The 57,671-nt window shown below is 41.3% G+C and carries 60 protein-coding genes and 1 riboswitch (2 of these 61 only partly in view); of the genes, 37 read left to right on the top strand and 23 right to left on the bottom strand.

The window, feature by feature from the left end; translation table 11 throughout:
• The 3 genes in view from J7I93_RS15630 to J7I93_RS15620 are tightly spaced (at most 39 nt apart) and all read left to right on the top strand, a layout consistent with a single transcriptional unit that may run on beyond the window.
• Nucleotides 1-1,590, top strand: the 3' portion of a protein-coding gene (locus J7I93_RS15630) for an AAA family ATPase (RefSeq protein WP_214726780.1). 729 nt of this gene lie to the left of the window's left edge; the window shows 1,590 of its 2,319 coding nt (coding positions 730-2,319); the start codon falls outside the window, past its left edge; its stop codon occupies nt 1,588-1,590.
• 2 nt (nt 1,591-1,592) lie between these two features.
• Nucleotides 1,593-2,030, top strand: coding sequence for an acyl-CoA thioesterase (locus tag J7I93_RS15625; protein WP_214726779.1), 438 nt, complete (start codon nt 1,593-1,595; stop codon nt 2,028-2,030).
• A 39-nt stretch (nt 2,031-2,069) separates the two neighbouring features.
• The gene (locus tag J7I93_RS15620) at nt 2,070-2,378 is read left to right on the top strand and encodes a hypothetical protein (RefSeq protein WP_214726808.1); all 309 of its coding nucleotides are present in this window, start codon (nt 2,070-2,072) and stop codon (nt 2,376-2,378) included.
• A gap of 237 nt (nt 2,379-2,615) precedes the next feature.
• Here the strand turns inward: J7I93_RS15620 and J7I93_RS15615 are convergent, their stop codons facing one another.
• On the bottom strand, nt 2,616-2,906 hold the full coding sequence (locus tag J7I93_RS15615; RefSeq protein WP_214726778.1) for a HesB/YadR/YfhF family protein: 291 nt from the start codon (nt 2,904-2,906) through the stop codon (nt 2,616-2,618).
• A 129-nt stretch (nt 2,907-3,035) separates the two neighbouring features.
• Here J7I93_RS15615 and J7I93_RS15610 point away from each other — a divergent pair, with 129 nt between their 5' ends.
• A complete protein-coding gene (locus J7I93_RS15610) occupies nt 3,036-3,296 on the top strand; it encodes a hypothetical protein (RefSeq protein ID WP_214726777.1) in 261 nt (86 codons plus the stop codon).
• A gap of 44 nt (nt 3,297-3,340) precedes the next feature.
• On the opposite strand, the gene J7I93_RS15605 is transcribed toward J7I93_RS15610, so the two are convergent.
• Together J7I93_RS15605 and J7I93_RS15600 are read right to left on the bottom strand one after the other, a co-directional pair.
• Nucleotides 3,341-4,156: a CPBP family intramembrane glutamic endopeptidase gene (locus J7I93_RS15605; protein WP_214726776.1), complete on the bottom strand. Its 816-nt coding sequence runs from the start codon at nt 4,154-4,156 to the stop codon at nt 3,341-3,343.
• A gap of 72 nt (nt 4,157-4,228) precedes the next feature.
• Entirely contained in the window at nt 4,229-5,389 is a 1,161-nt protein-coding gene (locus J7I93_RS15600; RefSeq protein ID WP_214726775.1) for a CapA family protein, read from the bottom strand.
• Between the two features lie 349 nt (nt 5,390-5,738).
• Here J7I93_RS15600 and J7I93_RS25425 point away from each other — a divergent pair, with 349 nt between their 5' ends.
• On the top strand, nt 5,739-5,864 hold the full coding sequence (locus J7I93_RS25425) for a hypothetical protein (RefSeq protein WP_285289082.1): 126 nt from the start codon (nt 5,739-5,741) through the stop codon (nt 5,862-5,864).
• Nucleotides 5,865-5,912: 48 nt separating this feature from the next.
• Here the strand turns inward: J7I93_RS25425 and J7I93_RS15595 are convergent, their stop codons facing one another.
• Complete coding sequence (locus J7I93_RS15595) at nt 5,913-6,107, bottom strand: hypothetical protein (RefSeq protein ID WP_214726774.1); 195 nt, start codon at nt 6,105-6,107, stop codon at nt 5,913-5,915.
• A 107-nt stretch (nt 6,108-6,214) separates the two neighbouring features.
• Nucleotides 6,215-7,312: an ATP-binding protein gene (locus tag J7I93_RS15590; RefSeq protein WP_214726773.1), complete on the bottom strand. Its 1,098-nt coding sequence runs from the start codon at nt 7,310-7,312 to the stop codon at nt 6,215-6,217.
• A gap of 442 nt (nt 7,313-7,754) precedes the next feature.
• Between J7I93_RS15590 and J7I93_RS15585 the strand changes: the two genes are divergently transcribed.
• Nucleotides 7,755-8,591 (top strand): STAS domain-containing protein, encoded by an 837-nt coding sequence (locus tag J7I93_RS15585; protein ID WP_214726772.1) that lies wholly within the window; start codon nt 7,755-7,757, stop codon nt 8,589-8,591.
• A gap of 38 nt (nt 8,592-8,629) precedes the next feature.
• On the opposite strand, the gene plsY is transcribed toward J7I93_RS15585, so the two are convergent.
• Nucleotides 8,630-9,214 (bottom strand): glycerol-3-phosphate 1-O-acyltransferase PlsY, encoded by a 585-nt coding sequence (gene plsY, locus J7I93_RS15580; RefSeq protein WP_214726771.1) that lies wholly within the window; start codon nt 9,212-9,214, stop codon nt 8,630-8,632.
• A gap of 203 nt (nt 9,215-9,417) precedes the next feature.
• Here plsY and J7I93_RS15575 point away from each other — a divergent pair, with 203 nt between their 5' ends.
• The 3 genes from J7I93_RS15575 (at nt 9,418) to J7I93_RS15565 (ending at nt 13,203) form a co-directional block, all read left to right on the top strand.
• Entirely contained in the window at nt 9,418-9,741 is a 324-nt protein-coding gene (locus J7I93_RS15575; protein ID WP_214988003.1) for a DUF3243 domain-containing protein, read from the top strand.
• A gap of 140 nt (nt 9,742-9,881) precedes the next feature.
• Nucleotides 9,882-11,324 (top strand): phospholipase D family protein, encoded by a 1,443-nt coding sequence (locus J7I93_RS15570; RefSeq protein WP_214726770.1) that lies wholly within the window; start codon nt 9,882-9,884, stop codon nt 11,322-11,324.
• 157 nt (nt 11,325-11,481) lie between these two features.
• Nucleotides 11,482-13,203 (top strand): glycosyl hydrolase family 18 protein, encoded by a 1,722-nt coding sequence (locus J7I93_RS15565; RefSeq protein WP_214726769.1) that lies wholly within the window; start codon nt 11,482-11,484, stop codon nt 13,201-13,203.
• 269 nt (nt 13,204-13,472) lie between these two features.
• Here the strand turns inward: J7I93_RS15565 and ade (J7I93_RS15560) are convergent, their stop codons facing one another.
• The 8 genes from ade (J7I93_RS15560) to J7I93_RS15525 form a co-directional block, all read right to left on the bottom strand.
• The gene (gene ade, locus J7I93_RS15560; RefSeq protein ID WP_214726768.1) at nt 13,473-15,221 is read right to left on the bottom strand and encodes an adenine deaminase; all 1,749 of its coding nucleotides are present in this window, start codon (nt 15,219-15,221) and stop codon (nt 13,473-13,475) included.
• 275 nt (nt 15,222-15,496) lie between these two features.
• A complete protein-coding gene (locus J7I93_RS15555) occupies nt 15,497-16,864 on the bottom strand; it encodes an NCS2 family permease (protein ID WP_214726767.1) in 1,368 nt (455 codons plus the stop codon).
• A 250-nt stretch (nt 16,865-17,114) separates the two neighbouring features.
• A complete protein-coding gene (locus tag J7I93_RS15550; protein WP_214726766.1) occupies nt 17,115-17,429 on the bottom strand; it encodes an XdhC family protein in 315 nt (104 codons plus the stop codon).
• The gene (locus J7I93_RS15545; protein WP_214726765.1) at nt 17,408-18,238 is read right to left on the bottom strand and encodes an XdhC family protein; all 831 of its coding nucleotides are present in this window, start codon (nt 18,236-18,238) and stop codon (nt 17,408-17,410) included. Before J7I93_RS15545 ends, J7I93_RS15550 begins: the two co-directional genes overlap by 22 nt.
• 8 nt (nt 18,239-18,246) lie before the next feature.
• Nucleotides 18,247-20,559, bottom strand: coding sequence for a xanthine dehydrogenase family protein molybdopterin-binding subunit (locus J7I93_RS15540; protein WP_214726764.1), 2,313 nt, complete (start codon nt 20,557-20,559; stop codon nt 18,247-18,249).
• The gene (locus J7I93_RS15535) at nt 20,549-21,430 is read right to left on the bottom strand and encodes an FAD binding domain-containing protein (RefSeq protein WP_214726763.1); all 882 of its coding nucleotides are present in this window, start codon (nt 21,428-21,430) and stop codon (nt 20,549-20,551) included. The genes J7I93_RS15540 and J7I93_RS15535 overlap by 11 nt, the downstream gene beginning before the upstream one ends.
• A gap of 259 nt (nt 21,431-21,689) precedes the next feature.
• Nucleotides 21,690-22,274, bottom strand: a complete 585-nt coding sequence (locus J7I93_RS15530; protein ID WP_214726762.1) for a nucleotidyltransferase family protein — start codon at nt 22,272-22,274, stop codon at nt 21,690-21,692.
• Entirely contained in the window at nt 22,274-22,765 is a 492-nt protein-coding gene (locus J7I93_RS15525; protein WP_214726761.1) for a (2Fe-2S)-binding protein, read from the bottom strand. The genes J7I93_RS15530 and J7I93_RS15525 overlap by 1 nt, the downstream gene beginning before the upstream one ends.
• 232 nt (nt 22,766-22,997) lie before the next feature.
• Nucleotides 22,998-23,096, bottom strand: a riboswitch (purine riboswitch).
• 159 nt (nt 23,097-23,255) lie between these two features.
• Between J7I93_RS15525 and J7I93_RS15520 the strand changes: the two genes are divergently transcribed.
• From J7I93_RS15520 to J7I93_RS25420, 25 genes are all read left to right on the top strand, one after another.
• Nucleotides 23,256-23,606 (top strand): Na-translocating system protein MpsC family protein, encoded by a 351-nt coding sequence (locus tag J7I93_RS15520; protein ID WP_214726760.1) that lies wholly within the window; start codon nt 23,256-23,258, stop codon nt 23,604-23,606.
• 236 nt (nt 23,607-23,842) lie between these two features.
• The gene (locus tag J7I93_RS15515; protein WP_214726759.1) at nt 23,843-25,171 is read left to right on the top strand and encodes a nucleobase:cation symporter-2 family protein; all 1,329 of its coding nucleotides are present in this window, start codon (nt 23,843-23,845) and stop codon (nt 25,169-25,171) included.
• 63 nt (nt 25,172-25,234) lie between these two features.
• Nucleotides 25,235-26,692 carry an allantoinase AllB gene (gene allB / locus J7I93_RS15510; RefSeq protein ID WP_214726758.1) on the top strand — a complete coding sequence of 486 codons (1,458 nt, stop codon included), beginning with the start codon at nt 25,235-25,237 and terminating at the stop codon, nt 26,690-26,692.
• Between the two features lie 182 nt (nt 26,693-26,874).
• On the top strand, nt 26,875-27,465 hold the full coding sequence (locus J7I93_RS15505) for a cysteine hydrolase family protein (RefSeq protein WP_214726757.1): 591 nt from the start codon (nt 26,875-26,877) through the stop codon (nt 27,463-27,465).
• Complete coding sequence (locus J7I93_RS15500) at nt 27,458-28,045, top strand: UbiX family flavin prenyltransferase (protein WP_214988001.1); 588 nt, start codon at nt 27,458-27,460, stop codon at nt 28,043-28,045. The genes J7I93_RS15505 and J7I93_RS15500 overlap by 8 nt, the downstream gene beginning before the upstream one ends.
• Nucleotides 28,042-29,379 (top strand): UbiD family decarboxylase, encoded by a 1,338-nt coding sequence (locus tag J7I93_RS15495; protein WP_214726756.1) that lies wholly within the window; start codon nt 28,042-28,044, stop codon nt 29,377-29,379. The genes J7I93_RS15500 and J7I93_RS15495 overlap by 4 nt, the downstream gene beginning before the upstream one ends.
• 59 nt (nt 29,380-29,438) lie before the next feature.
• Nucleotides 29,439-29,702, top strand: a complete 264-nt coding sequence (locus J7I93_RS15490; protein ID WP_214987998.1) for a BMC domain-containing protein — start codon at nt 29,439-29,441, stop codon at nt 29,700-29,702.
• Nucleotides 29,703-29,718: 16 nt separating this feature from the next.
• The gene (locus J7I93_RS15485) at nt 29,719-30,705 is read left to right on the top strand and encodes a hypothetical protein (RefSeq protein ID WP_214726755.1); all 987 of its coding nucleotides are present in this window, start codon (nt 29,719-29,721) and stop codon (nt 30,703-30,705) included.
• Nucleotides 30,706-30,752: 47 nt separating this feature from the next.
• Entirely contained in the window at nt 30,753-31,190 is a 438-nt protein-coding gene (locus J7I93_RS25555; RefSeq protein WP_214726754.1) for a BMC domain-containing protein, read from the top strand.
• A 26-nt stretch (nt 31,191-31,216) separates the two neighbouring features.
• On the top strand, nt 31,217-31,501 hold the full coding sequence (locus J7I93_RS15475) for a BMC domain-containing protein (RefSeq protein ID WP_026581688.1): 285 nt from the start codon (nt 31,217-31,219) through the stop codon (nt 31,499-31,501).
• A 2-nt stretch (nt 31,502-31,503) separates the two neighbouring features.
• Nucleotides 31,504-32,232 (top strand): hypothetical protein, encoded by a 729-nt coding sequence (locus J7I93_RS15470; protein WP_214726753.1) that lies wholly within the window; start codon nt 31,504-31,506, stop codon nt 32,230-32,232.
• Between the two features lie 67 nt (nt 32,233-32,299).
• Nucleotides 32,300-32,578 (top strand): EutN/CcmL family microcompartment protein, encoded by a 279-nt coding sequence (locus J7I93_RS15465; RefSeq protein WP_214726752.1) that lies wholly within the window; start codon nt 32,300-32,302, stop codon nt 32,576-32,578.
• A 3-nt stretch (nt 32,579-32,581) separates the two neighbouring features.
• Entirely contained in the window at nt 32,582-34,393 is a 1,812-nt protein-coding gene (ade, locus tag J7I93_RS15460; protein WP_214726751.1) for an adenine deaminase, read from the top strand.
• Nucleotides 34,394-34,465: 72 nt separating this feature from the next.
• On the top strand, nt 34,466-35,149 hold the full coding sequence (locus tag J7I93_RS15455; protein ID WP_214726750.1) for a cyclase family protein: 684 nt from the start codon (nt 34,466-34,468) through the stop codon (nt 35,147-35,149).
• Between the two features lie 248 nt (nt 35,150-35,397).
• Nucleotides 35,398-36,021, top strand: coding sequence for a DUF1989 domain-containing protein (locus J7I93_RS15450; RefSeq protein WP_214726749.1), 624 nt, complete (start codon nt 35,398-35,400; stop codon nt 36,019-36,021).
• Complete coding sequence (locus tag J7I93_RS15445) at nt 36,021-37,190, top strand: M20 family metallopeptidase (RefSeq protein WP_214726748.1); 1,170 nt, start codon at nt 36,021-36,023, stop codon at nt 37,188-37,190. The genes J7I93_RS15450 and J7I93_RS15445 overlap by 1 nt, the downstream gene beginning before the upstream one ends.
• Entirely contained in the window at nt 37,190-38,527 is a 1,338-nt protein-coding gene (locus tag J7I93_RS15440; protein ID WP_214726747.1) for a 5'-deoxyadenosine deaminase, read from the top strand. The genes J7I93_RS15445 and J7I93_RS15440 overlap by 1 nt, the downstream gene beginning before the upstream one ends.
• Before the next feature lie 76 nt (nt 38,528-38,603).
• Nucleotides 38,604-39,473: a GNAT family N-acetyltransferase gene (locus J7I93_RS15435; protein WP_214987996.1), complete on the top strand. Its 870-nt coding sequence runs from the start codon at nt 38,604-38,606 to the stop codon at nt 39,471-39,473.
• A 63-nt stretch (nt 39,474-39,536) separates the two neighbouring features.
• On the top strand, nt 39,537-39,950 hold the full coding sequence (locus J7I93_RS15430) for a CoA-binding protein (RefSeq protein ID WP_214726746.1): 414 nt from the start codon (nt 39,537-39,539) through the stop codon (nt 39,948-39,950).
• A 326-nt stretch (nt 39,951-40,276) separates the two neighbouring features.
• Nucleotides 40,277-42,256 (top strand): DNA topoisomerase IV subunit B, encoded by a 1,980-nt coding sequence (gene parE / locus J7I93_RS15425; RefSeq protein ID WP_214726745.1) that lies wholly within the window; start codon nt 40,277-40,279, stop codon nt 42,254-42,256.
• Nucleotides 42,253-44,703, top strand: a complete 2,451-nt coding sequence (parC, locus tag J7I93_RS15420) for a DNA topoisomerase IV subunit A (RefSeq protein WP_214726744.1) — start codon at nt 42,253-42,255, stop codon at nt 44,701-44,703. Before parE ends, parC begins: the two co-directional genes overlap by 4 nt.
• 298 nt (nt 44,704-45,001) lie before the next feature.
• Nucleotides 45,002-46,444, top strand: a complete 1,443-nt coding sequence (locus J7I93_RS15415) for an alanine/glycine:cation symporter family protein (protein WP_214726743.1) — start codon at nt 45,002-45,004, stop codon at nt 46,442-46,444.
• 109 nt (nt 46,445-46,553) lie between these two features.
• Nucleotides 46,554-47,318: a hypothetical protein gene (locus J7I93_RS15410; protein ID WP_214726742.1), complete on the top strand. Its 765-nt coding sequence runs from the start codon at nt 46,554-46,556 to the stop codon at nt 47,316-47,318.
• Nucleotides 47,319-47,393: 75 nt separating this feature from the next.
• A complete protein-coding gene (locus J7I93_RS15405) occupies nt 47,394-47,867 on the top strand; it encodes a staygreen family protein (RefSeq protein WP_214726741.1) in 474 nt (157 codons plus the stop codon).
• A gap of 85 nt (nt 47,868-47,952) precedes the next feature.
• Nucleotides 47,953-48,087 carry a hypothetical protein gene (locus tag J7I93_RS25420; protein ID WP_285289080.1) on the top strand — a complete coding sequence of 45 codons (135 nt, stop codon included), beginning with the start codon at nt 47,953-47,955 and terminating at the stop codon, nt 48,085-48,087.
• Between the two features lie 457 nt (nt 48,088-48,544).
• Here the strand turns inward: J7I93_RS25420 and J7I93_RS15400 are convergent, their stop codons facing one another.
• Nucleotides 48,545-48,916: an rRNA methyltransferase gene (locus J7I93_RS15400; RefSeq protein WP_214726740.1), complete on the bottom strand. Its 372-nt coding sequence runs from the start codon at nt 48,914-48,916 to the stop codon at nt 48,545-48,547.
• A 223-nt stretch (nt 48,917-49,139) separates the two neighbouring features.
• Nucleotides 49,140-49,439, bottom strand: a complete 300-nt coding sequence (locus J7I93_RS15395) for a hypothetical protein (RefSeq protein WP_214987992.1) — start codon at nt 49,437-49,439, stop codon at nt 49,140-49,142.
• A 234-nt stretch (nt 49,440-49,673) separates the two neighbouring features.
• Here J7I93_RS15395 and J7I93_RS15390 point away from each other — a divergent pair, with 234 nt between their 5' ends.
• From J7I93_RS15390 to J7I93_RS15380, 3 genes are all read left to right on the top strand, one after another.
• Entirely contained in the window at nt 49,674-49,877 is a 204-nt protein-coding gene (locus J7I93_RS15390; protein ID WP_214726739.1) for a DUF1657 domain-containing protein, read from the top strand.
• Nucleotides 49,878-49,946: 69 nt separating this feature from the next.
• Entirely contained in the window at nt 49,947-50,153 is a 207-nt protein-coding gene (locus tag J7I93_RS15385; protein WP_214726738.1) for a DUF1657 domain-containing protein, read from the top strand.
• Between the two features lie 17 nt (nt 50,154-50,170).
• Nucleotides 50,171-51,028: a DUF421 domain-containing protein gene (locus J7I93_RS15380; RefSeq protein ID WP_214726737.1), complete on the top strand. Its 858-nt coding sequence runs from the start codon at nt 50,171-50,173 to the stop codon at nt 51,026-51,028.
• A 202-nt stretch (nt 51,029-51,230) separates the two neighbouring features.
• On the opposite strand, the gene J7I93_RS15375 is transcribed toward J7I93_RS15380, so the two are convergent.
• The 7 genes from J7I93_RS15375 to phnE all read right to left on the bottom strand — a co-directional run.
• Nucleotides 51,231-52,589 (bottom strand): amino acid permease, encoded by a 1,359-nt coding sequence (locus J7I93_RS15375; RefSeq protein ID WP_214726736.1) that lies wholly within the window; start codon nt 52,587-52,589, stop codon nt 51,231-51,233.
• A gap of 151 nt (nt 52,590-52,740) precedes the next feature.
• The gene (locus J7I93_RS15370; RefSeq protein ID WP_214726735.1) at nt 52,741-53,082 is read right to left on the bottom strand and encodes a hypothetical protein; all 342 of its coding nucleotides are present in this window, start codon (nt 53,080-53,082) and stop codon (nt 52,741-52,743) included.
• An 82-nt stretch (nt 53,083-53,164) separates the two neighbouring features.
• A complete protein-coding gene (locus tag J7I93_RS15365) occupies nt 53,165-53,617 on the bottom strand; it encodes a YndM family protein (RefSeq protein ID WP_214726734.1) in 453 nt (150 codons plus the stop codon).
• Nucleotides 53,618-53,828: 211 nt separating this feature from the next.
• A complete protein-coding gene (htpG, locus tag J7I93_RS15360; RefSeq protein ID WP_214726733.1) occupies nt 53,829-55,706 on the bottom strand; it encodes a molecular chaperone HtpG in 1,878 nt (625 codons plus the stop codon).
• 162 nt (nt 55,707-55,868) lie between these two features.
• On the bottom strand, nt 55,869-56,465 hold the full coding sequence (locus tag J7I93_RS15355) for a polysaccharide deacetylase family protein (RefSeq protein ID WP_214987990.1): 597 nt from the start codon (nt 56,463-56,465) through the stop codon (nt 55,869-55,871).
• Between the two features lie 56 nt (nt 56,466-56,521).
• Nucleotides 56,522-57,289: a phosphonate ABC transporter ATP-binding protein gene (gene phnC / locus J7I93_RS15350; protein WP_214726732.1), complete on the bottom strand. Its 768-nt coding sequence runs from the start codon at nt 57,287-57,289 to the stop codon at nt 56,522-56,524.
• 15 nt (nt 57,290-57,304) lie between these two features.
• Nucleotides 57,305-57,671, bottom strand: partial view of a phosphonate ABC transporter, permease protein PhnE gene (gene phnE / locus J7I93_RS15345; RefSeq protein WP_214726731.1) — the 3' portion only. The gene runs 389 nt beyond the window's last position; the window shows 367 of its 756 coding nt (coding positions 390-756); the start codon falls outside the window, past its right edge; the stop codon is at nt 57,305-57,307.

Here is a 57,671-nt window from a genome sequence, read left to right as displayed (position 1 = left end):
AAGAGCAGGGTTCATGATTTTTATCGTTTTTTAAAATATCAAAATGAACGTAAATCACTCGGTTTTCAGACGAAAGATGAACTTAGCTTAAATATGATATTGACTGGTAATCCGGGAACAGGAAAAACAACGATTGCCCGATTGTTGGCTAAAATTTACCATAGTCTTGGCGTATTGCCGCGTGAAGAAGTAATTGAGGCTGATCGCTCACAGCTAGTGGGTGGGTTTGTCGGGCAAACAGAAGAGAATGTCAGGTCTGCCGTTGAAAAAGCAATTGGAGGTGTTTTGTTCATAGATGAAGCCTATAGTTTGAAGCGGGAAGGACAGACTGGAAGCGACTATGGACAAACTGCAATCGATACTCTCGTTTCCCTTATGACGGGGACAGAATACGGAGGCAAGTTTGCCGTTATAATGGCCGGCTATCCTGAGGAAATGAGGCAGTTTCTGGACAGCAATCCCGGTCTGCGGAGCCGTTTTCCAGAATCAAACTTTATTGCACTGCCTGATTATTCAAATGAGGAGCTTCTTATGATTGCAGAAAAGCTTGCAGATGATAATGACTATGTCCTAACAGAAGGTGCAAAAATAGAGCTTGGCAAACGGATTGAAAAAGAGCGGGTGGATGACACGTTTGGCAATGCCCGGACAGTCAGAAATATCGTTTTGGATGCCATTTTCAAAAAAGGTTCCCAATCAAAAAATGACCAAAACATCATGGCCTACACACTTCTTGAAAAAGAAGATTTTGAAAGCGAAGAAGAGGAACAACAACGGGATCCTCAGGAGCAGCTTGATCAATTAATTGGCCTAGAAACGGTTAAAGCAGAGGTTAAAAATCTTGTTTCTTTCGTAAAGTTGCAGCAAATACGCCGCGAGAAAGGACTGCCTGTCGTTCCGATTCAACTGCATTCCGTGTTTACAGGTAATCCGGGGACGGGTAAAACTACGGTTGCAAAAATATATGCGGAATTGCTGAAGGATTGCGGGTTTTTAAAAAGAGGGCACCTAATGGTTGCAAGCCGGGCAGATTTTGTGGCTGGCTATGTAGGCCAAACAGCTATAAAAACAAAGAAAAAGATAAGAGAAGCTTTGGGAGGAGTTCTTTTTATAGATGAAGCATACTCTCTGTTATCCCAAACTTCAGGTGATTTTGGAAAAGAAGTTATTGATACATTAGTTGATGAAATGACCAAACATAATGAAAACCTTGTCGTTGTTTTAGCTGGATATCCAAATGAAATGGAAAAGCTGCTGAACAGCAATCCAGGGTTAAAGTCCCGGTTTAAAAAATTCTTTCATTTTAATGATTATTCCACCGATGAGCTTTTGAAAATCATTGTATCGTACGCTGACCAATACGAATACAGACTAACGGAGCATGCACAAGATTATCTGATGACTACCTTATCTGAAATAACTATTAATGGGAACGGTCGTTTTGCTGCAAACCTTGCAGATGAAGCGATCCAGGCGCAGGCGATGAGAATTGTTTCAGACATGAACATTGATCAAGACAATGAGCAGGTTAGCATACTGGAGAGAGAGGATTTCGAGATAGCTTTAAATAAGATGGGAAGAGGGGAATAGCAATGTTAATATCAACTAAAGAAGTGGAAGTCAGATATGCAGAAACGGACCAAATGGGCGTTGTTTACCATGCAAACTACCTGGTTTGGATGGAGCTCGGCAGGACACAAATCATAAAAGACCTGGGATTCAGTTATGCAGAAATGGAACAGGACGGAATCATTTCTCCTGTTCTGGATATTCAGGCTTCCTACAAAAAGCCGCTCCGTTACGGGCAAATAGCTACAATTAAGACATGGATCGAAGAATATGACGGCTTCCGTGTCAGCTATGGCTATGAAATTTTTAATGACGAGGGGGAACTTTCTGTCATAGGCTCTTCGAAGCATGTATGCGTCAAAAAGGATTCCTTCAGGCCGATTTCAATCAAAAAGAAATATCCAGACTGGCACGAAGCATACGAAAAAGCTAAAAAGCAGACAGAAGAAGCTATAAACTAATTATTTGGATTGCTTATAATGAAAAGGATGGAGAATGACATGGCTTTCGGCCTTCGGAAAAAAGACCTTCGTGAATGGAAAATGAAAATAGACAAAGGCGAAATTGCCTTTCTTACCCATTATTGGATTGATGATCGCTTCCCTGGATGTAAAACAGTCACAAAGGTCGGCTGTTCTGATTTGGAGAAGTTAATCGCATGGGGAGAAAGACATGGACTGAAGCAAGAATGGATTGACCTAAGAAAAGATGGCTACTCCCACTTTGATTTAATCGGTGAAAGACAGGCAGAAATTCTGGAGAAGGAACAGCTCTTAGATCAATTAAAAAGATTGGAATTGAATCTCTAACAAATAAAATTGTCCAAAATGGTTGTGAAGACGCGATAACTAATCAAGCGGAGGCAATAACATCCGCACTGACGCAAAAGAAGTCCCAAACGACGGAAATAGTTACGGGCAGTCATTTCCAGCCTACAAAACGGCTACCAATCAAATGGCCTCTATAAGGGCCGGTAATTCGGAACCATCGGAAGCTTACTTGATCTATTACATAAAAATAGAAGCAGACCTAGTCTGCTTCCATTCTTACTTATCATATTTAAATTCAGGTTCCTTCGCTTTTTCATTAAATTCTACGAGTAGGTCATGATTATCAAAATACCAAAGGTCTTTTTCTTCTATAAAATAAGTGATTCCATCTTTTTCAGTTTGTACACCTGCATTGTGCGGCTTTTCATTGGAGACGCCCAGTGAAAAGCCCTGCTGGACGGTGCTGGAGCCACCGTATCTTGCAAAAAAGCGGACGTAGTCACCCTTATTCAAGAGCATTTCTTCTTGATACCATGCGGAAGCCTGATCGTTAATATGTATTTTCATTTTGAAACTCCTCCTCTTGGGTGATAGTAATATTATAGGCTAGATTTTATTTAAGTGCGAATAATTCAATTTGCATCAGTCAACCAGGTTTTCTGGCAATATAAAAAATTCTATTTAAGAGGTGATAAGATGACTTCCTATCGGCTTTTTAATATTTTGGGTGTCATATTGTTTACGGGGATTGCCCTGCAGATGTTTATCCAAACGAGCGGTGCAAAAAAACTAATGGAAGCAGGGGGCTTTGTAGCTGTTTCTGCACTTTTGTATTTTATCCTCGTTTCTGTTTTTCATAAAAATAAAAATCTTTTTGTTCCTTTGATAGCGGTATTGGTTTTGCTTTCTGTTGGAATGATTTTTCTGCAGGAAATGATTTTTGGAGGAGCGCACTAAGAGAAAGAAGGAGTATCTGCATTGGAAATGCAAGTACTCCTTTTTTATCCTGAAAATGGGATGGAGCCGCTAAGGATCATTAATACATTGATTGCGCTATGCCAAAGGATAGCGGGGATTATGCTCCCCGATTTGACCGTTATGGCACCATAAAATACCCCTCCTAAGGCAAATAAGAGGCATACAGCAAAAGAGTAACCAAGCATCAAGTGGGAAAATCCAAAAGAAATTCCCGAGAAAATGACAGCTTCTTTTTCTCCTGCCAAGCCTGCCATTCTGGTTAATAGAATTCCCCTCCATAAGAATTCCTCCATAAATGCATTTACAGTGGAAAAGCCAATCAGGAATACAAATAAATCTGTCCCAAAAGGAATTTCAGCTAAAAAAATGGCAGGGGCTAAAATAACGCTATTCATAATCAAGGCTATAATCAAAAATGCTTTAATCGTCAGCGAATGGAACCCTCTCCATATAAACGGAAAATAAATTTGGGCATTCCAGGCAGGTTTTTGCCAATAGCGATTTGCCGACTTATTAAACTTCTTACTAACATATATAAGAAGCAGGATAGGTATTATTAACAGAACACGGTTAAGGATCAATAAAATATAAGTTTGAAGGGGCAGTTCATCCAGCAGCCTGTCTCCATACAAAATTAAAAGATTGCCGGTTAAATAAGCGGCGATCGTCCAGGAAAAAACACGTTCTTGCCGGGAAGTTACCAATAAAAAAATAATAAGTGCAAAAGACAGGATAAAAGCAAAAGTAAAAAGTTTATTTTGTAAAAGCAGAAGAACAGCCAGAAAAATGCTCAGCTGTAAATAGGCGAAATCTTTTTTCTTAAAATGAGAATCTTCCATCACCATCACCCCTTTGACCTATAGATTATTTTACCACTATTCCCACATGAAAAAGCGCCTGGTCAAGGCGCTTTAGTGAAGATTTCCAAGCATGTGTTTCTGAATTTCGTTATATTTGGAATCTGCATTTTTCAGTCCGTAGCTGCCAGCTTCCTCTAAAGGTACGATTCGATAATTTTTTAGCTGTTTATTGCTTACATAGGTTGGAAAGAAACTTGGATTGGAAAGTTCGATTCTGACGCCCTTTTGATCAATATATTTAGTGATATGCACTGTTGCCAGGCCGCCAACATCTTTATAGTCACGCATTTGGCCTGACAGGAAATTGCCAAGGGAATATACGACGAGGGATTTTCGTCCATCTTTAGCTTCAATCCATTCCATGGGCTGGAGTACATGAGGGTGGTGGCCAAATATAATATCGACACCTTCATCAACAAGATACTTCGCAAGCTCCTTTTGCTCATCCGTAGGCTGGAGCTGATATTCATTTCCCCAATGCAGGCTTAAGACAACGATGTCTGCTTCATTTTTAGCTCGGTGAATCTCCTCCTGCATTAAAGGTTTATCAATTAAATTAACAAGATAATCTTTTCCTTTGGGGACAGGAATGCCATTTGTGCCATAGGTATAAGATAAATAAGCGATATTAATTCCGTTTTTACTCATGATTTTTAATGTTTTCCGTTCGCTTGCAGACCTGCTTGTTCCCACATGCGGCAATCCAATTTGATCCATATAGTCAATGGAAGCTTTAAGGCCTTTTTCACCCTTATCCAGTGAGTGATTATTTGCTGTTGAAACAATATCAATCCCCGCATCGATTAAGGCATCTCCCACCTCCTGAGGACTATTGAACATTGGGTAACTGGAAACACCAATGGCCGTTCCGCCCAAAATTGTTTCTTGATTGGCAAGAAGTAGGTCAGGCTCCCTTAGTAATGGTTTCATATGCTCGAACATTGGCCTGAAGTCATAGCCTGCCTTTGTTTTTGCATCGTTATAAACCCAATCATGGATCAGGATATCACCAATTGCCCCAAGAGTTGCCTCCTCTTTCAGCCCTTTGTTTCCGATAACAGACTCCCGGGACTGATAATGCAACTGCGCAGGTTTTTTAACTGCAGCGGCAGCTTTATTTTCCGTATACATCTTAAAAATCAGAAAGGATGAAAGTAAAACTAATATTGTGCAAAGAAGCGTGGTAAGCAAGAGCGTCTTTCTCATTTTCATAAAAGTTATCCCCTTAACATAGAAGCATTAAAATTTATAATTGGTCTTAAATTTAATATAATATAAATTTATATATTTTTCCCTATATTTTTAAAATTAAATTACTTTAGTCTGTTTTTGTCGTTTTTTTTACTCATTCAAGGGTAAAATAAAGAAAATTATTTTTATAGAGGTGAATTAGATGTTTAAGATGACTCGCAATGCGATTAATGTACTTTCCAATGCCATTAAAAATGAAAGGAAAGGTAAGCAAGCGGAACAATTGTATGTAAGGCTTTCAATGGGAATTGGCTGAGGCGGTCCTCAATTAAAGCTGTCTCTGGAAGAGCAGCCGTTAAGTGAGGATAAGGTGCTGGAGATAGAGGGGATAGATGTGCTTATCCATGAACGTGACTATGTTTATTTTGACAGCACCAAACTTGACTATGTTGAAGATGCCTTTGGAAGAGGGCGCTTTCAGTTGTTAAAAATGTAATCATTGATTTTTCAAATACTAAAAGCGGTGCCGGCTGGCATCGCTTTTTTAGTTCATATCCATTTCTTCAATGAAATCAATTAGTTCATCAAAGTTAGTCAAAACTTTTAGTGGTAACCCTTCACTATCCATATCAGGACCAAATTCAAAAAGTTCAACTATGAAATCCTCTTTCTGAGAAGCTTCGGTGACAGAAGTGGTAAAGGAATAGCTTTGTTCTTTGATCAATTCTGTATTTTTCATTAAAACCACCTTCCGCTAAAACAAATATTATCTACTTTTAGTTTACTATCTAAGGAAAGAAAATTTTCTTTATTTTTTGACAAATTAACGAACAAAAAATGTTCTATTTATTTTTGGTTTAAAAATAGGGGAAGTTCAATCTTAAATACTGTACCAGTATCAAGTTGTGAATTGAGGACTATATTTCCGCCATGTTCCTCTATGATTTTTTTGCAAATCGACAGGCCAATGCCCGTTCCGTTTGATTTTGTTGTATAAAAAGGGACGAATAATTGGTCCACAGTCTCCTGTGACATCCCCGGACCGTTATCCTCCACAATTATATAGGCTTTTTCTTGTTTTGTTTCAGCGTATATTCGGATCATGCCATCAGACCTGTTAACATTTTGAAGGGCTTCTAACGCGTTTTTTAAAATGTTCACCAGCACTTGTTTAATCTGGTTATTATCACCAAAAACTGATGGATTTGCATCACAAGGCTGTATGGAAAAATTTATATTATGAAGATGGGCTTCGCTTTCAAATAATAGGGTCACTTCTTGGATAAGTTTGTTGAGCCACACTTCTGTTTTCTTCTTCTCCGGGGGCTTAGCGGCATTTAAAAATTCGTAAATAATATCATTTGCCCGATTTATCTCTTCCAATGCAATTTCAGCATATTGTTCTTTGCCAACATCAATTAAATAAGGTTTTATAAGCTGAATGAAACCCTTTACTGTCGTTAGGGGGTTCCTGATTTCATGTGCAATGCCAGCGGCAAGCTTTCCAACGTTGGACATATAATCGGATGCGAGTGAAGCTTCATGAATTTCTTTTGCTGTTTCTTCAAAGTACTTCTTTTTTTCCATCAGTTGAAGATTAAATTGCAGCAGCTTCTTTTCGACCCGATCAGCCGCTTTCTTAAATTCCTGGTCTTCTATGGATAGAGGGAAACAGAATAGGTGATGACGGTCTTCTTCATCCTCAACCACATATATTCGATGAGGCAGATACCTATCCTCTTTTCTTACTTTGACTACTTTATATCCGTTCCTGTCTAAATTTTCTTTAAAGCTGATAACTTCATCGGTTGCCAAGAAGTTTGTAAATAATTGTCCTGTCAACTTATTTTCTACATCCAAGGAAGCAGACAGGATCTCGTATTTTCCATTTATTAAAAAATAGGGAAAAGGCATTTTTTCTAATAAACTCTTTGTTAAATACATATATTCATCATCCTAACTATAAAAGTGGTTTGGCTGAAGCCGCTTTTTCATAGTTTATAAATATCATTTTGTGGTAAGTAAAAAGTGATTTATCAGCCCTAAACTAATGTATGGCGAATGATAGCAGATTATGTTTCTTTATGTAAAAAAGGATAAGGCTCTGTTAAACTTGCCTGTGATTTCCGCTCCAGGCACGCAGCGGAACGCGGGACGATCCGATGCTCATTGGCGTTTAGCGCAGCGAGTTCTCTCCTTGACTTGCTTCTTCCGCTGAAATTAAAGGGTGCCAAAATCAATTGTAAGCTTTAAATATTGTCAAAATTAATTAAAATCACAGGCATCGATTTATGTTAGATGATACGGGATAGGTCTATATGACTAGTATAATATTATAGAAAACTCAGAATCAACAAAACGATACGCCTTTGAAGGAGCAAATAGAATGACAGCAAATGAAAAACTAAAAAACTATCTACTTGAAAATAGCAATACCATTACTGAAAAATGGCTATCTATAAGGCGGGAAGAGGATGACTCATCCATTTATTCCAATTATATGCCGCAAAAGATTGTAAAAGAGCTTATTGATTCCAACCATGAACTTATTAAAGTCATTGCTACTAGTCTTTCCCGCGAGTATGAGGGGAACCTGGAAGCATGGAGCAGTGAAGCAGGTGAACGAAGGGCAAGGATAGATATCGGCCTTACCAGATCCATTTCCCATTTTAATGTTTTTCGAGATGTGCTCTGGGATTATCTTGAAAGATTTTTTCTGAAAAATAATATTGATCTTTCAGAAGCATTAAAGCTGGGAAGGAAGGTAGATAATGCTCTGGATGGGTTGATAGAGGGATTTACTGTATCATATAGTGCTTATACAGTTAAACGAATGCGTTCACAGCAGGAAATGATCGATGAATTAAGTACACCAATCATAACAATAACGGACGCAGTGGCTGTTCTTCCGCTTATTGGCGATATCGATACACATCGGGCAAAAAAACTGATGGAGCACTCTTTAAGGGAAAGCAGCGAGAAGGAAGTCAATTGTTTAATCGTTGATTTATCTGGTGTTTTGGTTGTAGATACGATGGTTGCACAGGAATTGTTTAAAATCATTGATGCCCTAGAGCTGACAGGGGTAGAAGTGTCTTTAACAGGGATAAGGCCGGAACTGGCACATTCAATCATAACATTAGGAATCAGCTTTGACCAAATAAAAATGTATAATAACCTTATGCAGGCTTTAAAAGACTTTGGTATTACACGAGTGGAATAGAGAAAGCAGCAGAAACAATTCTGCTGCTTTTTGTTCTATTAACCAAGCCATTTAATTTTTGGTTCTGTTTTGTTCCTGATCCGCTTGATATTAGCCCTGTGCCTGTAGATAACGAAGAAGCCAAGGATGGATACAACGATAATAAGGGGTATATCCCAAACAATCAGCGCATAAATAATTGAGGCCACTGCAGCCATGATTGAAGCTAGTGATACATACTTCGTTATGTATAGGCTTAAAAAGAAAACACCCAGTATAATGAGAAACATAAGAGGTACATAGGCCAATAGCACGCCGCCTGATGTTGCGACCGCCTTTCCGCCGCGAAATCCTGCAAACAGGGGATACATATGTCCAACTACTGCAAAAACACCAGCCATTAAAGGATGCATGTCCGATCCAAAAATAAAGGGAAGAACGGCTGCAAGGGTACCTTTCAAAATGTCAGCTATTGTTACGATCATCCCGGCCTTGACGCCGAGAGTCCGAAAAGTATTGGTTCCTCCTAAGTTACCGCTTCCATGCTCCCGTATGTCCACTCCATAAAACGCTTTCCCCACAATTAAACCGGAAGGAATGGAGCCAAGCAAATAAGCTAAAATGATAATAATTCCATAAATCATGAAAACTCTCCTTCACACATTCATCGTTACTATATTGTACCATGTCAGCAAAGCTGCATACCATGTGCAAATGAAAAGTTGTCCATATATTTTCATTATACATAGCCTAAAAGCTCAAACTCTCCGGAAATTGTTTGTTATAGGAATATTCGGGTATTTATTAACTGTCACAGCAATCAAACCATTAAAAGGAGAGATGCAGTATGGAACAGAACATGAATAATACAAATGGACAAGCAGAAAATGTGGAGCAAAAACTTAACAATATGGGAAGTGAAAAGAAGGAAGAAATTCTTTCTAACTTTGATGAATTTAAAGAATATCTAAGCGGGAAAGTTTCCATGGGCAAAAAGATGGGCATGGGTGAGGAACAGCTCGCCAACACAGCCCAAAAAGTGGGTGACTATTTAGCATCTAAAGAGGATCCTCGTAATCGTGAAGAGAAGCTGCTTCAAGAACTTTGGAAGGTAGGCACTGAAGAGGAGAAACATAAGCTGTCACATATGCTTGTTAAGCTTGTAGGATAAATGGCAACTGAGCCAATGGGGCAGTTTTTAAGGCGAAGGCACAAGCCTTCGTCTTTTTATTTTGATTTTAGAAGCATAGGAGCGTTTACATTGGTCAAAGATGGTCTATATATAGGTATCTGACTATAGGGGGAGTCTTAGTGCAAAAGGTTCAGGGTTTTATTAAAAGAAAAAGATTATGGATTCCCGTTTTGAGCCTGTTTCTTATTTTAATTTCAACTATTATTTATCAAAGCAATAAACCATTACCAAAAGGTCTTTCTTTCGAGGGAGAAATTTATCCTGTCGAAGACGTTCAATTTTTATACGATCTTACCTATGAAAAGAAAAATGGCAAGAGAGAGAGTGATCAGCAGATATTTCAGCGCATAACTGAAGCGATTGGGGAAGCAGAAGATTTCATTGTGATGGATATGTTTTTATTTAATGGCTATCATGATGGCGATCAGGAATTTCCTGATATAAGCGGCAAAATAACAGACAAACTTATTGCCCAAAAGGAAAAATACCCTGATATGGAGATCACTGTTATAACGGATCGCATTAACAGCACCTATGGATCCCATAGTGTACCGGAACTTGAAGAACTTAAAAAGAATGGAGTAAATGTAGTTTTTACTGCACTTATACCTTTAAGAGATTCAAATCCTATCTATTCCGCTTTCTGGCGTGTGTTTTTACAATGGTTCGGCCAGGGTGGAGAGGGGTGGCTTCCTAATCCGCTAGCCAAGAATGCACCAGATGTAACATTCCGTTCTTATCTGGATCTTATGAACATTAAAGCAAATCATAGAAAGGTATTTGTAACAGAAAAAACAGGAATTGTTACATCCGGGAATCCACATAATGCCAGCGGGTTCCATTCAAATATAGCTTTTGAAGTGAAGGGGCCTATTTTGTCTGACCTGGTTAAATCCGAACAGGCAGTTGTAGACTATTCAGCATCCGGCAATCTTCCAGCTTTTAAATCCCTGACAAAAGGAGAAAACAGTACAGCGAAGGCTCAGGTACTGACAGAGGGCAAAATATATAATCATATTGTCAAAGAGATTAATGAAGCGAAGCGAGGTGAGACTATCTGGCTGGGCATGTTTTATCTGGCAGACCGGGAAGTGGTGAAGGCTTTAAAAGATGCTGCTGACCGGGGAGTAAAGGTTAAAATGATACTCGATCCCAATCAGAATGCCTTTGGATCGGAAAAGGTTGGCCTTCCGAATATCCCAGTGGCAGCGGAATTGGACAAGCTCGGCAATGAGAATATTAAGATCCGCTGGTATAACACAGGTATTGAACAATATCATCCGAAACTAATGTATATAACCGGAAAAGAAAATAGCATTATAATCGCGGGGTCAGCTAATTTTACGAGGAGAAATTTGGATGACCTGAATTTGGAAACAGATTTAAAAATTTTCGCTCCTCCCCAATCGAAAGTCATGCAGGATGTGGATGCTTATTTTCATAGACTATGGGAAAATAAAGGAGCGTTATATACTAATGATTATAAATCGAATGAAAAGCTGCCAGCTTTAAAATATATTACCTATAGGCTGCAAAAGCTCACTCAATTTACAACCTATTAAAAGAATTGCTGCTAAATTGCACTAATATCGAAACTTTTCTTATATTTCGTTCGTTATATAAGGGGGCAAGAAATTAGTGCGAATCTGCCGGCCGTTCTAAATTCCCTTCCCATTTTCTGAACATTTCGATACGATGGCTATAAGGGAGGAAATGGCAATGGCTCATATTGAAACAAACCAGCAAAAGCCTCAAGCAAAAAAGCTTATTTTTGCAGGGCTTTTGTTTGCTTTTATACTGATGCTTTCCAGTGTGTTTTGGCTGATATATCCTTTTGCTTCAAAGGAAAGAGCACCCTATTTTAAAGGTGAGAATCCCATTTTATTTGAGGGAAGGCAGCAGGGCAATGCCCTAATTGAAGGAGAAGCAGTTTATTTGCCGCTGTCTTTTTTAAATGGGTTTATCGATGAGAATATCCTATTTGATGAAAAATCGCAGTCAATTATTATAGCAACTAAACATAAAGTGGTGCAGATGCCATCTGAATCTCTTACATATTACGTTAACGAGAAGCCAGTCGAGCTGCATTTTAGTGTTTTTAAACAACATGGAGGAGAAAAATATCTGGCGATTGAGCCGCTTTTAACTTATTACCCGATAACCTATTCGATTCTTGAGGATTCAGGAACTATATGGGTGCAAAAGGACGGAGAGGAGCTGGCTGCCGGAAAAGTAACTGATAAAGAAATTCATGAAGAAATACTCCGCCTTCGCACTGATGCCAGTTTGCAGTCACCGTATACAGCTTCTGTTTCGCCAAATGAGGAAATTTGGGTTGAGGATGTTAAAGAAGATTACTATTTTGTTAGAAAAAAAGACGGGACAGCAGGTTATCTAAACAAAGATTACATCGTAAAAGGAAAGACAGAGCAAGTTTCCATTGCTATAGAGGAAGAGGTGAAACATGTGCCAGGAGTTGAAGGGCCTATCCAGTTGACCTGGGAGGCCGTTTATTCACATAATCCCAATACTTCGCAGATTCCAAAAATGCCTGGTGTCAATGTCGTATCCCCAACCTGGTTTGAACTTTCTAAGAAAGATGGCTCTATCAAGAACCGCGGCTCGATTGAATATTCTAGGTGGGCACAACAGCAGGGTTACCAAGTATGGGGCTTGTTCTCAAATGCGTTTGATCCGTTTTTGACCCATGAATCGTTCCAGTCCTTCGAAACAAGGCAGAACATGATTCGCCAGCTGCTCCATTACAGCAAGCTGTATGAACTAAACGGAATCAATCTTGATATTGAAAATGTCAACCCCGTGGATGGGCCTCTAATTACGCAGTTTGTCCGTGAAGCAACCCCTTATTTTCATGAAGCAGGTTTGATTGTGTCTATGGATATTACGTTCATTTCATCCAGCGGAAATTGGTCAGCTTTTTATGAACGGGATCAGCTTGCCGAGATAGCAGATTATTTGGTGGTCATGGCTTATGATGAACATTGGGGAAGTTCTCCGGTTGCCGGGAGTGTGGCGAGTCTTCCATGGGTGGAAGAAAACCTGAAAAATCTCCTGGAGGTAGTACCTAATGAAAAACTAATATTGGGAGTTCCTTTATATGCAAGGCTATGGGAACAAAAACAGTCTGGAGAAGTGTCATCCAAGGCTTTATCCATGAATAAAGTAAAAGAATGGCTTAATGAGAATAAGATTAGTCCAGCTTATGATCATGCAAGCGGACAAAATTATGCTGAGTATTTTTCGGAAGAAGATCAAACCACGTACAGGATATGGCTCGAAGATGAATTATCCCTGAAAAAACGAGCTGATTTAGCAAGAAAATACAAATTGGCCGGAGTTGCTAGCTGGAGCCGGTATTTTGCTGACGAATCTGCGTGGACGGCATTGTCTTTAGGAAATGAGCAAGTTACTAAAAAATAGGCACTGCTAAACTTGCCTGTTGATTTCCGCTCCAGGTGCTAAGCGGACGGCGGCCGATCCGACCCTCCTCAAGCATTAAGCCTGCGGGGGGTCTCCTTTTGTCTCCGCTTCTCCCGCTGGCCGACGATTAAGCATCTCCGAATGAACACCGTAATAAGGAAATGCGAATGCTTTTTCAAGGATCTCACTCCTTCACTCCAGCAACAATAATCAGCTTTAACAGAGCTAAAAAATATAATGAGGCCGGGAGTCTATCCCGGCCTCATTTTTTAATGCAGAGTCTGTTCAGCAACCGAAATGTGGCGGAAAGTTTTTACGGAAAACAGGCCTTTATCTGTCAGCTTAAGCTCAGGAATGACAGGGAGAGCCAAAAAGGATAGTGTTAGAAAGGGGTTAAATTGCATGCTGCAGCCAATTGTCAGAAGCGCCTGATTCAATTCTGATAAACGTTTGCTGATGAAGGCAGAATCCTGATCTGTCATCAGACCGGCTATCGGCAGGGCAATATCTGCGAGGACTTTACCATCCTGTATAATTGCGAGCCCACCTTTCATTTTTGCAGTATGTTCGATCGCAAGCAGCAGATCTTCATCAGAGGTGCCGGCTGCGACGATATTGTGGGAATCGTGTGCCACGGTTGAAGCAATTGCACCTCTGTTGATGCCCAGCCCTTTTACTATGCCCAGGCCGAGATTACCGCTGTTTTTATGCCTCTCAAGCACGACAAGCTTCAAATAATCTTTTTCAGGGTTGGGCTGGAAAAAGCCATTGAGATTATCCGGTTTTTCCACGAGGTGCTTGGTAACAATACTGTTCGGTATAATACCAATAATATGGGCATCGCCAGTTCCAATCCATATCTTAAGATCATCATAACTTATACGATTAATCTTGACACTGTCTATGATAGGAGGAGCAGGAGCCATGTTGCTCCTGGCAGGATGTTTGATGGTTCCGCCTTCTGCAGCAAGTTTGCCGCTCTTCATGACTTTTTCGATGTTAATGGTATTCAGATCGCTTAGAAACAGCAGATCCGCTTCATAACCTGGAGCGATCGCGCCCTTATGCTTGAGGCCAAAGCATTCTGCTGCGTTCAGAGTGGCCATTTGGATAGCAAGTATGGGGTCAACGCCCTCATTTATAGCCATTCTGACATTATGGTCAATGCTGCCTTCGTTCATTATGTCGTCAAGATGCTTATCATCGGTCACAAATAAACAGCGTCGTGCGTTTTGCTCGTTGACTGCTTTTAAGAGAGCGATTAAGTCTCTGGCAGCAGATCCCTCTCTCAGCATGACATGCATGCCTCTGCGAAGACGAACAAGTGCTTCTTCAGCATTTATGCATTCATGGTCGGTCCTAATCCCTGCTGACATGTATACATTGATGCCATCAGCATTCAATCCAGCAGCATGCCCATCAATATAATGGCCTTTGCTGCTTGCGCCTTCAAGCTTTTTTAACATTCCTTCATGATTTTGCATAACTGCGGGATAATCCATAACCTCGCCAAGGCCGATCACTCTCGGATGGGCGTAAAGGTCTTTAAGATCCGTGTCACTTAGTTCTGCACCCGCGTTTTCAAATGGTGTTGCGGGGACACAGGAAGGAAGCATAAAAAACACATCAAGCGGAATATTTTCTGAAGCTTTGAGCATGAAATCAATGCCTGCTAATCCGCTGACATTTGCAATTTCATGAGGATCCGCGATAACGGTCGTTACACCATGTGGGATGACAACATTGCTGAATTCAGCAGGCGTGACCATCGCCGATTCAATATGCACATGCCCATCAATGAAACCTGGGGCAATGTAGCTGCCCGCTGCATCAATGGTTTGCTTCCCTTCATAGTTTCCCAGTCCTGCGATATAGCCATCAACAATCGCAATATCTTCTTGGAGTATCTCTCTGGTAAAAACATTTATTACTCTCCCATTTTTAATAACGGTATCGGCAGGAGTCCTTTTGGCTGCTACGTCAATTCTTCTTTTTAAAACATCCAATGTGAGCTCCATTTAAACTCCTCCATTTTTTATTAAAATAAGGCTGTGCTAAAGCTTATTGTTGTATTTGGCACCCTGTTGATTGGAGTGGAACGTGCTAATCCCGCGAAAATGCATTCGCATTTCCTTCGTGCGGTGTTCCTTCATGGATGTTTAATCAAACTCCAGCGGGAGGAGCGAGTCAAAGGAAGACCCGCAGGCGCGAATGCGCCGAGGTTGCTTGGCTTCCGGATCGCCCGCTGTTCGCTGATTGCCTGGAGTGGAAATCAATTTAAAAAAGTCTAAAATTAATGGCCGCCCATGATGAAGTTGATTATAAAAGCTGTGCTCACAAAATACATAATCCAGTGGATCTGGTCTCGCTTGCCGGTTAAAAGCTTTAGCAAGGTATAGGAGATAAAGCCGAAAGCCAGACCCTGCGCTATGCTAAAGGTTAATGGCATTAGAACAATCGTTAAAAATACAGGTATAACATCTGTAAAATCATCAAAGCTGATATGCTTAATTTCACTAAGCATTAAGGCTCCGACGAGAATGAGTATTGGTGCAGTTGCTACGGATGGAATGAAATAGATTAGCGGAGCGAAGATAAGTGAAAGGAAGAATAGCACACCTACTGTTAAAGCGGTTAATCCCGTACGTCCGCCTTCGGAAATACCAGTTGCGTTTTCGACATATGCATTTAGGGCTGTACTTCCAAAAGTTGCACTTGCCATAGTTCCAACTGCATCTGCCTGTAGGGCGCGGTCCAGATTTTCGATTTTGCCGTTTTCGTCTGTAAGGCCGGCTTTTTTTGATAATCCGATTAATGTGGCTAGATTATCAAATAATTCAACAATGGTGAAAGAGAAAATGACAGAAATAATACCATATTGAATGGCTCCCATGATATCCATTGCCATAAAAGTCTCAGACATGCTGGGCAATGAAAGGGAAGCAACATCGCTGATTGCTTTTGGATAGGCGATAAAGCCTACTATCATGGCTAAGACGCTAGTGCCCAAAATGCTGATTAAAAGGGCGCCTTTTACTTTTTTAGCCATTAATAGAGCAGCGGTAATCAGTCCGAATAGCGCAAGAAGGGGACCTGTGCTTGTGATATCTCCGAGTCCCACGAAGGTGGCTTCATTTGCTACGACAAGCTCAGCATTTTTCAGGCCAATAAAGGCAATGAATAAACCTATCCCGACTCCAATAGCCGATTTCAGCACACCGGGTACGCCGTCGACTATTTTTTGCCGGACACCGGTAACGGTCAGGATTAGGAACACTATACCCGATATAAAAACGGCACCTAAGGCTGTCTGCCAGGATAGCCCCTGCCCAAGCACAACCGTATAAGCAAAAAATGCATTCAATCCCATTCCAGGTGCAACTGCTACTGGGAAGTTGGCCCAAAGTGCCATTAAAAGTGTACAAAATACACTTGCATAAATGGTTGCAGCTAATGCAGCTTCTTTGGGAATTCCGGCATCAGCCAATATGCTCGGATTCACGAAAATAATATAGCTCATCGTCATAAATGAAGTAATGCCTGCGAGAATTTCTGTTTTTACGTTCGTTTTCCGTTCAGACAGCTTAAAAATCTTTTCTAAAAGGCTTGCCTGTGAGGAGGGAGGGAGACCGGACCCTAAATCCTTTTCAATCATCGACATGAATGATCACTCCTTGCTTAAATTTGCATTACGAGGTCAGCAAGTCCTAGTGCAAATAAGCTGGAACCGAAAAAAATTCAATATTTATTGTCCAAAGATAAATTTTATAACAGGAAATCTGTTAATTTACTGGATTAATCGGCGGAAAGTGCAATTTAACTTTTAAAGTAGCTTAATCTTTCTGCGAGAAGTAGTTAAATATAAATTTATCCGCGAAATCGAATTCACATCTTAATCTGATAAAAAAGTATTATAGTGGTTCAATAAAGACATCCATAATGCCGCCGCAAATTCCACCATCTTCATAAAAGAGACCCTTTGTGAGATCAACACGCTGCTGGCTGTGCCTGTTCGTCTTAATCACTTCAAGCGCTTTTTCTATTACTATTGCCTCTCCGCAGCCGCCACCAATGGTTCCCTCAATTCTTCCACAAGAATACACAATCATTTTACTTCCTGCTTTTCGGGGAGTAGACCCTTTCGTACGGATAATGGTTGCCAGTGCGGCTTTTTCACCCCCTTTCATGAGTTCCATAGACCGCCTTAAGAGGTGCATTTGTTCCATGTGCCGGCCCCCTCATGAAAACCTTTTTTGGCATGCTTTTTGATTTTCTCGCTCAAAGAGCTGCCGGATTTTTGATTTTTAACTTTTAAAATTTCGGCCATCACGCTGACGGCAATCTCGGCAGGTGTTTCTGCACCAATATCGAGGCCGACAGGAGTATAGAGATGATCAAAGCTTTCATTTGGATATTCCTGGCGTATCTCCTCAAAAACTCCGGATATTCGCCTGCGGCTGCCTATCATCCCGATATAAGCAGGCTTTTCATTGCGATTTAAAAGTTCAGTTAGGCTCAAAACATCAAATTTATGCCCTCGGGTCAAAAGAAGAATATAAGTTTGTTCCGTGATGTCTACGGTCTTGAAATAGCTTATATAAGGTTCGCAAACTACCTCATCCGCTTGGGGAAAACGATTTCTATTAGCAAATTCGGGCCTGTCATCAATGACTGTGACATAGAAACCGAGCATTCTACCCATTTTAGCCATAGGCTCGCAAACATGGCCGGCACCAGCGACGATAAGGTGAAGGGGGGCAGGGAAGTATTCTGCAAAGCATTCTACAGATGTATTATTGCTGAAAAATCTTACTGAACCCGAGGATTTTTTTCTTATGAATTTTTGGCAGTTTTCAGCTAATTTTTGTTTTAAATCAGCATCTAAAGGGAAACTGGTATATAGCTTGCTGTCTGCATGAAGCAAGGCTTTTGATCCAATCAGCCTGATGTCCGAATGGTCGGTAATCGTCAGCAGGAATATATCTTTCCGGTTATTTATCGTTTCTTCAAGTTTTTTATACATATCAAAGGTCATCAATTGGATCACCTTGCAGACTGGGTCTTTTTATTTTTAAGTTCTTTTAACGCGTTAAATACCCGTTCCGGGGTAGCAGGCAAATGATAGATTCTTGCACCTGTTGCATCATAGATTGCCGCCATTATGGCTGCAATTATCGGAATCATCACTACCTCACCGATCCCCTTAGCCCCAAAAGGTCCTGTTGCTTCCGCTTCCTCGACAGGAAAGGTCTCGATTATAGGAGTTTCCCGTATCGTTGGAATAATATAGTCGGTAAAGTTGCGGGTTTTATGATAGCCGTCCTCAATCAGAATATCTTCAAAAAGTGTATAGCCAATCCCCATAACGGCTCCGCCTTCCGTTTGCCCTTCAAGCCCCTGCGGGTTCATCACTTTGCCTGCATCCGGAATGGAAACGACACGAAGGACATCTGTTTCCCCGGTGAGCATATCCACTTCAACCATCACGACATGTGTTAAATAGCCGTACAAATGATGGGGGGCTCCGCCTGATCCTTCAATCTCTTCTTTTTCTTTAGGAAGGTAAAAATGCCCTTCAACTCTAGTAGTTTTACGATTATTGAAAAGGTATTGATAGATGGATTGATAGGTTAATTTTTTCTTTTCTGCTGCAATATGATTCGTGTTAATTGTTACTTTAGAAACAGGTATGTTCAACATTTCTGCTGCTGTTTGCGTCAGCAGTTTTACCATATTGGGGGCAGCAGTGGCAACGGCTCGGCCGCCTGTATAGGTTGAACGCGAGGCAGTAACGGTTCCTCCATCCAAGGTGCGGGACGTGTCGCCCTGAACCACATGAATATTTGAGATATCACAATTGAGTATTTCCGCAGCCACCTGCGCATAGACCGTACTGTTGCCGCCGCCGATTTCTTCACACCCCACACCAACTAGAAATTTTCCATCCGGCAGCAATTCGATTGATGCAGCACCATAGTCCGGAAGGCCGATTCCCATTCCGATCCCGTGGAAGGAGGTAGCAAGTGAGATTCCTCTCTTTTTCCAGGGTTCAATTACTTCAGCTTTATATATTTCTCTATTTCGCCATAAATCACAATTTTCCGCTGCTTCTAGTGTCTTAAATGTCCCGACGCTCGATTTGACGACATGCCCAACACTTGAGACTTCACCCTGGTGGTAAACATTTTTTTTACGCAGCTCTATTGGGTCAATACCCAGCTTTTCTGCAATCATATCCATATGTGTTTCAATCCCCATGCAAACCTGGTTCACGCCAAAACCTCTGAAAGCCCCTGCAATGCCATTGTTTGTATAAACGCAGTATCCTTCAAGATCAACATTCGGAATCTTATAGGGGCCGCAAGAATGTTCTATGGCAAGTGCAATAACAGCTCCGCCTAGGGATGCATAAGCGCCTGTATCACCAACTGCCCTAACCTGATTTGCCAGGAGTGTTCCATCCCTTTTGGCCGCTGTTTTCATATGGACCTTAAAGGGATGCCTTTTTATGCCGGCAACAACCGACTCTTCCCGGCTGTAATGGATTTTAACAGGCCGGCTGTTCGTATGCATGGCTAATAATGCAAGATAAATTTGAACGGTGATTTCATCTTTCCCGCCAAAAGCACCGCCAATAGGACTGGATATCACCCGAATGCGTTCAGGGTTATAGGCAAGCGAGCGGGCAATCTGCATCCGGTCCCGATATGCATACTGGCCTGGGCAGCGAATCGTAATAAATCCTTCCTCATCCATAACACCCCAGCCGCCTTCCGTCTCAATAAAAGCATGCATTTGCCGCGGGGAATAAAAGGTATTTTCGACAATAATATCCGCTTCCTGAAACGCTTTTTCGGTATCCCCGTTTTTAATGGCTACGTGACTGTGAATATTACCGTCAGGATGAAGTCTAGGAGCGGAAGGAATCATAGCAAGCTCTGCATCTGCCACAACCTCCAATGGTTCGTAGTCCACTTTAATGAGAGAGAGAGCCTGTTCTGCAATTTCCAGTGATTCTGCTGCCACAAGCGCTACAGCATCGCCCGTACAGCGGACCACTTTGGAGCAAAGGACTGGCTGATCGGGCACCACGATCCCAAAGCCGTTAAATCCGGGTATGTCCTTGTGCGTCAAAACACATATCACTCCAGGAAGCTTTTTGGCTTCTTCCGTGTCAATATGGTTAATTTTTGCATGAGGATATTCGGACCGTAATACTTTTCCCCATACCATGTTATCGAATTGGTAATCCGTCATATATTTTAATTCCCCTGTTACTTTCACAGGGCCGTCTATTCTCCTGACTCTTTTTCCAACCCATTTGAAGGATTCAGGATTGGTCTGGTTATCGGTCATTGTTTCCCCACCTCCTAATCAATCGGTATAATCCTCTTTCCAGCAGGGCGCTCGCCATATCGCGCCGATAGGTTGCAGTCGCTCTGACATCTGTAATAGGCATGACTTCTTTCCAAGCAATCTTGGCGATATTCTGGATTAAATCTTCTGTCAGCGGTCCCTGTGAAAGGAGGGCTTCACATTTTTTTGCACGGATGATCGTTGGGCCGACCGCCCCAAAAGCAATTTTCCCGCCTTGGCAGTGCCGCCCTTCGATCATTCTTAAGGAAATCGCGACATTCACAATGGAAATAGATTGGGCTTTCCTGGGGCCGAGCTTTTGGAAAATCCCGATCTCGTTTGAAACCTGCGGCTGAATCAAGATGTTAGTAATCATTTCATTCACTCTTAAAACTGTCCTTCCCGGACCAGTGAAAAACTGTTCAATGGGAACTAGCCTTTTGGTGTTTAAGGAGCTGATTTCAAGTACGGCACCAAGGACATACAAAGCCGGGATTGTATCTCCTGCCGGTGAAGCAGTTCCGATATTGCCGCCAATGGTTCCGATATTTTGCATTTGCGTAGCTCCAACCTCGCGGGCCGCCTCAACCAGAACATCCGCTTTTCTCTTTAGCAGGGGAGATCGGACAATGTCTGTGTGTGTAGTTAAGGGGCCGATATGGATGCATCCATCTTTTTCTTCGATATAGCGAAGTTCTTTTAAGTTCTTAATATTAATCCAAACCTCAGGGCGCCATTTTCCTTCCTTCATCCGTACTGCTGCATCTGTACCGCCTGCAAGCATTTTATGGTTTTTATCCGTTTGGGCCAGAAATGCAAGGCATTCAGAAAGAGAGGACGGTGTGAACATATCAATTTCAGAAACAAGCATGGGCAAACCTCCTTTTTTAATTTTTGGCTCTGTTAAAGCTTATTGTTGTTTTAACACCCTGTTGATTGGAGCGGAAGGCACTAAACCCGCGAAAATGCATTCGTATTTCCTTCGTGCGGTGTTTATACAAGTAAGCTTATTAAAATCCTGCGGAGTGCGGATCAAAGGGAGACCCTGCAGGAGCAAAGCGACGAGAGCTTCGGATCGCCCGCGGAAAGGTAGTGCCTCGTGCTGAATCAACAGGTCCATTTAACAGAGTCTAATTTTTTAATGCATGTAAATAATCTTCCGGAGTATTTAAATTCAAATGGATGGAAGAATCATCTACAGGAACTTCTTTTACGAGACTTTTATGCTTTTGAAAAACACTTCTCAGTCCCTTAGTTTCTTCTTTGATGACAGAAAGCTCTTCACGCAAAACCGAAGAAAAGACAACGGGATGTCCTCTTTTCCCCTGAAAGGCTGGGACTGTAATTAGGCTGTTTTCTTTAAGTTGTACGTTATAAAGCCGGTTTAATGTCTGGGCTGATGATGGCTGGTCTACCGCTGTAATCAGTATGTTCGGCGCGAAAGGATTTGCTGTATTAAGGCCTGCAATGATGGAGGAACATTTCCCAGTATGAAATAAGTCATTTTTAACCACTTTGACAGGATAGTTTATTGCAATCGTTTCTAAATCTTCTGACCTGTAGCCTACAACAGCGATCACATCTGAAAATGGTGATTCGAGCAGGGTCTGCAGCTGGTATTCAAATAATGTCCGTCCATGCCAGGGGAGCAATCCTTTTAATTCCCCCATCCGAGTAGATTGTCCTGCTGCCAAGAGAATGGCCGTGCCTGCCATTAACTTGAAATGGTTTCCTTTTTGGAATTATTTTTGGCAGCTGCTGATTGGACAGCTTTGATGATTTTGGTATATCCTGTGCAGCGGCATAGGTTACCGCCTAGTGCTGTTTTTATTTCATCCGTAGTTGGAATATGGTTAATTCCGTTTAATAAAGCTTTTGCAGAAACAATAATTCCAGGTGTACAGTAACCGCACTGCGTAGCACCTTCTTCCACAAAAGACTCCTGAATTACATCCAGGTGGGGAGTTAGCCCCACACCTTCGCAAGTGATGATGTCCTGACCTTCTGCCTGACCGGCAAGGACAAGACAAGAACAGGCAACCTCGTTATTGATTAATACAGAGCAGGAGCCGCATTCTCCTTTTCCGCAGCATTCTTTGCTTGCAGTCAGCCCGAGATCTTCTCTGAGGACATCGAGAAGAGTTTTGGCAGGCGGGCAGGTAATTGAGCACTGTACTCCATTAACTCTTAATTGAATGGTTTTCAATTTTATGCCTCCTTATTGAAAGGGAACCAATAGGAATTCCCATAGTCAGCCTATTAATTTTTTTTGATTACACAAAACTGTATAGGCAGTTAGACCTTTTTGGCAGATTTAATTTTGGGGTTTTGTGGTCTGGAAGTTTTGGTGTTTTTAACTAAGATATTATGCATTTTCTTCTAAATAGACTAAAAAACATAAAAAAATTCCCAAATCAGAAAAGAGTCTCGTGCAGATAAAAGCACACATCTCTTTTCGTAGTCAGGAATTTACGGTTCCTAGTAGAGACCCTCAAACCAATTTTTGAGGTTATACGAAAATCAGGATTGTATTTTCTTTCATAGAGAGGATTATGGCCAATTTTTATAGAATTAAGGGGTGAGTTGCTTTGAAGTTTAATAGCTCCTCTAATATTTTGTCAAGTCTAAATTTTCTGAAAAATTATATTGACGCATAAAACCTGTTTGTTTAATATAGTGTTTAACAGGAGGACATTATGACTTATACCTCATCACAATTTCATCCAACTTTTAAAAAAGAGCTTGCTCACCTATATAACCGCATTAACCAGGAGATATATGGTGTGGGAGTAAAAAAACAGCGGATTGAAACCTTTGATGACAGAGTGATCATTTTTGCACAGCACAAGCGTGTACAGGCACTGAAGATGCTAAGCAAAAACTTTAACCACTTAACCTTTTCGGTTGATTCTGCATTGATTGCAGAGTTTAAATCGTTGTTTAAGGTGCATATTGAAGCAACTCTTGATCTCGAAGTAAGGACCATTTTAAAAGATTATGATCCTGTTACAGAGGAAGCATGCACAATCATATATTTTAGTGAGTAAAAGATTATATTTGGGATAGCTGTGTATTACGCATTTATCTTAAATCCATATGAAGGCGGTTCCTTCAGCTTTTGTTTACCGAAAGCTTTATGAAACCGCAGTAATAGATCATCCGTTTGTGATGAGTTCTATTGCTGCGGTTTTTTTTATATCTTTTTTTAAGGAGGTGATTTGGACATTCGTTGTTGCTGGTCCATGCAAAAGAAAACAAAAGAAAAAACCTGGAGGGGAAGCTTTTGGAAAAATTAAATCCTTGGAAGGTAGGGACTTTAGGGTTTCAGCATGTACTGGCCATGTATGCGGGAGCTGTGATTGTACCGCTAATCGTAGGCCCTGCAATTGGCTTGAACGCTCAGCAGCTTGCTTACTTGATTTCAATCGATTTATTTACTTGCGGGATTGCCACTTTGCTTCAAGTGATAGGCGGGAAGCATTTTGGCATAAAACTGCCTGTAATTCTGGGGTGTACGTTTACAGCAGTAGGCCCGATGATCGCCATTGGCAATCTGCAGGGGATTACTGCCATTTATGGCGCCATTATCGCTTCGGGCATCATCGTTATGATTTTGTCCCAGTTTATGAGTAAAATCATGCGCTTTTTCCCGCCTGTTGTTACAGGTTCGGTTGTGGCGATAATAGGGGTTTCACTTATTCCGGTTGCGATGAATAATGCAGCTGGCGGACTAGGATCACCGGATTATGGAAGTGGAAAAAATCTGTTTCTTGCCGTCTTTACCCTTGTGCTGATTATTGTCATGAACCGATTATTTAAAGGGTATATGAGAGCCATTTCTGTCTTGCTTTCACTCATCGCAGGCACTATTGTTGCTTATTTTATGGGGCAGGTAAACTTGTCGGAAGTTTCGAATGCCTCCTGGTTTCATGTTGTCCAGCCATTTTATTTCGGCTTTCCGACCTTCAATGCATCTGCAATCCTTACGATGACTCTTGTTGCCGTTGTAAGCATGATAGAGTCTACAGGGGTATTTTTGGCACTTGGTGATGTGTGTGATAGAAAGCTAGACTCCAAAGATATTAAGAAGGGACTGCGGGCTGAAGGGCTTGCTGTTGCAATAGGAGGCATTTTTAATGCTTTTCCATATACTTCTTTTTCACAGAACGTGGGCCTTGTTGCCCTCACCAAGGTAAAGACCAGGAATGTCGTTATCGCTGCTGGAGTCATTCTCATGGTTCTTGGGCTTTTGCCAAAAGTAGCTGCTTTAACAACGATAATTCCTATGGCTGTTCTGGGCGGGGCCATGATCCCAATGTTTGGTATGGTTATATCCTCAGGTATTAGAATGCTTTCATCCGTAGATTTCTCCAAAAATGAAAACCTGCTGATTGTGGCCTGTTCAATAGGTATTGGACTGGGCTCAGCCGTAGTTCCGCAAATCTTCGAAAGTCTCCCTACTAGTGCCCGTTTACTAGTGGAAAATGGAATTGTACTAGGAAGTATTACGGCAATTTTATTAAATTTGGTATTTAATCACAAAGAATTAAATATAAGTGATAGAGAAAGAATCGAACAGCTGAAGAGTGATCACTCAGCTGAAGCGATTTAATAGAATTATTTCTTTCAATCTGCCATGAAGCAGAAATCTAAATAATAGATAGGAGCAGGGTAAATGGATTTAATTTTGAAAAACGCAAATATTCCTCAGGGAGATCGTCAAGTATTAACAAACATTCTGGTAAACGATGGGAAGATTGTAGGGTATACCAATGAAATTAGCTTCCTTAATGCAAAAAAAGTGATTGATATTGATGGAAAGCTCGTTGTGCCAGGCTGTATCGATCCACACACCCATTTCATGGATCCCGGTTTTACCCACAGGGAAACATTCGCGACAGGCAGCCGATCTGCTGCTGCCGGCGGTTTAACTACCATCATTGATATGCCTTGCTGCAGTAAACCTTCTGTCCGTGATGGCGAGAGCTTTAATAAGAAAATTGCGCCAATCCGGGATCAGGCTTATATAGATTATTGCTTCTGGGGCGGAATGACTGGTGAGGATGCCCGTGAAGGATGGATTGACAATATTTATCCTCAGATTGATCAAGGGGTTGTTGCATTCAAGGTTTATATGACCCCTTCAGTGCCAACCTTCCCTAAAGTCTCAGATGCTGAAATGCTGGAGATTTTCAGCAATGTAGCCAAAACAGGCCTTCCAATTGGCGTTCATGCTGAAAATTATGATATATGCACCTTCTATTCCAAAAAGCTTGAGAAAGAAGGCAGAATGGATGGTCCTGCATGGGCGGAAGCACGTTCCAGTCTTGCTGAAAAAGTGGCAATTGAGTTAATCCTCAGCTTTGCAGAAGCAACAGATGCACGTGTTCATGTAGTACATATGAGCACAAAGGAAGGCGTGGAGCTAGTAAAAGCAGCAAAGAAACGCGGTGTCAAAGTAACTGCAGAAACTTGCCCTCATTATTTGGTGCTAAATGCCAAGGATGCTATGACTGAACGCGGAGCATATGCAAAAATCGCACCTCCATTGCGCGGAAAAGAAGACAATGAGTCTCACTGGCAGGCACTTGCTGATGGAACAATTGATTTTGTTGGAACAGACCATGCCCCATATGAAATTGCTACAGAAAAAGACTATCCAGGTGCAACAATCTGGAATACCTTCCCAGGAATTCCAGGTGTGGAAACAATGGTCCCAATCCTTGTGAGTGAAGGATTAAACAAAGGCCGGTTATCCCTTTCCCGCTTTGTTGAGGTTACAAGCCGAAATGCAGCAATCCACTATGGCATTTATCCGAAAAAAGGTTCTATGGAAATTGGTGCTGATGCCGACTTCACAGTCATTGATCTAAACAAAGAATATGTTATTGATGAGCAAAAAACAGAATCCATGGCTAAATATAATCCGCTCCATGGCATGAAGCTTAAAGGAAAGCCGGTACAGACGATTGTCCGTGGTAATACTGTCTTTGAAGAGGATAAAGGTATTCTGGGCGAAGCCGGATACGGAGAATTTGTACCTCGTCAAAGCATTCAGCGCCTGGAGAGAACCTTTAAATATGAGAAATACAATGAAGTGAAGGTAGCTTCCAAAGAAGCAGTTAAACAATAAAGCTCTGTTAAAGCTCTTTGTTGATTTTGGAACCCTGTTGATCAATGTCCCAGCTGGAGGTTCGAGTTAAGAGGAAATCCTGCAGGCTTAGTCCCGGACCGCCAGCTAGTCCTGAGCTTCTAGATCAAAAATCAACAGTAAAGTATTAAAGAGATAACAATATAGAGAGAGGTTGGGATTGGATGGAACTCAGAGGAAATAAGCATTGTGTGGTTATTATTGATATGCTGAATGATTTTATCGGGGAAAAAGCAGCTTTGCGCTGCGAAAACGGCGAAAAAATCGTTCCAAAAATTCAGGAGCTTATTGAGTTTGCACATGAAAATAATATTCAGGTAGTCCATGTCCAGGAAGCTCATCGTAAAAATGACCGCGATTTCCGGGTGCGGCCAGTTCATGCAGTAAAAGGTACATGGGGTTCCCAGTTCATTCCTGAACTGCAGCCTGATGAAAGCAAAGGTGACTATGTTGTGCAAAAAAGACGTCACAGCGCATTCAGCTACACAGATTTCGACCTCTTCTTAAGAGAGGAAGAAATTGATACGGTCGTGTTAACAGGTGTTTGGACGAATGTCTGTGTGCGAAGCACTGCGTCTGATGCTTTATATCATGGCTATAACGTTATCTGCATTTCAGATGGAACTGCCTCTCAGGACGATGATATGCATGTTTCAGGTTTGCGTGATATTGACATCTTTGGGGATATTTTAACAACTGAAGATTATAAGGATTTGGCTAAAAAGAAGTTCTCCCAAGACAATAAAGTTGTCTAAATCACTTACATCCGAAAGAAAAAAGCGGATATTAGTGGGAATTACCGGGGCAAGCGGATCACTGTACGGATATACATTGATCCGCGCCCTCCACCAACTGGGAATAGACACGCATTTGATTGCAACGGAGATGGGAGAAAAGGTCATGCAATTTGAATGCGGAGTCAAGATGGAGGAGCTCAAGGAATATGCCACTATACATAGCAACCGGAACCTTTTTGCCTCGGTTGCGAGCGGCTCTTTTCAGACAGATGGGATGGTTATTGTTCCTTGTTCCATGAATACATTGGGTGCAATTGCAAATGGAGTGGGAGACACTCTTCTAAGCAGGGCAGCGAGTGTAGTGCTAAAAGAAAACAGGAAGTTTATTATTGTTCCGCGGGAAGCTCCTTTCCATTTAATTCATTTGCGCAACATGACGGCTCTCGCTGAAAGCGGAGCATGCATCATGCCGGCATCACCAGGCTTTTACCATAAGCCAACAGAAATATGGGAGCTGGCCAATTTTATGGTCGCCCGTATTTTGGATATGCTGGATATCGATCATCAGCTTTTGGAAAGATGGGGTGAGGCACAATGAACCCTGTAACAATGAGGGCACTTTTGGACAATTGGGAAGGAAGAGGCTTGCTTCACCGGGTTAGAAAAGAAGTGGATCCTTTATATGAGCTTGGTGCTGTGGTTAATGCCAGAAATGGAAGAGAACCTTTTCTGTTTGAAAAAATAAAGGGCTATCACACCCCGATGGCTGCCGGACTTGGAGGAGACAGGGATCTGCTCGCAGATAGCATGGGGATTACGGCATCTGACCTGATTCCTAAAATAATCGAATCGATCGTCAATCCCATTCCAACAACACTTAAGCAAACCGGACCCGTTCAGGAAAATCTGGTGACAGGGGATTTTGATCTGGCAGATTTGTTTCCAATTCCAACCTATCATGCGGAAGACTCCGGCGCTTACTATGTTTCAGGCATTCTTGTAGTGAAAGATTTGACAGGCAAGAAACGATATACCTCGATCAGAAGGATGCAATATTTGGGCGGAAACCGTACCAATATTCTCATCACTTCTCCCGAATTATTGGAACAGTATACACACTATGAAAAAATGGGAGAACCAATGGACGTGGCAGTTATGTTCGGTGTTGTACCTGCTGTTGTCTTGAGTTCCCAGATCAGCACACATCTCTACCATACAGATAAATTGGATGTGGCAGGTGCATTACTTGGACAATCCCTTGATGTTGTACCATGCAAAACAGTAGATTTGGAAGTCCTGGCTGAGGCCGAGATTGTTCTTGAAGGCCGGATGCTTCCTCATGAAAGAGAAATGGAAGGGCCATTTGGTGAATTGGCAGGCTACTATGGAACCCGAACTCCTCAGCCGATCGTTGAATTTTCTGCTGTTACTTACCGTAATGATGCGATCGCTCAGACTATTTTCCCTTCAAGCTACGAAGAAAGGCTTCCAATGGCATTGGTCAGGGAGGCAACCCTATTCAGTACGGTCAGGCAGGTTGTTCCCAATATAAAAGCAGTCCATATCCCCATGGGAGGCGTAGCTCGATATCATGCGGTAATCCAAATTGAAAAAAAGCATGAAGGGGATGGAAAACAGGCTGCACTGGCCGCTTTTGCCAGTGATAAAGATTTGAAGCATGTAGTAGTTGTGAATGATGATGTGGACATTTTTGATTCGGACGATGTGGAATGGGCCATAGCAACCAGAGTTCAGGCTTCTGATGATGTCTTTATTGTCCCTGGTGCAAAAGGATCTCCGCTGGAATCTTCTCACCATTTAAAGGGAACTACCGACAAAATGGGAATTGACGCTACTTATCCGCTTGGAAAGGAAGAGTTATTTAAGAGAACATCGATTCCATTTGAAGTGAATCTTGAAGACTATTTATAGCAATTTCAAATAAGCTTAAAAAATAGCACCTTCCGCTGTCTCTATAGAGGAGGATTAAAATGAAAGCAATTGGCATGATCGAAACAAGGGGGTTAACAGCCGCGATTGAAGCGCTCGATTCAATGACTAAAGCTGCAAATGTAAGTTTAGTTGATATGAAACGCGTGGGATCGGGACTTGTGACCGTTATCGTTGAAGGGGATGTTGCAGCCGTAACAGCAGCTGTAGAGGTGGGGAAAACCGCCAACAGCAAGACTGGCGGAGAACTCGTTTCAGCTAATGTAATTCCTCGCCCCCACTCTGAACTGAGCAAAATCCTATAAAGGAGGTGGAAAATGAGTGTCGGATTTCATAAAAAGTGTGGTCCAGGAAGTCATGAAGCCGTATCAAAAGCCAAAGGTGAATCCTATTATGGCAAAACCTACTCAAGCAAAGAAAACTGAACAGCCGCCTGTGAAGGATATAAAGAGTAGACAGGTAATACCGGGGATCAGCCGTCCGAATTATCAGCGTGCAAAAATGGAAAAGAGGCTTTCGGTTGCTGCCGTTGCTCCAGTTTCTCATCTCAGAACGCATGTATCTAAACAAGTAAAGCCGCAACAGGCTTTGAACGGCTCCCAAAATGGAACCAAAGAATATTCAAAAGAGCCTCTCGCGCAGCTGCAAACCATATCCCTAAGCCAGGGCAAAAAGCCTGCAAGCTCCTATGAATCTTTTTCTTCTCAGCAGAAACCCTCGGTTAGAGAAAGCAAACTAATTGGTCAAACAGCAGATGGCATTAAAGCATGGCTTTTCAATGACTTGCACTCAAGCATGGAAAATACATTTCAGCGTTCATTAAAGTCAAATTCAATCGGCGTCATCACTTCCGAAAAATGTACGGCAGGACAGCTTTTTTACTTAAATGACCTTTTAAGAGAATACCCTTCCATCAAGTATTTTTTAACGTGGGATAAGGAAAGCCGGCAGAGTTTTGTTTTGGAATTGTATGAAGACAACGAACAAGTGCTTCTGGAAGCAGTGAAGGTTTTTTATAAAAAGATTACCCAAAAATCTTATCAAAAAATCCAGGTATTTAAAGCCAAGGCTCCAAGCCCATGGCTGACGAAACAGCTTGACATTCAGGCATCCGTTAGTAGTGCAGCAGTGATTGAAGGATTCGATTATTATACAGGCATTTTATTGGCTGACCGTTATTTAAAAAGGAATCCGGCCCTATCTGCAGGATTCTCCTTTGAAAAAAACTACCTGTTAATCTATGGAGAATATAATTCAGTTTCCAAAATTTCAGAGGATCTGAAAAAGGAAGCTGAAAGAATTAAGTAATAATAAAAAAAAGAAATTATTAATTCCCCTGGAAGGAGGCATCATAATTGCAGGCATTGGGACTGATCGAAACAGTTGGCTATACTACCGCGGTTTCGGCTGCAGATGCTGCAGTAAAGGCAGCTGATGTAGAAATTGCAGGCATCGAAAAAGTAATCGGGGTCAACGGATATCTTGGTGTTACGATTCACTTTGATGGAGACGTGGCTGCCGTAAAATCTGCGGTTGATGCCGGAGTAAATGCAGCTGAAAGGGTTGGGAAAGTGATATCATCGCATGTTATTCCAAGAGCTCACAGTGAGGTTTCCGGCAAGCTGCTTCCCCATTTTAAGCTGAATGAGAAGAATGCAGAAGGCATAGAAAACCAGCCGGAACAAAAGGCTGATGCCCAAGCAGAAAGCGGAAGCAAAACCAAACAAAAAGAAGCTTCAAAAAAGAAAGATAAGAAGAAACGCAATAACGGGGCGGATGGCGATAAAGATTAACAACACTATTTTAAGGAGGAAATATCATGGGAGAATCATTAGGTTTAGTTGAGACAAAAGGTCTTGTCGGGGCTGTTGAAGCTGCTGATGCAATGGTTAAAGCTGCAAATGTAGAGATTTGCGGATACGAAAAAGTGGGATTTGGCCTAGTTACAGTAATGGTCAGAGGAGATGTTGGGGCAGTTAAAGCCGCAACAGATGCAGGGGCAGAAGCTGCAAGCCGTGTGGGTGAACTGGTATCCGTACACGTAATCCCCCGCCCTCACAGTGAGGTTGAAAGAGCATTGTTATCCAAAAAGATCGGTGAATAAGCATGGGTAATGCTGTGCAGAGTGAAATGGTCAAACACACTCTGCAAGAGATTTACCACCGTGGAGGCGGATTCCCCAGAAAACCATATGTCCTGGCTCTATTAACCTCTCATATGATTGGAATGGAACCGGGATTTTCTTACTTAAAGGAATTGCAAAAAGATTCTATTACTCTTCGAATAACAGGTGAAGACTCAATCGTGGACCGAATGCAGCCTGGTGAACTTATCAAGGCTGTCGGGAATGATGATTGGATCCCACAGTCCTTTCTGAGTGAAAAAATTTTAAGAGAGATAGATGGAATTTTTCTCCCCATCCTTTCTTTTTCCTTAATAAATGACCTCTTATCTCTGAATGACCAAAGGCCTTTTGTTCGTATAATTCTGGAAGCTCTTTTACAAGGCAAAAAGGTTGCGGCTCTAAAAACCGGCTCAGATCCCCATGATCCTTATTGGAAGATGAAGGGAATGGATAAAGGGCCTGCGCTATTGAAAAGAACTCTGCTGCAGCAGCTGGTTCAACTGAAATCAATGGGCATTACAGTGATTTCCGACAATGAAAAAGCTGATTTTACGCCTGAGATGAATAAAAAAACCGTCATTTCAGAAGAAACAATCAGGTACGCCCATCAGCATAATCAGACTGTAATACGAATTCATAGCGGAAGCATCATTACGCCTCTAGCGAGGGATGTCGCCAAGGAATTAAATATATTGCTCAAAACATTTTAGTGATTGCTCAAACAGGAAGGCGCTAATTTCCGGACTTTTGAACAATCTTTTAAGGGAGAAGATTAGTATGCAAATGGGAATGGTGGTGGGCCGTATAACTGCCACAAGGAAAGACGAAAATTTAACGGGCACCAAACTATTAATCACTCAGCCTATCGGATTGGATGGCAGCATGTTACCGAACCCCATTATTACCGTTGATACTGTAGGAGCGGGAATTGGCGAAAAAGTGATTTACGTAACAGGAAGCATGGCTTCGAGAGCTGTGCAGAACAAAGAGGCTCCCATTGATGCTGCGATAATTGGAATTATTGATAGTGTGGAAGGAACGATGACAGGGGGGTAAACAATGGACGCAAAAAAAATCAAAGAAGCGATCCAGCATCGCAAGCTGATTGATGTATTACTTGATAGTAATCTCCATGCAGATCTGGTTTTAAAGGGCGGGTATTTCATCAATGTTATAACCCGTGAAATCTATGAAGCGGATGTTGCCATTAAAGGTGAATATATTCTTATGGCCGGGGATGCAAAAGAATTAATTGGACCAAAAACAAAGGTTGAAAATGTAAAAGGAAAGTTTATCTGTCCGGGCTTTATTGATTCACACATGCATTTTGAAAGTGCCATGTTTACATGCACAGAATTTTCCAAGCTCTCCATTCCGACTGGAACAACTACTTTAATCGGGGACCCACACGAAATCGGCAATGTTCTGGGTGTAAAAGGCATGCAGGCAATGATAGAAGAAGCAAAAACTCTTCCAAACAGGGTATTATTTACTGTACCTTGCGCTGTGCCGGATGCCCCGGGCCTTGAAACTTCAGGATTTGATGTGACATCGAAGGATATGAAGGAGCTACTCGCAGATGACTATGTTCAGGGAATCGGCGAAATTCAAAGTTTCAGCAATATTAAGCCAGTATACGAACATGCTCCAGAACTGATTGATGATCTTGTTGCTGCGGTTTCTTATGCAAACTCGATAGGGAAAACCGTAGAAGGAAATGCCCCCGGGCTGTTTGGGAAAGAATTGGCCGCACATATCATAAGCGGAGGCACACATGTGTCTTGCCATGAAACGACCACTAAAGAAGAAACAGTGGAAAAGCTTCGTTATGGTGTGAGCGTATTTATGCGTGAAGGCTCCTCACAGAGAAATATGGCAGATTGCATTCGTGCCATTACGGAAGACGGGCTTGATTCAAGAAGAGCCATACTTGTTTCGGACGATATGGTTCCTGCGGATTTATTGAATTATGGCCATATGAACGATATTATTCGGCGTACGATTGCTGAAGGAATTGATCCTGTTGAAGCCATCCAAATGGCAACGATCAATCCTGCCACGCACTTTGGGTTTAAGGATGTGGGGGTTATTGCTCCTGGTAAAAGGGCGGATATAGTGGTCATTAGCGATTTAACTAGTATGACCGTTGACCAGGTTTATCTGGCTGGTAAGAAAGCGGCCGAAAAAGGCGGGCTAACGATGGAAATTGCTCCTTACATATATCCGGAAAGTGTAAAGAAGTCAGTGAAGCGCAAGCCGGTTACTGTTAAGGATTTGGCAATTGAAGCATCAGGCACCCGTGCCAGGGTGAGGGCGATTGAAGCGATCCCTTATCAGAATTTAACAGGCGGTCGTGAATTCACCCTAAATGTGAAAGAAGGCATTGTCCAGCCATGCCTGCAGCAGGATGTACTTCCGCTTCTTGTAGTGGAGCGGCACGGGAGATCGGGTAAAGTCGGCAAGACATTTCTTCACGGTTTTGATCTAAAAAGTGGAGCTATTGCAGAAAGTGTTGCTCATGATACACACAACATTATTGTAACAGGCACAAATTATGAAGATATGGTAACTGCCGTCAATCGCGTAATCGCCATGGATGGCGGAATTGCGATGATTAAGGACAGTAAAGTTGTAGGCGACCTGCCTTTAAGGATCGGCGGTTTAATGACAGATGAATTAACAGGCAAAGAAATGAGTGAAAAGGTAGATGAATTATCTCTGCTTGCTAAAGAGGTGCTGGGCTGCGGTATGGATGTTCCGTTTATGCACTTATCTTTCTGGTCACTTGTCACAAGCCCTAAATGGAAAATTACTGATATGGGCTTAATTGATGTAGATAAATTTGAAATTATTCCAACCATTATCAATTGATCATAAAAGCGGCGCTCCCTGCCGCTTTTCATATAAAAACAAAATTTTATTTTTATTTAAAGGAGGAAAACCATGGGAGTTAAATTAGTCGATTTAACACAGGAAATTTATCAAGGGATGCCTGTCTTTCCCCTCCACCAAAAAACAATGATATTCCCAAACATCTCCCACGAGGAAAGTGAAAAGCAAATTGGCTTCATGTTTGCTACCAATAATCTATTAATCAACGAACATGGTCCTACCCACAGTGATGCCACATATGAATACGACCCAAACGGGCAATACATTGATGAAATGCCGCTGGAATTCTTTTACGGGCCTGCTGTTTGTCTCGATGTTTCGCATGTTCCGCCTGACCGCTATATAACAAGCAGAGATCTGGAGGATGCTCTTCGTGGTTCGCAGCAGTTTATTGAGAAAGGCGATATTGTACTCCTTTACACAGGCCATTACAACCGTTCATATGGAACTGAAGCGTGGCTTACAACCTATACAGGGCTCGATTACCAGGCAGCTAAATGGCTCGCTGAAAAAGGTGCTGTAAATATTGGCATTGATGCGCCAGCAATCGACCATCCGGATGATCCAAAATATTCAGGCCATTTAATTTGCCGGGAATATGGAATAACCAATACTGAAAATTTATGTAATCTTGATCAAGTTGCAGGCATGCGGTTTTTATATTTTGGCCTGCCGCTCCGAATCCGAAAGGGCACTGGCTCTCCAATTAGGGCTGTAGCTGTATTTATTGAATAGGCTTTTTTAAGTTCATATTTTATCTTGGCACCCTGCTGACAGGAGCGCAGCGCACGCGAGATCCTCTAATATGCATAGGCATCTTCTGCGTGCTGTGTTCATTGCTTATCTCATATACCTTCGGGAGAATGCCCGCAGGCCCACGCCGAGGAGACACCAGGTCCAACCGCAGTTCGCTGAGCACCTGTAGCTGACATCAACAGAAAGTTTAATAGAGCTCTTAAATATTAACCAAAGGAGGAGATCACATGGGAGAAGTTTTTAAAAAAGATAGGGTTCGAGAGGAAATTATTATTCCTCCTTATGAAGGCAGAAGTGCCAGGCTATACAAGGGTGAGGAATTGATTGTTATTGATATGGAAGGAAAACAGGTGGGCGATTTTGTCTGTTTCAGCTATGAAGACCCGTCCGAGCATGTATCTCCCGTACATATGCGCGCATCGTTAAGCAGCATCCGGTTAAAAACGGGCGATTTGCTTTATAGCAATCGGCGCCGCCCGCTGATGCAGCTGGTTGAAGACACGGTCGGAAAACATGACTTCTTTTTCCCAGCCTGCGATTATTACCGTTATAAGGTGGACTTTGGAAAAGAAGACCATCCGAATTGCCATGATAATCTTGAAAGCGCTTTGGGAGCTTTCCAAATCCATCCCTCTATTATCCCGGATCCTATCAATCTGTTTATGAACAATGTGCTTGATGATTTAGGCGATTATAAAATTGCAGAGCCTCTTTCCAAACCGGGTGACTATGTCAGACTGAAAGCACTTTGCGATGTGGTTATCGCCTGTACCACTTGCTCGCAGGATATGGCACCTGTAAACGGGTTTAAGGTTACCCCGTTAAAAATGCAAATAGTGGAGTCGGATTGATGAATGACATCCAATTTCTTCAGCAGCTGCTCCAAATTGACAGCTCCAATCCCCCAGGGAATGAACATCTCGTTACAGAAGCATTTATAGCCCGATGCAAAGAAAAGGGGCTGCCTTATAAAGTTACTTTTCTGGATAAGAACAGAAGCAATTTAGAGGTAACCCTTCAAGGGAAAAGCGATAAACAGCTATTTTTATGCGGGCACATGGATACTGTTTCTCCTGGTTCAGGTGAATGGGATTATTCACCGTTTTCAGGTGAAATCGTGGATGGGCGGATCTATGGGAGAGGCGCATCTGATATGAAAAGCGGTTTGGCTGGGATGTTTTTGGCGTTGGAAGAAATGTTCCTTATAGATGCTTTTCCTCCTGCCACGGTTACTTTTCTCGCGACAGCCGGCGAAGAAGTAGATAGCTGCGGGGCGAGAGCATTTTTAAAAGATAATGAAAAAAGAAAGATTGATGCACTTGTCATTGCTGAACCAACGGATGAAAAAATTGTGATCGGCCATAAAGGAGCCCTCTGGCTCGAAATTACCACATTCGGAAAGACCTCTCATGGTTCTATGCCGGAACAAGGAATCAATGCGGTTGATCATATGCTTAAGGTCATCCAAATACTGAATGAAATGAAGGTTGGATGGAGGGCTGAAAAAGAGCCCCTCGGTCAGAGCAGCCTTGCGGTGACCATGATTGAGGGAGGAGTGCAAACGAATGTGATTCCTGATAAATGCAGGATTAGAGCAGATATTCGGACGGTTCCGCCTCAATCCCATTACAGCTTTACTGAATTGCTGAAGAGGAAGCTGGATCAGTTAATTGAACAAGATGAAATTTTCCAATACTGTGTTGATACAATATTGGACCGCCCGTCTATATTAACACAGCCGTCGGAAGATATCATTCAAATAGCGCAAATGTTAAAAGGAGAATCCAATACAGATCATTTCGGCGTCTCTTACTATACAGACGGGGCTGTCCTGAATCCCAGAAGTGAAATTCCGACTCTAATCTACGGTCCTGGAGACGAAAAGCTTGCGCACCAGCCGAACGAATGGGTAAGCATTGAAGCTTACCGGCGGTCTATCCAGTTTTACAAACAGCTTATTTTGAATTACGGCAAACAAAAGGTTATACAGTCAAGCCCACTTCAAGGAGGCGGAGTATAATGAGCAGCATCCTGATCAAAAATGCCGAAATCATTACGATGAATGCAAAAGAAGAAATTCTCTTCGGGGATCTCTATATAGTGGATGACCGAATTGCAGACATAGGGCCAAACTTAAACGTTTCAGCTGATAAAGTAATAGATGCTTCAGGGAAAACAGTCATCCCCGGTTTTATTCAAACACATATCCACCTCTGCCAGACCTTATTCCGCGGTCAGGCTGATGATCTTGAATTGCTGGATTGGCTTAAACAAAAAATCTGGCCGCTCGAAGCCTCGCATGATGAAGAATCCATCTATTACTCTGCTATGCTTGGAATCGGAGAGCTGCTGCAAAGCGGTACGACAACTGTGGTAGACATGGAAACGGTCCATCATACAGAATATGCTTTTCAGGCTATTGCAGAGAGCGGCATTAGGGCTCTCGCAGGCAAGGTTATGATGGATAAAGGAGATGAGGTTCCCGTTCTATTAAGGGAAAAGACATCGAAATCCATTCAGGACAGCGTAGATCTTCTGGAAAAATGGCATAATTATGACAACGGCCGTATTCAATATGCCTTTTGCCCCCGCTTTGTGGTTTCTTGTACAGAAGAACTACTTACAAACATTAGGGACCTTTCAGCCGGCTACAATGTTAGAGTCCATACACATGCATCTGAAAATGCAAATGAAATTCAGCTTGTTGAAAGAGAATTTGGAATGAGGAATGTTGTTTATTTGGACAGCATTGGACTCGCCAATGACAGGCTGATTCTGGCCCATTGTGTTTGGCTTGATGAGGAAGAAAAGAGAATTATTAAGCAGCGGGGAGTGAAGGTAAGCCATTGTCCGGGTTCCAATTTAAAGCTGGCATCAGGTGTCGCAGAAGTACCTTCACTGTTAGAGCGGCAGGCATTTGTCAGTTTGGGGGCAGACGGCGCTCCATGCAATAATAATCTCGATATGTTCAACGAAATGCGATTGGCAGCGATTATTCAAAAGCCGGTCCATGGACCAACAGCCATGAATGCTCGAACCGTATTCAGAATGGCCACTATTGGCGGAGCGAAGGCGGTTGGCATGGAGGATGAAATCGGGAGCCTGGAGCCGGGGAAGAAAGCGGACCTTGCTATCCTTAATTTAAATGATTTTCATGTGTACCCATCTTTTGACATTGATACCATTTCAAGAATCGTTTATTCCGCAACTCGGGCAGATGTGGAGACAACCTTAGTAAACGGAAGAATTTTGATGGAAAATAGAAAGCTGAAAACGGTAGATAAGGATATTGTGTTAAAAGAAGCGAACACTAGCATAAAAAGGCTAATCCATAGATTGGAAACAGTGTTATACTAAGCGGTTCTCGGCTGATAAACAAATCAGCCGATTTTTTTATGGTAATATATAGTAAAAGACATAGAGGAGTGGGGATGTGGAGATAACAATGATGCAAAGTGAAGATTTAATGGATGCTGCGGAGTTTTTAACAAAGAAGAATTCTCTGCCTGATTATCATATAGGATATCTGGGCACTACCAGAAATGATATCTTTAATGATTTGCAGGAATTGGATCTTGATCCGGAATCAGCCGCATTTCTTCTTTGGGAGAATGAGGATATAACAGGATTCCTGGGAATGGATGCAGACCAGGAAAAAGGCACAGCGGAGTTATGGGGACCTTTTATTAAAGAAATTGAGCACGGGGAGCTGCTATGGAATAAAGCTATCAGCAATTTTAAAGGTAAATTGCATACCTGTTACCTTTTTGCAGACATAGCCAATCTAGCCGTATCGAAATTTGCAGAGAAAATCGGATTTACATTGCAATCATCTCAGACCTATATGGAGCTGAAAGAAAAACAGAATCAAGCTCTAAAAGAAATAAATTTAATAGCTCCTGATCAGTACAGCGATTTTAAAAATTTGCATGATACTATTTTTCCAAATACATATTATTCAGGAAAAGAAATTATTGAAAAAATCAATGATAAACAAAAGTTATATACAGCAGCGGATGAACATGGTCTTAAAGGCTATCTGTATGCAGAATATAATCCGGAAGGGAAGGAAGGCAGCCTTGAGTTTGTAGGAGTGAAGGAAACATGCCGCCACGCCGGAATCGGAAGACAGCTGCTCGATATGGCAGTATCAGACCTCTTTTTTCACCATGGTGCGCTCGTTATAAAATTATGTGCAGGAACAACTAATGAAAAGGCCTTATCCCTATATAAAAAAGCAGGGTTTAAAGTAGAGCGGGCATTGAACTTTTATATAAAGAAAATTGAGGGATCAAAGCAATAAGTTAGTACACTTTAAAAGTTTTAGGTAAAATAAACATAATCAATCAGATTTGGAGGGAATTAAATGGCTATTGAAAATCCAAGCCGGGAAGAAATCGGTGTTCTTTTAAAAAACTCAAAGCGGATTGCAGTTGTCGGTTTAAGCGGAAATCCAGAACGTACTTCTTATATGGTTTCAGAAGCAATGCAAAATGCAGGTTATGAGATCATCCCGGTGAATCCAGCTGTTGATGAAGTTCTTGGCGTTAAGGCCGTTTCAAGCCTTAAAGAGATCGAGGGCCATATTGATATCGTAAATGTTTTCAGGCGCTCCGAGTTTCTTCCGGAGATTGCAAGGGAATTTGCAGAAATGGATGCAGATATCTTCTGGGCACAGCTGGGTGTAGCAAATCAGGAAGCATACGATTTTCTTAAGGAAAAGGGATACACTGTCATCATGGACCGCTGTATTAAAGTTGAACATGCATTAACCAGGTAAATTCAGCATGAGGTCTTAAAAAGATCTCATGTTTTTATTTTTTATAAGGAGCCCGTAAATAAAGGGTTTAGCTATTGGAAATAATCTTTAAAAATCCCGCAAGACTCAAGAACTTATTTGCCAAAACCAAATAAATAGATAAAATAAAGCATAGACCTTATTAATTTATATGGTAAAATATGAGTACAGAACACCTGTTCTGGTACCGGTGATTTTGTGATTTTGATAAAGGAAAATGGATATTTGAGCCGAATACTTATACGGGTGTTCTTAAGCCGCACTTATTCGCGGCAAGTGTTGCTGCAAGAAATGAAAGGGGTATGTTCGTGGCAAGAAATCAGGAAGCTTTTGACTACAATGATGATGCCATACAAGTACTCGAAGGGCTGGAAGCAGTAAGAAAGCGCCCTGGGATGTACATTGGAAGTACGGATGCAAGGGGTTTGCACCATCTTGTATATGAGATTGTCGATAACGCTGTTGATGAAGCGCTGGCGGGTTACGGGGATCATATCATTGTCAAAATACATAAAGATAATTCAATAAGTGTTCAAGATAAAGGCCGGGGTATGCCAACCGGGATGCACCGGATGGGCAAGCCAACGCCTGAAGTTATATTGACCGTTCTCCATGCCGGGGGAAAGTTCGGCCAGGGCGGCTATAAAACAAGCGGAGGGCTGCACGGTGTCGGAGCCTCGGTTGTTAACGCCCTTTCCGAATGGCTGGTTGTAAAAATTAAGCGGGATGGATTTGTATACGAACAGCGGTTCGAGCATGGCGGAAAACCGGTTACCACTCTTGAGAAAATAGGCAAGACAAACCAATCGGGCACAACAATCCATTTTAAGCCGGACCCGACGATTTTCTCCACTACTACTTATAATTATGAGACACTATGTGAACGTCTTCGTGAGTCAGCGTTCCTCCTTAAGGGAATGAAAATTGAGATCCTAGATGAGCGGAATGATTTTCATGACGTTTTTCATTATGAAAATGGCATAGAGGCTTTTGTTCAATATCTAAATGAGGAAAAAGATGTCCTTCACCCGGTAGTAAGCTTTGAAGGAGAAAACAATGGAATTGAAGTCGATTTTGCTTTTCAATTTAATGACGGATATTCGGAAAATGTATTGTCCTTTGTAAATAACGTCCGGACAAAAGACGGGGGAACACATGAAGCGGGTTCAAAAACAGCTATGACCCGCGCCTTTAACGAATATGCTCGAAAGGTGAATTTGTTAAAGGAGAAAGATAAAAACTTGGATGGAGCCGATATCCGTGAAGGTTTTACCGCTATTGTCTCTGTTCGGGTGCCTGAGGAGCTTTTGCAGTTTGAAGGACAGACGAAAGGCAAACTCGGAACGAGCGAAGCACGCTCGGCTGTTGATTCTGTTGTTTCTGAGCATTTGTCTTATTTTCTTGAAGAAAACCCTGAGACAAGCTCCCTATTAATTAAAAAAGCAATTAAGGCCTACCAGGCCAGAGAAGCTGCCCGCAAAGCACGTGAAGAAGCCAGGAGCGGAAAAAAGAGGAAGAGATCAGAAGCGGTACTATCAGGCAAACTGACACCAGCCCAATCACGCAATCCGCAAAGGAATGAAATATATCTAGTGGAGGGAGACTCCGCTGGCGGATCAGCTAAGCAAGGAAGGGATAGACGGTTCCAGGCTGTGCTTCCGCTAAGAGGTAAAGTTATTAATACAGAAAAAGCGAAGCTCCAGGATATCTTTAAAAATGAAGAAATTAATACGATTATTCATGCCGTCGGAGCAGGTGTTGGAGCTGATTTTAATCTGGATGATGTCAATTACGATAAGGTAATCATCATGACAGATGCTGATACAGATGGAGCACATATTCAGGTGCTGCTTCTCACTTTCTTCTACCGTTATATGAAGCCTCTTCTTGAAGCTGGTAAAGTATTTATTGCTCTTCCTCCTTTGTATAAAGTCAGCAAAGGATCAGGCAAAAAAGAAGTGGTTGAGTATTCCTGGAGTGATGATGAACTTCAGGACACCATAAAAAAAGTCGGTAAAGGCTATATGATTCAGCGGTATAAGGGTCTTGGCGAAATGAACGCAGACCAGTTATGGGAAACGACGATGGATCCTGAAACACGTACGCTTATTCGCGTGAAGATTGACGATGCAGCAAGGGCGGAGCGCCGGATTACAACCTTGATGGGCGATAAGGTAGAACCGCGCAGAAAGTGGATTGAATCCAATGTTGCATTCGGACTTGAAGAAGACGGCAGCATACTAGAAAATGAAAATATTTCTGTGTTAGAGGAGGAGGCTGAATCATGAGTTCTGCAGAAAAATTCCGCGACCTTCCTCTTGAAGATGTACTGGGTGACCGTTTTGGCCGCTACAGTAAATATATTATCCAGGACCGTGCACTACCTGACGCGCGTGACGGGTTAAAGCCGGTTCAAAGACGTATTTTATATGCTATGCATGTTGAGGGGAATACCCAGGATAAAGGCTTCAGAAAGTCAGCAAAAACAGTAGGAAACGTAATCGGCAATTATCATCCGCATGGTGATACATCTGTATATGATGCTATGGTGCGGATGAGTCAGGATTGGAAGGTTCGAAATCTTCTCGTTGAAATGCACGGGAATAACGGAAGCATAGACGGAGATCCACCGGCAGCCATGCGTTACACAGAGGCAAGGCTTTCTGCCATTTCATCTGAATTGCTGAAGGATATCGAAAAAAGGACAGTTGACTTTATCCCTAACTTTGACGATACATCCAGCGAGCCAACAGTCCTGCCTGCAAGATATCCTAACCTGCTTGTCAATGGTTCCACAGGAATTTCAGCGGGGTATGCAACTGAAATTCCGCCTCACCATTTAAATGAAATCATTGACGGTGCTATTTTGCGTATGGACAAACCGGATTGTTCCATTGATGAGCTGATGGAGCATATTAAAGGACCTGACTTTCCTACAGGAGGCATAATCCAGGGCGTTGACGGCATTAAAAAAGCCTATGAAACAGGCAAGGGAAAAATCATTATCCGCGGAAAATCCGATTTTGAAGACCTGCGCGGCGGGAAAAAGCAAATTGTCATCACCGAGATTCCTTTTGAAGTGAATAAAGCCAATCTCGTGAAGAAAATTGATGAATTCCGCCTGGACCGTAAAGTGGAAGGGATTGCGGAGGTCCGCGATGAAACAGACCGCACAGGTCTCCGGATTGTAATAGAATTGAAAAAGGATGCGGACCCTGAAGGCGTTTTGCATTATTTATACAAAAACAGCGATTTGCAGATAACCTATAATTTCAATATGGTAGCCATTCACAACAGGCATCCAAAATTAATGGGTCTCAGGGAGCTTTTAGATGCCTACATCGGCCACCGCAAGGAAGTTGTAACCCGCAGGTCACAGTTTGACCTGCATAAGGCGGAAGCGCGCCAGCATATCGTAGAAGGCTTAATGAAGGCTCTATCTATTCTGGATGAGGTAATTGCAGCCATCCGTGCTTCCAAGGATAAACGGGATGCGAAGGATAATTTGATCGCCAAGTTTGAGTTCACAGAGCCACAGGCGGAAGCCATTGTTTCCTTACAGCTATATCGCTTGACAAATACAGACATAACGGCTTTAAGAGCAGAGGCTGAAGAGCTAGCCAAGCTGATCCAGGAGCTGAAGGCCATTCTTGAAAGCGAGAAAAAGCTTTACTCAGTGATTAAAAAGGAACTTAAAGACGTTAAAAAACGTTTTGCTGATGAACGCCGCACAAGAATTGAAGCGGAAATTGAAGAAATAAAAATCAACCTTGAAGTGCTGGTGGCAAGTGAAGATGTCATCGTCACCGTAACAAAGGAAGGCTATGTCAAGCGTACAAGCCAGCGATCCTTTGCCGCTTCAAACAGACAGGATTTCGGCATGAAGGATTCTGACAGGATGATTGCCCAGCTGGATATGAATACAACCGATGTTCTCCTTGTATTCACGAATAAGGGTAATTATTTATACTGTCCGGTGCATCAGCTGCCAGACATACGATGGAAAGATCTTGGCCAGCATATTGCCAACATCATTCCGATTGATCGGGATGACTCCATTGTACGGGCAATTCCTGTAAAAGACTTTGAGACCGAGGCTTTCCTGCTCTTTATGACGAAGAATGGAATGGTGAAAAAAACAGAGCTGAAGCAATATAAAGCACAGAGATATTCCAAACCGCTCGTTGCCATTAATGTAAAAGGCGATGACGAGGTTCTGGATGTCTATCAGACTGATGGCACGAAGGAAATTTTCCTTGCCACTCATCAGGGTTATGGGCTTTGGTTCCATGAGGAAGAAGTAAGTATTGTCGGTGCCAGGGCGGCCGGTGTGAAAGGCATTAATTTAAAAGACGGTGACTTTGTAACCGGGGCCGAACTTATTGAAGATCCAAAGGAGCAAGCTGTAGTCATCGTTACACAGCGTGGATCCATAAAGAAAATGAAATTAAGTGAATTTGAGCGCACTTCCCGCGCCAAGCGCGGTGTGGTTATGCTTCGTGAATTAAAATCCAATCCTCACCGCATTGTTGGATCAGTCATTACAAGAGGCAGCGATGATATATTCATTGAAACTGAAAAAGGACATGTAGAAGCTGTCAAAGCTTCTGCTATCCGCTTTAATGACAGGTATTCCAATGGATCGTTTATTATTGACGAATCCGAGAGCGGAAAAGCTAAATGTATTTGGAAGAAGGAAGATCGGCAAAATCACAACGGGCAAGCAACAGAATAAGGCAATAAAGTGACCCCCTGCATTTGCAGGGGTTTTTATTTGGAAAAGGAGAGAAACCTTGTCTTGCAGTGTATAAAAAACTAATAAAAAATTATATGAAAACGTTTAAAGACACATTCGGCTGGGAATAAAACACTTGTTGTTTTACAGAGTAATCAGGCGTATTTAATGATTTTTAAGCATCTGGAATGAATATACGGCTTGTCTATTAAAAATTCTTCTGATAGATTAGAAAAGGTATTGCTTTTGTAAAATAGTAAAATGTCAAAATTGAAAAAATAAGACTAGGGGGAAAAGCATGGATTTATTTTTACAAGGCTTAAATTCAGCCGTAGGCTTTCTAAATGATCTGGTTTGGACTTATATTCTAATCGCAGTATTAATCATTTTAGGCCTTTATTTCAGTGTTAAAAGCAAGTTTGTACAATTTCGTTACTTGGGGGAAATGTTTAGAATTCTTGGAGATAAAAGAATGGTATCTGCGGAAGGCAAACGGGGGATATCTTCTTTCCAAGCTTTCACAGTCAGTGCTGCATCCCGTATTGGTACGGGTAACATGGCAGGTGTCGCTACTGCGATTGCAGCTGGCGGACCAGGTGCAGTTTTTTGGATGTGGGTTATCGCCTTTCTAGGCGCGGCATCCAGTTTTGTTGAGAGTACATTAGCTCAGATTTATAAGATTAAAGATAAAGACGGCTTTAGAGGCGGTCCTGCTTATTATATGGAAAAAGGGCTAAATAAACGCTGGATGGGTATTCTGTTTGCTGTTATTATCACATTTTGTTTTGGTCTAGTATTTAATTCAGTCCAATCCAATACCATTTCATTAGCCTTCAATGAAGCCTTTGGAACAAGCCGCTTGACGATCGGATTAATTCTGGCAGCCTTAACTGCCACTATCATTTTTGGCGGTATTAAGAGAATTGCCTATGTATCTCAGGTGATTGTTCCAATTATGGCAGTGATTTATCTAATTGTTGCTATTATCATAGTAGTAATAAATATTACTGAAGTACCAAACTTGATAGCGACAATCGTAAAAGGTGCATTCGGTATGGACCAGGCATTTGGCGGAGCAATGGGCGCTGCAGTTATGATGGGGATTAAAAGGGGCTTATTTTCAAATGAAGCAGGTATGGGTAGTGCTCCAAATGCGGCCGCAACTGCCGCTGTAAGCCACCCTGTTAAGCAAGGCTTAATCCAAACATTGGGAGTATTTGTAGATACAATTCTAATTTGTTCTGCGACTGCATTTATGATTATCCTTTCAGGAGCATACACAACTCCTGATTTATCTGGAATACAGTTAACACAAACAGCTTTATCATCCCATATTGGCTCTTGGGCACCTATTTTTGTTGCGATATCGATTTTCTTGTTTGCTTTCAGTTCAGTAATCGGGAACTATTATTACGGTGAAACGAATATTGAATTTATTAAAGAAAGCAGAATGGCTATATTCATATATCGCCTGGGAGTACTCGCCATGGTTATTTTCGGTGCGTTGGTCGACCTGGCTACCGTTTGGGGCCTTGCTGATTTATTCATGGGCATTATGGCGATAATCAACTTAATTGCCATTACAATGCTTGGAAAGATTGCCTTTGCCGCACTTAAGGATTATAAGGCCCAGCGAAAAGAAGGAAAAGATCCGATATTTTATGCTGATTCTATCCCTGGAATTGATGGAATTGAATCATGGGAGACAAAAGAAAGTGCTTTAAAGAAGACAGGTAAATAAGGATTATATGGGAACCTCCTATCCATTGTGATAGGAGGTTTTTTTATACTTTCTTACATTAAATTTCCATACATGGGGAAGCTAACAAAAAAATAGGGGAGGATTCATTATGAAAAAGGAATTGCTCTTTGCGTTTGCTGCTTTCTTTTTTATGTCTTTATCAGCCATAACAGGTGTTTACGCTGGTGAGGAGGAAGAGAAAAACATTACGATCTCTAAAGATAAAGTAGATGTGTCCGGTGATAAGAAGGAGGATACGATTTACATAAAAGGTGTCTATTATGAAGACGGGGCTGCTTTTTTAAAGGAAATCGTTTTGGAGATAGCGGCCACTGACGGGAAAACTTACAAAACAGAGCTTGCAGGCGGATATGAACCACAGATTCAATTTGAAGATTTGAATCGTGATGGCATCAAAGAAATGTATATCAGCATTCCGACAGGCGGAAGCGGGGGATTATCCAATTTTTATTTGTATTCCTTAAAAGACTTCAAATTAACTGACTTAACGATACCTAGCCCCTTAGTAATCAATAGCCAATTTGAAAACGGTTATAAAGCATCTGTCAGCATTCAAGATACAAGCCAATCATATTCCTTTGATTTAAGAGACCGCGGCGAGGAGTATGAGCGTCTTGGACTATATGTAAATGGGAAGCTTAGTGAACCAACTGAGCTAATAGTAAACCCTTTTAGTACATTAAAGATAACGCCTGTAGAAGGAGCGAAAGGATTGCTGGGCGTGCAGAGAATAAGCGGGGCTAATAATGCTGATACGATCGCTTTTGTGGAATCTTTCTGGAAGTATGAAAAAGGCAAATGGATGTTGAAAAACACGAAAATAATGAAAATGAATCCCCGCAGTTCCAATTAGTATTAGGCATCTGTCACGTTTATTAGCGGTGTTCATAAACTAACATAAGTATATTTGCTTATGGGGGGCGCTTATATGAATAAGTTTAATCCATCTAAGCTCGCAGTCAAGTATTTGCCTCCTGCGACTGAATTTAGGCCCGTAGATCGCAGGAAATACACGCTTACACATTCAGATGCTACAGGAGATTTATTTCTGTCGATAGGCGGCTTTTATGATCTAAGTGCAATCAATCCTAAATTCCGTGATGAAGTGTTTGCAGAATGGCTGCCGCAAATGGGCCAGTATGTACTGAGCGGGAAGGTGTATATCAGCGGAGGGGAATTTGATGAACAATACTCCAAAATAAGGTTCATGATTTTCCAAAAAGAGCTGGCACTTGCCTTAACAGCAATGGTTTATGGTGATAGATCCTTCTACTCGAACTATCCATGGCTCCTCGATTCACCAATCTTTATACATTTTGAATCGGTTTATCCGCAATTTAACAAAATACTCTATTACGATACACCAAGAAAATATCTTAAAGCGGCTTTGCAGCTTGCTTAACAAAAAACACAGGATACCTGTGTTTTTTGTTTTCTTGAATAAAAATAATAACAAAACAAAACATAGGAGCAAAGGAGTGATAAAGTTGAAGAAAAACGAAGAAAATACTTATAAATTGAGCTATGAATCCGATGGGAAAATGGGGGAGAAGGACAAAAATACAGAGAAAAAGAATGATGAAGCAGAAATGTTCTTTAACAATACCCAGGATAGTGAATAAGAGGAATATTTTATAAATGAGTAATAAAGCACATACACAAGTTGCTGATAATCACGTTATGTAAACTAAGGAGAAATTTTAATAAAGAGGGCAATAGAAAAATTGTTTTATAATAAAATATTAAATTGTTTGGGAATGATTGATTATAGTAAAAAAAAATGATCCCGGCACGAAATTTCAGGCTATTATAAATTAATGAAGCTGGCAGTAAATCTGGAATCCGAGGATCAAACGATTTATATGTAGTAATAAATGAAAAATGAACTTAGAATAAGATTTCTGATCAAAATGGATTAAAAGTAAAGAAAATAAAATTTCAGTAAAAATCTTTATTTCGTCTCACTATCTTAAGTATACTTAGATAATGAGACCTTTTATTTCACTTTCCTCATTACTTCCTATAATATATATTATGTTCGGGGCGTTGTATGAAATTTATTAATAAAGCAGCTTGCAGCTACTCCACCCTGTTTTTGTAGCTGCTGTTTTTTATGTTCTTCAAATCGATAAAATTTACGCTATACTCGATGACATCATTTATAAATAGCTGGTGTACCTTTGCAAAATCTTTAACTTTTTCTAATAATTCTTTATCGTAAGTCGTTTTATATTGAACGCGATCTTTGGGTCTGGTTTTTTTATCGTATGTAATAACACCTTGCTCTAATACGGCTTGCAATCCGTTTTCGAGTAAATAATTCACATGTGTATCGTATTCAGCTGCTAAATTCTCCAATTGGTCAAGAATTGTTTTGCTAATATTCGTTCTAAATTTTTTTCTGGTTTCATCTGTTTTTTGAATTAACTTTCCATTAACTAATTCCCACATAAAGATCTCTCCTGCTTAAAAGTTTTTTATTCAAATGTTCTTATTAAACAAATGCCTTTTTACATGTAACCATATGCTCGACAGCATCATTATATAGAATTTTTGCTGGCTTAGGAAGTAAGTTTTTACCTTTAACCCAAACACTACAAATTCTATAAATAATTCCAGTTTACAGTTGGCTCCACTAATAAAAAATGCCCACATTTCTGTGGACATTCTAAATTTATTGCTTTTTCTTATCAAAGCCTAATTCATCTGCAAACTCAGTAAGTCCTGCCAAGTTTTGCTTTTGAAATGCATTTGTCATTCGGGAGTTATTCATGATTTCCTGCATGGGATGAATATTCCCATTGTTATTGCGTGCTCGTGTAAATCCATATGCTGCTGTACTTAAAACGAGGCTAAGGAGGGATCCCCAAAGCCATCCCCAGTTGTTTCTTCTCTTTTTCATTCCAAACATGTTCATTAAAGGCCTGCGCATATTGCCCATATTATTGAAAAGCGCTGAGATCCAGTTGTTCAACTGTAAGCACTCCTTATTAAAAGCAAATTTGGAAGAGGATTTTCTCTTCCGGTTCTTAATTTTCTCTTCACAGAATGCAAATATGCTGGCAATTTTTTTGGCTAAGATGTACAGGGTTTCTGAGTTAAATATTGCTATTTAAGGCAGTGAAATTAGACTGATTTAACACATATCAATTAGAAAAAAAGCAATAATACATGTGTACTTAATATTAACAGAAAGAAGGAATTTGAGATGACAGTTGGAACTCAAGTGAAGCAAGCGATTGTAGGCCTGAAGAGTGCCCAGGCCAGTTTTGAAACTTTTGCGCTTGCTACTGATAACCAAAACGCTAAGCAGCTTTATCAGAATGCTGCACAGCAAACACAAACGATTATCGACAGTCTTGAACCAAGGCTGCAGGAAATTCAGCAGGAAGAGCCTCAGTATAACCAGTAGAAAATACAGGCTGGCCTTTGCCAGCCCTATTCCTATTTTAAAAACTCAACTTGAATGGTGTGATTTGGTGTGACAATTGCTTCGAATGTGAACCAATGTCTGGCAACAGTACGTTCCATTGAAATACAATTATCCAGTCTTGCCTTAACTTCTTTGGATAAAGAAGCTAAACGTCTCTTCCATGAGTCGATGATGGAAATTGCTGAGATAAAAGAAGATCTTGAGAATCGGAAAAAGGTTATAGAATTTGAAGAACCTCAATATAAACCAAATTAAATTATGGAGATGAAACTATGCCTGAATGGTTGCTGATTGGTGCCCGGTCCATACTGTTTGTTGGAGTTTTGTTTGTCATAACAAAACTCATCGGAAAAAAACAAATATCTGAGCTCTCATTTTTTGAATACGTTTCAGGGATAACAATCGGAAGTATTGCCGGTGAAATCATTATGGGTCTTGATAACCACTGGGCCAGCGGGATTCTCTCCATCATGATCTTTGGCCTTGTTACCTTATTTGCGGATATTCTTTCCCTAAAAAGCAAAAGCTTCCGAGACTTCTTTGAAGGAAAAGGAACGGTCTTTATAAAAGACGGAAAAATATTAGAAGACAATCTAAAAAAAGAAAGATATTCAATTGATGATTTATCTTCTTTGCTGCGCCAGCAAAATGTATTTAAAGCAACGGATGTGGAATTTGCAGTGTTGGAGCCCCGTGGGGATTTAAGCATTATGCTTAAAAAGGAGAACCAGCCTCTTACGCCAAAAGATCTTCAAATGAATGTTGCACAGGAAAAAGAGCCGCAAACAGTTATTATGGATGGGGTGATACTCAATGATCCACTAGCTGAGTCTGGAAAAACAAGAAAGTGGCTGAATATGGAGATAGAAAAACTTGGCCTAACGCTTGATAATATATTCTTAGGCCAAATTGATTCATATGGAGAATTAACTGTAGATGTATATGATGATACCATCAATGTGCCTGCTCCTCAGCAGCGTCCGCTGCTATTAGCAATGATAAAAAAGTGTGCCGCAGACATGGAAGTCTTTTCATTACAGACTGATTCTAAAAAAGCGCAGCAGATGTACGAAAAAAATGCTGTGAAGCTTTATGGCATCATACAGAAGCTATCTCCATATTTAAAGTAAAGTGCCAACTTCTTATTCATAATCTAATTTTCATCCCCGGTGAATGTGTATTGGCTTATGCAAGCCCCCTCCTCCCCACTTCGCTTTCGTTTAGTCCTCTTTGGAAAGCTGCAGATTGAGATTTAGAAAATCAATTTAAATACTTAATGAAAGGCAAAGCAAAACACCAGATGAAGCTCTGGTGCTTTGTTTTTTGTCTTTTTTAACCCGTATCGGCATTTTTCCAAACCTTCTTCTGCATAATTACTGCTACGATGGCTATTATAGCCACAAAAATTAAACTGACGAAGAAACCAAGCCTGATCGATTTTTCAAGCAATGTCCCACTAACGGCAGCCAGGATCAGTATCAATCCAAGGAAGGCCATCAGTTTCCCGAAAACCTTAATCTCCAGAATACGAAGCGCAGAGATGATAATGAAAGACCAGTTAAATAAGATTAATATTCCTGCTGCGGTTGTGATATACTCGTAAATCTTCCCGGGCAGCAGCAAAGCTGTGACGATCGAAGCAATTAACCCTGCAGTTGCCAAGCCCAGAGAAGGCAGAGGCAGGTCCTTCCACTTCTTAATTTTCTTTGAGAAAACTGCAGGGGCATCGCCATCATTGGCCAGTGTAACAAGCAAAGCCGTTACACCGAACAGGGACGCCGTCATAGTAGAAAAGCCGGCAATAATGATTGCCGCATTAAATACGTGCGGAAAAAAGTCCAGATTATATTTATCCATGGCCGTGACAAATGGACTCTCCTTTTCGTTAAATGCTCCATGTGAGGCCATATAGACGGCCAAACCAAGTGAAATAACATAGATGATTCCAAGTACGATCAGCATAATTATACCGGCTTTTGGGGCATCCTCTTTCTGCTTTAGCCTTGTTGCCATTAGTCCGATTACTTCGATTCCCCCATAAGCATAAAAGGCATAAATTAACGAAGACCAAAAGCCTTTCCACCCTTCAGGAAAAAATTCTCCTGCTGAACCTGGAAAACCAGGATGCTTGGCATCCCCATCAATAATTCCTGCCAGAGCGGCTATTGCCAAAATAATAAACATGATAATGGCGGCTGTTTTAATAACGGCAAAAAGGTCCTCAACCTTGTCAAAGCCCTTGTTGCCTGTTAACACAACAATAATGGATAGTATTGCGTAACCAGCAGCAAAAATCCATAGGGGAACATTCGGAAACCAGAACCTTGTTAAAATGGACAGAGCGGTTAATTGGCTTCCCATGATTAAAATGTTTGAACTCCAATAATTCCATCCGCAGCTAAAACCGGCCCACTTTCCATATGCTTTGTTGGCATAGTAGCAAAACGATCCCTCTTGAGGGTCTTCAGCTGTCATCTTAGCCAACAGGTTATAGACAATGTAAGTTCCGATTGCCGCTAAAATAAATGAAAAGACAATGGAGGGTCCGGTGATTTTGATGCCAATTGCTGAACCAAGAAAAAAACCAGTACCGATTGTACATCCGACACCAATTAATGATAATTGAAACCATTTTAAATCACCGGATTCACTATCTTTTGAAGAATTGCCGCTGGGAAGAAAAAAATCCATGATGTACCTCCTTTTTCGAACAGGTTCTCTTCTATCCGACCTTCTGTCCGTTTAAGTAAGAGTATTACGTCACTTCCATCCAAATAAATAAGCCGATTCCTTATGGTGATCGGCTCCGTTTCGAATCTGCAAAGGACTTGTTCCAAAGCGTCTATTTATTTTTCTCTGCGCTGTCGCTTTTTAACCCAGTCACCGACCGGAACAGCTGGGTATTCATGCTGCCCTGGACAATATCCTCAAGGAAGAACTCCTCTATAAGCTTTTTATATTCTTCATCTTCAAACATCTTTTTATTTTGTAGCTCCATTTCTGCTAGGCCCTCATAAGTACATAAAAAAGCATAAGTATGGTCAGCTCCTGATATAGGAGACAAAAGTTCTATCTTATGTTCATAGTTTTCATTTCTATAGCTTTGAATCATTCTCAGGTTCTTTAATGCTTCTACGAATTTATCCTGTTTTACTTCAAAGGTTTGATATACGAAAACAGACATACTAATCCCCTTCCCAAAAGCTCTCAGAATGTATTCCCAGACTCCCTGACAATTTAGGGAGTCGAGTACCTAACTCTTTGCCTTACTCCTTATCATCGCTTCTAACGTCCGGCCTAACTGGTGTCAAATCTTCAGAAGCTTCCGTGTTATAAGGCAGGTTTCCCTGATTGATGGTTAATCGTTCCGTACTGGCCTCTGTCATATTTTTAACTAAATAACTATGGAAAAAGTACTCAAAAAAGGCAACTCCCGCAGCTGCAACCAAAGACATAATAAAGAGGTTATCTCCAAGTGTTAAAATCGAACTTAAAAACCAAATTAGCACAAATGCCAATCCAAAGTCGGCCGCTGTGGCAACAGTGTTGCTGCTCCTCGGCAAAATGAGCATATCGCCTAATATATAGGAGGTGATTCCTAATATGGCGGTTATGATAAAAACATTTCCAAAACTCATTCCATAAATAAGGCCAAGAATGACATAAAGAAGAACAAGACTGGCTATGAATTTAATAGCTAATGCCTTACTGTGCTGCATATTTCTCCCCCTTTTATGGTTATTGTGTATAAATAAATGTGAATTATTCTTCATCTAACTGTACATTTATTAATGTAACCGTATGAGATTAAATTTCTCTTGGGATTTTTTGTATTTAAAGGATCAAACTCAACCTGAATTTGATTATCAATGCATTTTCCGCCACTAGTAGAAAAAAACAGCCCGTCAGACCGGGCTGTTTTCATGTGGTTTAAACCATAACTTTGCAAATATCATTTGTAAACTCTACGGGATCGCTGATTGGCAGGCCTTCAATTAACAGAGCCTGATTATAAAGAAGGTTTGTATATAGGCTAAGCTTTTCTTTATCTTTCGCAAATGCCTGTTTTAATGACTGGAAGACTTCGTGGTTTGGATTGATTTCCAGTACCTTATTTGCTTTAACATTTTGATTGTCAGGCATAGAGCTGAGGACTTTTTCCATTTCAATGGTTACTTCCCCATCAGCAGATAAGCAGACCGGATGGCTTTTCAGCCTTTTTGAAATCCTGACATCCGAAACTTTTCCTGCTAAAATCTCCTTCATACTGTCAAAAAGCTCTTTGTATTCTTTTTCTTCAGCTTCAGATTGTTTTACATCTTCCTCCTCAATGCCAAGGTCGCCGCTTGAGACAGACTTAAATTCCTTCTCTTTATAGGACATAAGCATCTTAATGGCAAACTCATCAATGTCCTCTGTAAAATACAGGATTTCATAGCCTTTATCTGCAACCAGCTCTGTTTGTGGAAGTTTTTCGATTCTCTCGTACGACTCTCCAGAAGCGTAATAAATATATTTCTGATCTTCTTTCATTCGAGAAACATATTCGTCAAGTGTTACCATGCTCTTTTCTTTTGAAGAGTAGAACATTAGTAATTCCTGAAGTGTTTCTTTATTGGTCCCGAAATCGCTGTACACCCCATACTTTAACTGTCTGCCAAATGAATTGTAAAATTGTTCATACTGTTCCCGCTCGTTTTTCATCAGGCTTTGAAGCTCGTTTTTGATCTTTTTGCTGATATTTTTGGCAATCAGCTTCAGCTGGCGGTCATGCTGCAGCATTTCCCTAGAAATGTTAAGAGATAGATCCTCCGAATCCACCATGCCTTTCACAAAGCTGAAGTAATCCGGCAGCAAATCAGCACACTTATTCATGATTAAAACGCCATTAGAATATAATTCGAGCCCTTTTTCATATTCCTTTGAATAGTAATCGAAGGGAATGTTTTCAGGAATAAACAGAATCGCATTATAGCGGATGCTGCCGTCAACACTGATATGGATATGCTTTAGAGGCTTATCGAAACCATAATGCTTCTCCTTGTAAAACTTCTCGTAATCTTCGTCCGTAAGCTCGTTTTTATTTTTTCTCCAAATCGGAACCATACTATTAATCGTTTGTTCTTCTGAAACCTCTTTAAATTCGTCCTCTTTGCCTTCTTTTGGCTTTCTGGTCTTACTATCCATTTTAATTGGATAGCGGATGAAGTCAGAGTACTTTTTGATGATGGTTTTTAAGCGGTATTCCTCTAAATACTCATCATAGTTTTCTTCTTCCGTATTGTCTTTGATCTTAAGGATAATTTCGGTGCCCACTGTATCTTTCTCATATGGTGTGATAGTGTAACCGTCTGCACCCTCAGATTCCCACTTATAGGCTTCTTTGCTGCCAAGTGCTTTACTGATCACCGTTACAACATCGGCCACCATGAAAGCGGAGTAGAAACCTACACCGAATTGGCCGATAATATCATGTCCATCTTTGATTTCATTTTCTTTTTTGAACGACAATGAACCGCTCTTTGCAATAATGCCAAGATTATTTTCCAGCTCTTCTTTTGTCATACCAATTCCGGTATCTCTAATTGTTAAAGTCCTGTTTTGTTTATTTGGAATTACCTTTATGTAATAGCTATCTTTGTCGAAGGTTAAAGACTCATCTGTCAGCGCTTTGTAGTAAATTTTATCGATGGCATCGCTGCTGTTGGAAATCAGCTCCCTTAAGAATACCTCTCTCTGAGAATAAATGGAGTTAACCATCATTTCCAATAATCTCTTGGATTCTGCTTGAAACTGTTTCTTTTCCATATCAACCTCTCCTTTAAGAAATAAAATATTTAATTTTTGCAATTTAGCACTCTGCTTTCTGGAGTGCTAATCCAATAATTTTAATATCATATTATTTTTCTGCTGTCAATAATGGAGATAATGCATTATTAATGAAAAAACCTATAGCAATAGGCTATAGGTTCAGTTTAGAAGGGTAAACTCATAGCCCTTCTTTCGTATTTCATCAATTAAATCCGGAAGTGCTTCAACAGTCTGAGACAGTTCATGCAGAAGTATGATGGCTCCGTCTTCAAGATTATCAATCACATTGGTGATAATCCGTTCAGGCCTCTCCCTTAGCTCCCAATCCATTGAAGAGATTCTCCATATAACGGTTTTTAATCCCAGCTCTTTTGCTGCAGAGATCGTATCGTTGTTGTATTGCCCGAATGGTGGACGAAAGTACTTCACTTTCTGGCCGGTAATGGATTCGATCTTTGATTTGCTGTACTGCAAATCTTGATGCTGTTCGGGTAATGGCAAATTTACCAGGTTGTTATGTTTAGAAGAATGTGTACCAATCATATGTCCTTCATCCATAACTCTCTTCCATGGGCGTTTGGGATATAAAAGCCTCGCCTGCCAGAAGAAGGCAGCCGGAACTTTTTCTTCTTTCAGGATATCGAGGATTTCCGGCAGAACTCTGCCAGGTCCATCGTCAAAGGTTAATACTACCGTTTTCTTAGAAGCTGCCCGTTTATTATATACCATAACATTAGGATCATTCGAATCGTACACGACGTTCGAGCTATCGACCACTCATGGACAGTTTGCCATCAAATTTCCTCCTCTGTCTAGGTAGTAAGTGTATAGGGCCTTTCACTATAAGCATCATACGTATGGACATACATGTCATCAGTAAATTGTTCAGGGTTGCCATCAAAGATGACTTCGCCTTCTTTCAAAGCAATAATGCGGGTGGCATAACGTTTTGCCAATTGAACATCATGGACATTGATGATTGTCTGCAATTTATGCCGATGGTGCATATCTTTTAATAAACTAAAGATCCGGTCTGAAGTGCCTGGATCGAGGCTGGCAACCGGCTCGTCTCCCAGCAGAACCCGAGGCTGCTGCAGCAATGCCCTGGCAATGCCGACTCTTTGCTTCTGCCCGCCGCTTAAATGCTCGACTCTCCGATCGGTAAAAGGAGTCAAGCCAACCTCCTGAATCACTTGTCCAGCTTGGTATTTCTCTTCATCCGTAAACCAGCCAAACAGGTTTTTAAAGGTGCTTCTGTAGCCGAACATGCCTGTCAGCACATTTTGGAAAACAGTCAATCTTGGAACAAGGTTAAAATGCTGAAAAATCATTCCCATTTCCCTGCGGATCTTTCGGAGCTGTTCTTCATTAAGAGCGGACAAAGGAAGACCGTCCCAGACAATCTCACCTGATGTTGGTTTCTGTAATCCGTTAAGACAGCGGATTAATGTTGACTTTCCTGCACCGCTTTTACCCAGAACACATATGAAATCCCCATTATGGAAAGTGAGGTTAATAGAATTCAGCGCTTTATCCTTCATACCTGGATAGCGGACTGTTACATTGTGTATCTCAAGCATCTTGCTGGCCTCCATTTAAATTACTCTATTCCTTACATAGCTTCCGAAAAAGTCTACGAGAATGACGATGATCATAATAACAAGCACATCAAGCGATACGGCTGTATATTGGAAGGTTTTAAAATCATTAAATAGTCTTTGGCCAATTCCTCCCCCTCCAATAAAACCAAGTACAAGCGAAGTCCTAATGGCAACCTCAAATCGGTAGAAATAGTTGGATAAAACATTGGGCCAGATTTGCGGCAATATACTGAACAGGGAAGCAAACCAATTCTTGGCGCCTACTGCTTTCATGGCCTCCTGCGGCCCCGGATCGGATGCTTCTATAAGTTCCGAGATTAATTTTCCCAATACACCAATATTGTGAAACATGATAGCCAAT

Source organism: Bacillus sp. ISL-47 (assembly GCF_018613175.1).
In the GTDB taxonomy this organism is placed as follows: domain Bacteria; phylum Bacillota; class Bacilli; order Bacillales; family Cytobacillaceae; genus Cytobacillus.
Note: the sequence above shows the minus strand (reverse complement) of the source record. Positions and strands in the feature narration are given on the sequence as shown.

Excerpts from the sequence above, each read along its gene's own strand:
- J7I93_RS15625 (WP_214726779.1), top strand. The coding sequence starts at position 1,593 with ATGTTAATATCAACTAAAGAAGTGGAAGTCAGATATGCAGAAACGGAC.
- J7I93_RS15620 (WP_214726808.1), top strand. The coding sequence starts at position 2,070 with ATGGCTTTCGGCCTTCGGAAAAAAGACCTTCGTGAATGGAAAATGAAA.
- J7I93_RS15615 (WP_214726778.1), bottom strand. The coding sequence starts at position 2,906 with ATGAAAATACATATTAACGATCAGGCTTCCGCATGGTATCAAGAAGAA.
- J7I93_RS15610 (WP_214726777.1), top strand. The coding sequence starts at position 3,036 with ATGACTTCCTATCGGCTTTTTAATATTTTGGGTGTCATATTGTTTACG.
- J7I93_RS15605 (WP_214726776.1), bottom strand. The coding sequence starts at position 4,156 with ATGGAAGATTCTCATTTTAAGAAAAAAGATTTCGCCTATTTACAGCTG.
- J7I93_RS15600 (WP_214726775.1), bottom strand. The coding sequence starts at position 5,389 with ATGAAAATGAGAAAGACGCTCTTGCTTACCACGCTTCTTTGCACAATA.
- J7I93_RS15595 (WP_214726774.1), bottom strand. The coding sequence starts at position 6,107 with ATGAAAAATACAGAATTGATCAAAGAACAAAGCTATTCCTTTACCACT.
- J7I93_RS15590 (WP_214726773.1), bottom strand. The coding sequence starts at position 7,312 with ATGTATTTAACAAAGAGTTTATTAGAAAAAATGCCTTTTCCCTATTTT.
- J7I93_RS15585 (WP_214726772.1), top strand. The coding sequence starts at position 7,755 with ATGACAGCAAATGAAAAACTAAAAAACTATCTACTTGAAAATAGCAAT.
- plsY (WP_214726771.1), bottom strand. The coding sequence starts at position 9,214 with ATGATTTATGGAATTATTATCATTTTAGCTTATTTGCTTGGCTCCATT.
- J7I93_RS15575 (WP_214988003.1), top strand. The coding sequence starts at position 9,418 with ATGGAACAGAACATGAATAATACAAATGGACAAGCAGAAAATGTGGAG.
- J7I93_RS15565 (WP_214726769.1), top strand. The coding sequence starts at position 11,482 with ATGGCTCATATTGAAACAAACCAGCAAAAGCCTCAAGCAAAAAAGCTT.
- ade (WP_214726768.1), bottom strand. The coding sequence starts at position 15,221 with ATGGAGCTCACATTGGATGTTTTAAAAAGAAGAATTGACGTAGCAGCC.
- J7I93_RS15555 (WP_214726767.1), bottom strand. The coding sequence starts at position 16,864 with ATGTCGATGATTGAAAAGGATTTAGGGTCCGGTCTCCCTCCCTCCTCA.
- J7I93_RS15550 (WP_214726766.1), bottom strand. The coding sequence starts at position 17,429 with ATGGAACAAATGCACCTCTTAAGGCGGTCTATGGAACTCATGAAAGGG.
- J7I93_RS15545 (WP_214726765.1), bottom strand. The coding sequence starts at position 18,238 with ATGACCTTTGATATGTATAAAAAACTTGAAGAAACGATAAATAACCGG.
- J7I93_RS15540 (WP_214726764.1), bottom strand. The coding sequence starts at position 20,559 with ATGACCGATAACCAGACCAATCCTGAATCCTTCAAATGGGTTGGAAAA.
- J7I93_RS15535 (WP_214726763.1), bottom strand. The coding sequence starts at position 21,430 with ATGCTTGTTTCTGAAATTGATATGTTCACACCGTCCTCTCTTTCTGAA.
- J7I93_RS15530 (WP_214726762.1), bottom strand. The coding sequence starts at position 22,274 with ATGGCAGGCACGGCCATTCTCTTGGCAGCAGGACAATCTACTCGGATG.
- J7I93_RS15520 (WP_214726760.1), top strand. The coding sequence starts at position 23,256 with ATGACTTATACCTCATCACAATTTCATCCAACTTTTAAAAAAGAGCTT.
- allB (WP_214726758.1), top strand. The coding sequence starts at position 25,235 with ATGGATTTAATTTTGAAAAACGCAAATATTCCTCAGGGAGATCGTCAA.
- J7I93_RS15505 (WP_214726757.1), top strand. The coding sequence starts at position 26,875 with ATGGAACTCAGAGGAAATAAGCATTGTGTGGTTATTATTGATATGCTG.
- J7I93_RS15495 (WP_214726756.1), top strand. The coding sequence starts at position 28,042 with ATGAACCCTGTAACAATGAGGGCACTTTTGGACAATTGGGAAGGAAGA.
- J7I93_RS15490 (WP_214987998.1), top strand. The coding sequence starts at position 29,439 with ATGAAAGCAATTGGCATGATCGAAACAAGGGGGTTAACAGCCGCGATT.
- J7I93_RS15475 (WP_026581688.1), top strand. The coding sequence starts at position 31,217 with ATGGGAGAATCATTAGGTTTAGTTGAGACAAAAGGTCTTGTCGGGGCT.
- J7I93_RS15470 (WP_214726753.1), top strand. The coding sequence starts at position 31,504 with ATGGGTAATGCTGTGCAGAGTGAAATGGTCAAACACACTCTGCAAGAG.
- J7I93_RS15465 (WP_214726752.1), top strand. The coding sequence starts at position 32,300 with ATGCAAATGGGAATGGTGGTGGGCCGTATAACTGCCACAAGGAAAGAC.
- ade (WP_214726751.1), top strand. The coding sequence starts at position 32,582 with ATGGACGCAAAAAAAATCAAAGAAGCGATCCAGCATCGCAAGCTGATT.
- J7I93_RS15455 (WP_214726750.1), top strand. The coding sequence starts at position 34,466 with ATGGGAGTTAAATTAGTCGATTTAACACAGGAAATTTATCAAGGGATG.
- J7I93_RS15450 (WP_214726749.1), top strand. The coding sequence starts at position 35,398 with ATGGGAGAAGTTTTTAAAAAAGATAGGGTTCGAGAGGAAATTATTATT.
- J7I93_RS15445 (WP_214726748.1), top strand. The coding sequence starts at position 36,021 with ATGAATGACATCCAATTTCTTCAGCAGCTGCTCCAAATTGACAGCTCC.
- J7I93_RS15440 (WP_214726747.1), top strand. The coding sequence starts at position 37,190 with ATGAGCAGCATCCTGATCAAAAATGCCGAAATCATTACGATGAATGCA.
- J7I93_RS15430 (WP_214726746.1), top strand. The coding sequence starts at position 39,537 with ATGGCTATTGAAAATCCAAGCCGGGAAGAAATCGGTGTTCTTTTAAAA.
- parC (WP_214726744.1), top strand. The coding sequence starts at position 42,253 with ATGAGTTCTGCAGAAAAATTCCGCGACCTTCCTCTTGAAGATGTACTG.
- J7I93_RS15415 (WP_214726743.1), top strand. The coding sequence starts at position 45,002 with ATGGATTTATTTTTACAAGGCTTAAATTCAGCCGTAGGCTTTCTAAAT.
- J7I93_RS15410 (WP_214726742.1), top strand. The coding sequence starts at position 46,554 with ATGAAAAAGGAATTGCTCTTTGCGTTTGCTGCTTTCTTTTTTATGTCT.
- J7I93_RS15405 (WP_214726741.1), top strand. The coding sequence starts at position 47,394 with ATGAATAAGTTTAATCCATCTAAGCTCGCAGTCAAGTATTTGCCTCCT.
- J7I93_RS15400 (WP_214726740.1), bottom strand. The coding sequence starts at position 48,916 with ATGTGGGAATTAGTTAATGGAAAGTTAATTCAAAAAACAGATGAAACC.
- J7I93_RS15390 (WP_214726739.1), top strand. The coding sequence starts at position 49,674 with ATGACAGTTGGAACTCAAGTGAAGCAAGCGATTGTAGGCCTGAAGAGT.
- J7I93_RS15380 (WP_214726737.1), top strand. The coding sequence starts at position 50,171 with ATGCCTGAATGGTTGCTGATTGGTGCCCGGTCCATACTGTTTGTTGGA.
- J7I93_RS15375 (WP_214726736.1), bottom strand. The coding sequence starts at position 52,589 with ATGGATTTTTTTCTTCCCAGCGGCAATTCTTCAAAAGATAGTGAATCC.
- J7I93_RS15370 (WP_214726735.1), bottom strand. The coding sequence starts at position 53,082 with ATGTCTGTTTTCGTATATCAAACCTTTGAAGTAAAACAGGATAAATTC.
- J7I93_RS15365 (WP_214726734.1), bottom strand. The coding sequence starts at position 53,617 with ATGCAGCACAGTAAGGCATTAGCTATTAAATTCATAGCCAGTCTTGTT.
- htpG (WP_214726733.1), bottom strand. The coding sequence starts at position 55,706 with ATGGAAAAGAAACAGTTTCAAGCAGAATCCAAGAGATTATTGGAAATG.
- phnC (WP_214726732.1), bottom strand. The coding sequence starts at position 57,289 with ATGCTTGAGATACACAATGTAACAGTCCGCTATCCAGGTATGAAGGAT.